Here is a 55,462-nt window from a genome sequence, read left to right on the forward strand (position 1 = left end):
GGCCGAGATGAAGACATCGGCATATGCCCCATTCTGCACCTGGGTCTTTAAGGCTTGGGTTCCTGCAAGGTTGAAGACAACCTTGTGCCCGGGATACATCTTCTCGAAGTCTGCGGCCAGTTTCGGCGAGACTCCCGAGAGTGACGCTGCGGTGTATGCAACAACGTTTCCTTCAGAATACGTGTACACCGGCTTTGGGGTTGTCGTAGCTGCTGCGGCAGGAGCGGCGGGTGCTGCCGTAGTTTCGGCAGGTGCGGCAGTCTGAACAGCTGCCGGAGCAACCGGTGCAGCGGTTGCAGACGGGGTTGCGGGGGCAGGTGTGCTGGAAGTACACCCGGCAATACATGCAGTCGCAAGCAGCAGACTGCAGACGATACCGATGAGAATAAGTGTTCGTGTCAATGGTTTCTGGTGCATAAGAATCGTTCCTCTGCTATAGTTTTTCCGCGTGCCAAACGTAAAACTATTTTCATTCACATCTGGATTAAGTTAAATATAGATTATTGAAAAACCGGTAGCCCGGATTGTACTCCTCTTCAGTATTCCCGTGCTTACAGAGATGCAACGTACAGAGAGAGTAAAAAACTCTTGAGGAACCATATGCGCTATGCACCGATTAAAGTAAAATTATTATGTTTAACAATATTACAAAGTTAAACAAAAAATATTATAAACCTTGAAAATACACACTTATGTGTCCCTTTGGATACACGCACCAACCGGACGCATGCACACACAACAGGATTTACCCACATACCTCTGGTTTATGGGCCGGATGCCGGGAGCAGCACATCCACGATTTGCCACGGCTTGATCCCAGGCAGAGTACCCGGTCCACACCTCACCTGTTTTTCCTTTCCGGTCCTGTAATCCAGCGGTAGAGTTTCTGGATCCTCATGAGGATTCTCATAAAGCCATGGACGCTCGTTTCAGCGGCCGGCTAAAAAGCATATCTTCCCGTACAACAAAGATGAGAAGATACTGAGGAATCATGAGCGTCCCGTACCTGAACCGCGGCGAATCCATTGTCCTGACAACTCACCGCGTGAGCGTCAGCTCTGTCCTGTACGACGCGATGCTGACCAACCAGCGCCTCATCCTCATGGACAGCCGGTATGACCGGCTCGAACCGGTGATGGTCCCGTTTCCTGAAATCGTGACTGTCAAAGGCGGCAAGGCTGCCACGGGTGAACCGGCTATCATCCTCACGCTGAAAGAATCTGCCACGATCTCCGATTCGGGGCAGGTGAGTCTCATCTTCATCCAGAACCCCGGGGAGAAGCGCCGCCATGAGCGTGAACTCTGGGTGAAGCGGCTTATTGAGCTGGTCATCAGGGCACGCGAACAGGAGGCACAGAGCGCCGTTGTGCCGGTGGTAAAAAAGAACGGTCTCCAGCCATCGGTGAGGCGCTGGGAAGCTCCCGAGCCCGTCCGCCCACGGTCATCCGTGGCTGAACCTTCGCCGCCGGTTGCCGAGCCCGTTATCATCACCGAGCAGGAGCCGGATTCACTGGAGTTCTTCTTAGAGGAGAAGCCCCGCCAGGATGGAGCGGTTGAACAGGGACCCGAAACTCAGGAGGAGATCCTTTTGCCACTGCCGGTAGCGGCCCCAGGGGTCAACCCCGCTCGTCAAGATACCCTGGCGGAGGAGTTGTCCGGACAACAACCGGTTCCCGGACCGGATCCCCAACCGGACCATGAGATAGTTCCCCGCGATCTGTTCGCAGGCATCCACATCCCTCTGCCGAAGGATGAGCCGGTTGAACAACCACAGCCGGCACAAGAACAACCGGGACTTACAAGGGAATATCAAACGCAGGCACCCTTTGGGGACATTGTCCGTGCAGCGGCCAGTTCGCTTAACGTGCCCCGGGAAACTCCGGAACCAGAACCGCATCCTGTGAATGAACCGGTTGTGAAGAAGACCTCCCCCCTTCCGGATCGCCCCCCAAAAATCGCTCCGGGCACCCTCCCTCCGCAGCAGACACCGGGCGAGAAACGCGAACTGCCCGGAACCTATTCGCCAGCGATCACTACTCTGCCAGTCCCTCCCGCATCAAAGAAACGATCCTCCAAAGCAGGGGATAAGAAAAAGAGTGCCGGCAAACCCAAAGCCCCCGTTCGGAAGTATCCTGTTGTTGCTGCTGTCCTTGCTGTCATTACCATTATCGTAATCCTTGCAGTGGCAGCGTTTGTTATAAACTCGCTCTATAGTTCACCGTACAGCGATACCGTCATCACGACCACCCCTTCCGCCGCGTCAAATCCCCCTCCGGAGCAGGTTGCGGCAGCCCCGCAGCCTGATGGTGTTTATGTCATGGTTACCTATCCGGGCGACTTTGCCGGTTCAGTGGGGAATCCCGGGCTCCTGTACCAAGTCTCCGGAAGGGGTAACCAGACCTTCACGGTCCTGATGACAAAGAGCATTGTCCAGGCAACAATCCGCAAACTGGATCAGTCTCCTGACCCGCTGACGGTCACGATCTACAACAACAGCACCCTGCTTGCAAGCAGGACGGTGAATGCTCCCCAGGGCGAAGTGAACCTTCTCATAGATACCACAACCGCTGCTGCACCGGGGATGAGTGCAGAACTCACGCCGGCCAGTGATAAACACCTGCTGGGAAATGGTTCACTGATCTATTATTGATCCCGCCATTTCCTGGTGGTTTCGGGTACGGGAAGGATCCCGCTGCCTGACCTTATTGGTAATAAAGGGTGGCTGAGTCCCGGTTGCCCGGGGAATGCAGCATCATATCTTCTCGTAATATTTCATGGAGCCGCAGGCACCGCAGTGACCACCAACGACAAGATAATCGGGAACAGTTTCGCCGCAACCGGGGCAGGTCACTGACTTCCACTTCTTCTTGGCCCTGACCTCAATCCTCACTTTTTCATACGAGAGGATTTCCCGCCCGGCGCTGAATATCTCATCCTGGAGCCGGTCACCCATCGTGTGCTTGTCATAGGCCGGGCTATTGGCATACCACACATCCAGAACAGGGTATTTTTTCATTTTCTGTAAGTCAACGTAAACCCTGACCGCTTCGGTTGTCGCCTTGTCAGACGGCCCGTTGAGCGTGATGGCAAACTTCCCGATTGGGACAACCTTAAGCCGGTTGTTACCGGTAGTACAGTGGGCGATCACCTGAAGTGCGTCCGGGAGGCACTTGGGTGTCTCGCAGACCCCGTATAATTTATCATCCGTGCTTACTCCCAGCAATTCAAGTGCATAGTCCACCATGAATGCGCCGATGAGGACACCAGGGGCTGCATAGGTATGGAAGGCGGAGAGTTGCTGGACCTGTTCCTGCAGGTTCGCGGGGACATGATGGGCGTCCATCACGGTTTTGAGTTTTTTATCTGGATAGCCATGCTTTCCGGTCATGGTGATCCGTTGGTATCATATCCGATAAACTTTTTATGATTGCTCTTTCGGGGCAGTTTTGCAGATGTGATTGTTTCCAGCCGGGTGACGGGATGCTTCTCTCTTTCACCAGAAATACCGGGATTTTTCAGGCCCGCCATATCTTTTCAGGGATCCTGCAGTTACCTGTCGGAATGTTTCGGTACAGATGAAGATTCGCCGGGATAGTTGCAGATCATGAGGAGCGTGTCCATGTCGGCCTGTTCCGGACCCTGCAGAGAACCGGCTAACGTTGAGAGCGAGACGATGGATACCGGGATCTTCATGCCAAATATATCCATGAAGGGAATCTCTCTCAGGGGCGCCCGGGCATAGTGCCGGACACTCCAGCGGTCCACGGCGACACCCATCCGTTCCAGGTACGTTGAGACACGGGAGTATGGCATTTCCGAGGAAAGCGTTCGGCAGAGATCCACGACCGGAGCGCCAATACGAGTGCCCGGGTAGAACGGCTCCGGGGGATTGATGATCGTATCGCAGTTCTTACAATAGGACCGCCGGAGGATTACCCGAACGTCAGTTTTTTCCTCATCATCGACCAGCAGGGCAAACCGTTTCCTCCGTTCATCGTAGCCTGAGAGCCTGCTGCCGCACCGGGGGCAGGTGTTCCCGGCATGGAACCGGATACCGTCACAGGCAACGAGTGCGGTATGAATGATATTGACAAGGAGCGGGGGGAAACGGCGGGGCCTCATGAAACTACCCCTTTTTTGCGCGGATCGCAGTTTGCGCAACAACTTTGCAGAGCATTACCGGAATAGTGGCGTTTTTGACCAGAAAAAACCCGCTGGCCCCAAACCAATCCCCAATTTTCGGGCGTATCTCAATACGCATATATATAGATTTTACATAGATCCTAAATCAAGCAAAATTGCGTATTCAATTTTGCGAAAACCACTGTCAGAGGTGTGTGTTCACGGAGGTTCCAGCCGTTGTTAGCTGGGGCTTTCGTGAGTGAGTGTATGGTGATATAATGGCTAGTAGCACGAGTACTCTTAAGTATGTACCCACGACGTGCCCTTACTGCGGCGTAGGCTGTGGTCTGAACCTTGTTGTCAATGACGGCAAGCTCGTCGGGGTTGAACCGTATAAACGTAGCCCGATCAATGAAGGCAAACTCTGCCCCAAAGGAATGACCTGCTGGGAACATGTCCACAGCCCCGACCGGCTGACCAGGCCGAAGATCAAGAAGAACGGCAAGTTCGTGGACGCAACCTGGGACGAGGCAATCGACCTGATTGCTAAGAAATTTTCGGAAATCTCCAAGAAGAACGGCCCCAAGGCTCTCGGGTTCCAGACCTCCTGTCGTACCGTCAACGAGGACTGCTATGCCCTGCAGAAACTCGCCCGGGTCGGATTCCAGACCAACAATGTCGACAACTGCGCCCGTATCTGCCACGGCCCGTCCGTTGCCGGTCTCTCGCTCTCCTTTGGGTCCGGTGCAGCCACCAATCCGTTCGAAGATGTCCTGAACTCCGACCTGATCGTCATGTGGGGTTCCAATGCAGTCGAGGCGCACCCGCTCGCGGGCCGCCGTGTCATGCAGGCCAAGAAGAAGGGAATCCCGATCGTTGTCGTTGACCCGCGGTACAGCACAACCGCACGGCTTGCCGATAAGTGGATCCGGTTCAACCCGTCGACCCACATTGCCCTTGCCAACTCCATGATGTACTGGATCATTAAGGAAGGTCTCCAGAACACCGCGTTCATCAACGAGCGCACGAAAGGGTTCGATGACCTCAAGAAGACCGTTGAGAAGTATGCTGACTGCGAGGAGATCCACGGCGTCCCGCTCGAAACGGTCAAGTCATTTGCGCGCCAGTATGCCAGGGCAAAGAACGCGGTGATCATCTACTGTCTCGGCATCACTGAGCTGACCACCGGTACCGACAATGTCCGTTCCATGGGCAACCTCGCCCTTCTCACCGGCAATGTCGGGCGCCCGGGTGTGGGTGTCAACCCGCTCCGTGGCCAGAACAACGTGCAGGGTGCCTGCGACATGGGCGCATACCCGAACGTTTACTCCGGCTACCAGGCATGCTCAGTTGCTGACAACCGTGCCAAGATGGAGAAAGCATGGGGCATGAAAGAGGGCTCCCTGCCCGATTGGTACGGTTCAACCCTGACCGAACAGGTCAACGATGCCGGCAGTGTTGTCAAGGCAATGTATTTCCTTGGCCTCAACCCGGTTGTCTCCTACCCGGACTCCAACCACGTCAAGAAGCAGCTGGAGAAACTCGACTTCTGCGTCTTCCAGGATATCTTCTGGACCGAGAGCTGCGAGTATGCGGACGTTGTCCTGCCCGGCACCTGCTTTGCCGAGAAGGACGGCACGTTCACCAGCGGTGAGCGCCGTGTCAACCGTGTGCGAAAGGCCGTGGATGGCCCCGGCGAGTCGAAGTACGACTGGGAGATCATCGGCATGGTGGCAAAGAAGATGGGCCTCAAGGGCTTTGAATGGAAGACCGCAAAGGACGTCTGGGACGACATGCGGGCATGCACCCCGAACATGTTCGGCGTGACCTACGAGAAGATGGAGAAGCCCGAGTCCATCCACTGGCCCTGCCCGACCGTCGAGCACCCGGGAACCCCAATCCTCCACATCGGAAAATTCTCCGCTGCGGACGGCAAGGGCACCATGTTCGGCCTCGAGTACCGCCAGCCCGCGGAAGTTGCGGATGCGGAATACCCGTACACGCTCATGACCGGGCGTGTTATCTTCCACTACCACACCAGGACCCAGACCGATCGCGCAGCACAACTGCACTACGAGGTTCCCGAAAACTATGTCCAGATCAATACCATCGATGCAAAGAAACTGGGCATCAAGGAAAACGAGAAGATCAAGGTGACAAGCCGCCGTGGCGAGTCCCTTGCCCTTGCACGGATATCTGAAGATGTTGCCCCGAAGGTACTGTACATGGCAATGCACTTTGCCGGCGGTGCAAACAATCTTACCAACACGGCGCTCGACCCGCTCTCCAAGATGCCGGAGCTCAAGCACTGTGCCGTCAGGGTCGAGAAGATTGCGGGGGCGAAGTAAATGGCAAAGAAAGGCGATATGCTCTATGCATGGACCAATGATGCCGGCCTCTTAAAGAAGGCGGAATGCGGCGGTGCGGTCACCGAGCTCCTCAAGTATGCGCTCGAGAGTAAGACCGTTGATGCAGTGCTTGCCGTAACCCGCGGTGTTGACCTGTACGATGCAATCCCCGTTCTCGTCACCGACTCCAAAGAACTCGACAAGTGCGCCGGTTCGCTCCACTGCGGTACCATCCTCATGTCGAAACTGGTGATGGAGTACGCACCCAAAATGTCCGGCAAGAAGATCGGCATGGTTGTCAAGGGCTGCGACATGATGGGCCTCCTTGAGATGGCAAAGCGCAACCTGGTCAACCTCGACAACATCGTCATGATCGGCGTCAACTGCGGCGGATCGGTCAGCCCGGTTGCTGCACGGAAGATGATCAAGGAGAAGTTCGGCGTTGACCCGAACACCGTGACCAAGGAAGAGATCGACAAGGGCCAGTTCATCATCGAGTACGAGGGAGGCCACAAGGGCATCTCCATGGACGAACTCGAAGAGGCCGGCTATGGCCGCAGATCCAACTGCCGCCGCTGCAAAGTGAAGGTCCCCCGCCAGGCAGACCTTGCCTGCGGGAACTGGGGTGTCATCGGGCCCAAGGCAGGCAACGCAACCTTTGTCGAAGTCTGCTCCGAGAAGGGCGCAAAACTTCTCGATGGTGCGGTCAAGGCCAAGAAGCTCGCAACAGAGCCGGCAAATCCCAAGGGTATCGAGGTCCGTGGCAAAGTCGAGAGTGCCATGTTCAAGCTCGGCGACAAGTGGCGCAAGCACGACTTCGAGGCACTCGCACCGGTGCTCTGGGACACCATTGCAAAGGAGACCGGGCGCTGCATGAAGTGCCTGGCCTGCATCGAGCACTGCCCGGTCTGTGTCACCCGTGCTGACCAGTACAAGCAGCCCGAGATGATGGTCCGCCACGGGTTCATCCCGGCCGACCCGATGTTCCACCTGCGCCGGTTTGCGCACATATCCGACTCCTGTATCAACTGCGGTCAGTGCGAAGAATGCTGCCCGTGCGAGATCCCGCTTGCGCTCTTCAGCCACGCAATCCGCACGGAAGCTGACAGGGTTTTCGAGCCGAAACTCGGGAAGTCAGCTTATTCCAACTAAATTTTTTCATTCCAAAACCGGTCCCACGAGAAAAAAGCAATACTCATCTCCAGAGATACGGCGAGGGACCCATGATGACGGGAGAGATCGGATCGATATCACCCGTCACCATTCTCTTCTCTTTAAAGACAGGACCGGTTCCTGATCCCCGCATCCCGTTATTCTTCCCGCACGCTGGTTGTCGTTTCCTCAAAGGGAGACGGGGCTGCACGTTTCGGATGCCCGCACGCGGCAAGCAGGTCCGCTGCACTCACGCTGCCCCCTGCCTGCATCCCCATGGCGAGGGCTGAGTGGGAGACAATAGAAAGGGGGACCGTGAACCCGAACATATCCACACCGGGAACTGTACGCAGGTTATTCCGGATATAGTTCCGGACACTCCAGCGGTCGACAACAACCCCCATCTCATACAGGCAGGAAGAGACACGCGAGAAGGGCATGCTCCCGCCCAGCGTTACGCAGAGGTCCACGACAAGCGATCCGATGCGAGTGTCCGGGTAAAAGGGTTGATCGGCAGGATGGACCTGCCTGCAGCTGCGGCAGCGGAACCGCTTAATCCGCACGGGGATCACCTTCTTCTCCTCCCCGTCCATGACAACGGCAAACTGTCTCTTTTTGATATCATACCCGGAAAGATCTCCCCCGCAGGAAGGGCAGGCATCGCAGGAATCAAACAGTACGTCATCATAGGATGCCAGTGCAGCCTGGACGATATCGGTGAGCATGGGGGGGATGCGGCGTTTTCTCATGGAGATGCACCATTATTTGGCTTCCGGTTGGTTCGCCCGGAGTATCCGGACAGGAAATTAAGGGCGATTATCTATACCTTCAACGGCATGAGATATTAAACCCACTTTTGTTCACCAATTTTTGTCTAAATTTCAGAATGGTTATATAATGCAAGGGCAGAGATCTGATGTTCAATCTTAAATTCTCTTTAACAAATCCAGTAATCAACCGGTATGAAAACCGATCAACAAACCTGGTGAGTAGTAATGGAAGACATAAAAACTGAACTCAAGTATACAGCAACCACGTGTCCCTACTGCGGGGTCGGCTGCGGCCTTAATCTCGTATCCATGGGCAACAAGCTCATTGGTGTCGAACCGTACAAGCGGTCCCCGATCAACGAGGGCAAGCTCTGCCCGAAGGGTGCAACCTGCTGGGAAACCGTCCAGAAGCCGGGCCGGCTGACCAAGCCCCTGATCAAGAAGGGCGACAAGTTCGAGGAAGCCTCCTGGGACGAAGCCATTGACCTGATTACCAAGAATTTCACGGAGATATCCAAGAAGCACGGCCCCAAGGCCCTCGGGTTCCAGACCTCCTGCCGTACCGTCAACGAGGACTGCTATGCCCTGCAGAAACTCGCCCGGGTCGGATTCCAGACCAACAATGTCGACAACTGCGCCCGTATCTGCCACGGCCCGTCCGTTGCCGGTCTCTCGCTCTCCTTTGGGTCCGGTGCAGCCACCAACCCGTTCGAAGATGTCCTGAACTCCGACCTGATCGTCATGTGGGGTTCCAATGCAGTCGAGGCTCACCCGCTCGCCGGCCGCCGCGTCATGCAGGCCAAGAAGAAGGGAATCCAGATCATCGTCGTTGACCCCCGGTTCAGCCCGACAGCACGGCTCGCCGACAAGTGGATCCGGTTCAACCCGTCGACCCACATTGCGCTTGCCAACAACATGATGTACTACATCATCAAGGAAGGCCTCGAGGACAAGGAGTACATCAAGGAGAGGACAAAGGGCTTTGACGACCTCAAGAAGATGGTCGAGAAGTACGCTGACGCAACGAAGATCCACGGTGTCCCGCAGGAAACTGTCCAGGACATTGCCCGCCAGTATGCCAAGGCAAAGAACGCAGTGATCATCTACTGTCTCGGTATCACCGAGCTGACCACCGGTACCGACAACGTCCGTTCCATGGGCAACCTCGCCCTCCTCACCGGCAATGTCGGACGCCCGGGCGTTGGTGTCAACCCGCTCCGTGGCCAGAACAACGTGCAGGGTGCCTGCGACATGGGTGCATACCCGAATGTCTTCTCCGGCTACCAGGCAGTCGCCGTCCCCGAGAACCGTGCCAAGATGGAGAAGGCATGGGGCATGAAGGAAGGCTCCCTGCCCGACTGGTACGGCTCAACCCTGACCGAACAGATCAATGACTGCGGCGAAGTTGTCAAGGCGATGTACGTCCTGGGCCTGAACCCGGTCGTCTCCTACCCTGACTCCAACCACGTCAAAAAGATGTTCGACAAGCTCGACTTCCTCGTGATGCAGGACATCTACTGGACCGAGAGCTGCGAGTATGCAGACGTTGTCCTGCCCGGCACCTGCTTTGCCGAGAAAGACGGCACGTTCACCAGCGGCGAGCGCCGTGTCAACCGTGTCCGGAAGGCCGTCGACGGTCCCGGCGAGTCCAAGTACGACTGGGAGATCATCGGCATGGTCGCAAAGAAGATGGGCCTCAAGGGCTTTGACTGGAAGACCGCAAAGGACGTCTGGGACGACATGCGCTCAGTAACCCCCGGCCAGTTCGGTGTGACCTACGAGAAGATCGAGAAGCCCGAAGCCATCCACTGGCCCTGCCCGACCATCGAGCACCCGGGAACCCCGATCCTCCACATCGGCAAGTTCTCCGCAGCAGACGGCAAGGGCACCATGTTCGGTATCGAGTACCGCCCGCCCGCAGAAGTCGCGGATGCAGAGTACCCGTTCACGCTCATGACCGGGCGTGTCATCTTCCACTACCACACCAGGACCCAGACCGACCGGAGCCCGACCCTGCACAACGATGTTCCGGAAAACTACGTCCAGATCAACACGCTGGATGCAAAGGAACTCGGCATCAAGCAGCACGAGAAGATCAAAGTGACGAGCCGCCGTGGCGAATCCATCGCTGTTGCCCGCGTGACCGACGATGTTGCCCCCAAAGTCATGTACATGCCCATGCACTTTGCCAACGGTGCAAACAACCTGACCAACACCGCGCTCGACCCGATGTCAAAGATGCCGGAGCTCAAGCACTGCGCTGTCAAAGTTGAGAAGATCAAGGAGGCCTGAACATGACCAAGAAAGGCGACATGCTCTATGCATGGACCAGTGACGCAGAGATCCAGAAGAAGGCCGAGCTCGGTGGTGCAGTCACCGCACTCTGGAAGTATGCCCTCGAGAACAAGGTTGTTGACGCAGTCTTCGTCGTCACCAAGGGTGTCGACCTCTACGATGCAGTCCCGGTACTCATCACTGACCCCAAGGACCTTGCAAAGACCGCCGGGTCGCTCCACTGCGGTACGCTCCTCATGGCAAAGCTTGTCAAGAAGTTCCTTAACGGAGCTACCGACAAGAAGATCGGCGTCACCGTCAAGGGCTGCGACGCAATGGCATTCTACGAACTGGCCAAGAGGAAGCAGATCAACCTTGACAACATCATCATGATCGGTGTCAACTGCGGAGGCTCAGTCAGCCCGGTCGTTGCCCGCAAGATGATCAAGGAGAAGTACGACGTTGACCCCGAGAAGGTCCACAAGGAAGAGATCGACAAGGGCCAGTTCATCATCGAGTACGAGGGGGGCCACAAGGGTATCTCCGTTGACGAACTCGAAGAGGCAGGCTACGGGCGGCGCAGCAACTGCCGCCGCTGCAAGATGAAGATCCCCCGCCAGGCTGACCTTGCCTGCGGGAACTGGGGTGTCATCGGCCCGAAGGCCGGAAAGGCAACCTTTATCGAGGTCTGCTCCGAGAAGGGTGCAAACCTTATCGACGGCGCAAAGAAGAAGGGCGTCCTTGAGACCGAAGCTCCCAACCCCAAGGGTCTTGAGATCCGCGGAAAGGTCGAGGGCGCAATGCTCAAGCTCGGCGACAAGTGGCGCAAGCACGACTTCGAGGCACTCGGTGAGGGCAAGGACCGGTTAAAGAAGATCATGTCCGAAACCTCCCGGTGCATCAAGTGCTACCAGTGTATTGATGTCTGCCCGATCTGCTACTGTGTCGACTGCACGACTAAGAACCCGGCCTATGTCCCGCCCGGCGAGCTCCCGGTCAACTTCATGTTCCACCTGATCCGGTACGCCCATATCGCATCGAGCTGCGTCAACTGCGGCCAGTGCGAGGAAGTCTGCGCAGCCGAGATCCCGAATGCACTCATCATGCACTCCCAGCAGGTCGAGATGGAGAAGATGTTCGGCCACGTCCCCGGCCAGGATATGGAACTCCCGATCCTTGCCTATGCAGAGGAACGCGAGGAGCGTGCACGGTTGCACAACACCGGTAGCGACATGATCTACCTCAACGTCTTCAACCCGATGGACAAGAAACACTAATCTCCTCTTTTTTTCTGACACCGTTTCCCGGGAAAACCGTATATCAGGTACGTGAGTCCCCGATTACCAGTTCCAAATATTACAACGGGAAAAGAGGACCCGGGTGCAAAAGATTGCACCGGGGTTAAAAAAATCGTTATCCCCAGGTTTCGGGGAATGCCATGTTGGTGTAGATATCCTCAAGCCGTGCCTTGTGTCCCCGTTCCATGTTGGCAAGCTGGGTGAAGAGCATCTGGGTCTCCGTGTCCGCTGCCGCATTTGCGAACTGGGTGTACATCTGCATTGCCTCGAGTTCCTTTTTGATGGCAAGGACAAGACCGTCGAGTGGCTTCATGTCCATTGTCAGCTTGGGTGACGGGAGAGCGTCTCCGACCTTGTAATCATGACCTGCAGCGAACTTCATCTTGCCCACATCTTTTGCCAGGAAGCCCTGCAGGAACTCGCGGTGTTTCTTCTCTTCTCCGGCAAGTTCGTCAAAGAGAGACTTCAGTGCTTTGTCCTTTACCTTGTCAGCGACATTTCGGTAGAATGTGTAGGCTTCCACTTCACGGTCAATAGCCAGTGACAGAATCTTCTTTGCATCTTCGGATTTCATGTACACACCTCATAATTGAAATTTTTTATTACAGGTAGTGATGATCGCGGCTATCATCATATATCTTGTTATGGTGTCATCGCAGCCGGAAGGGATTCTGGTGGACACAAAGACGACTGCCCCAAAAGGGTTTCGCCTCTGGCAACTGCCAGAACGGATACGTAGCTGCCCTGTAATGAATTGTTGATCCATTATTGACCGTTTTCCGCCTGTCACAACCCCAGTATTAATTACCTGCGTCTGCCAGAGTACTGACGATGCAGCGCGATATCGGTATCCACATGAAAGGCGGGGTTATTACTGAACGGAACGCCGACTACTCGACAATCCGGATCCGGGCACCTGCCGGAGTCCTTTCTGTCGAACAATTGCGGGGTATTGCCAGAATCGCCAAGACCTATGGCAGCGGCGAGGTCCATTGCACCACCCGGCAGACGATCGAGATCCCGCATGTGGACCCAAAGAATCTCAAGAAAATTGCCCGGGCCCTTGAGAAGAACGGAACGCCCATTGGTTCGGAAAAGGACGAGATCGTCAACATCATCTCCTGCCCCGGGACCGAACGCTGTAAATTCGCTAATATCGATACCATCAGCCTTGCAAAGAAGATCGATGCAAAACTGTTCGGGAAGATCATGCCGGTCAAGATGCGCATTGCGCTCTCCGGCTGCCCGAATGCCTGCACGAGCCCCATGCTCAACGAGATCGGGGTGATCGGCAGGGTCAGACCGGTCCGGACAAAAGAGCGGCTCTGTACCGGTTGTGGTAACTGTGTCTACTATTGCAAGGAAGGTGCGATCAAGATCAAAAACGGCATCTCGGTTCTGGACGAGAACAAGTGCGTTGAATGCGGCGTCTGCGTCCAGTCCTGCTCCTTCGATCTTATCAAAGCTGAAGACCGCCACTTCCTCATTACAGTCGGGGGAAGGCGCGGGAGGCACCCGAAGATCGGGCGCAACCTCCTCACGGTAAAGACCGAGGATCAGGTCCTCTTTGTGATCGAGAAGATCGTGGACTGGGTCTACCGGCGGGCATGGAGCGGTCGCCTCCTCTCAGAACAGCTGGACGAGATCCACTTCGACAAGTTCCGCGAGGATATCCTAAAGCAGGTACCGGAAGCCCAGGCCGCAGAGAGTCCGGGAAAATCAATGAAGTAAAATTCAGGAATTTTTTAAAACTGATACTGTGAGAGGATCCCCAAAACCCGGGGATCCTCCTGTTTGAATTTTGTGTGTGTTTTGTGTTTTGGTGAGTAGCTAGGAAGGATCAGATCTTCTTGTACAGGTTCCCGTACACGATCGCACCCTTCTTCTTTTTGTGGCGCTCGCCCATGTCGCCGATGAAATGGGCGAACTTTGCCTTGGCGCCGTCGACTTCGAGTTCAACCTCGCCATTCGGCTTGAAGCCGGGCATCATGACATCGATGTTCCCGAAGATGATGATGGTCCCATCGACCATCTGGCCGCCAAGCTTGCTTTTTGCGTTGCCCTTGATGGTGACCTTTCCGCCCTCAGCATGGGTCATGACGTGGACATCGCAGTTGCCGTTGATGGTGATTTCCCCGCCGAGCATGTACATCCCGGTGTCGGAACCGGCATTGCCCATGACAAGGATCTTGCCACCGGACATGCCCCTCCAGTCGCCGCGGTATGCAGCGCCGAGGTAGTTGCCGGCATTGCCTTCGATAACCAGTTCACCGCCCTTCATGGCAGTTGCAGCGAATGCGCCGACATCGCCCTTTGCGGTGAGCTTTCCGCCCTTCATCCAGGCACCGACATACTGGTCGGCCGGGCCCTCGATGACTACCTCACCGGCAGTCATCTTGAAGCCGATGTACTTGACTTTCTTCGCGTCGCCTTTGACAACAATCTTCGTGTCGGCGGCAGTTGCCCCGGCATTGCCGCTGACCTCGAAGTATTTGCCAAGAGTTGAGGGGACGTTCCCCTCAAAGACCGGGAGCTCTGCGATCTGGGCCGCATTCTTGCCGGCGAATGCATCGGGAGAGATGGTTTCTGCCTCAAGATACAGTGCAGGCACATTCTTCATGGTTATGGTTACTGTTTCCATCTTCTTCCACCTACACTTGTGTTGCATCAACCTCGATTGCATACGGGTTCGGGACAAAGTGGTGCCCGAGCGCTTCGTAGTTGGCCTGCGTTATGCTGTAATACTTGACGAACTTCTCGTTGATGTCGCGGGCAACCTGCGGGTTCTCCTTTGCCTTGACGTTGACCCAGAGGGTGCGCTTGTTGCCATTGCTGACAATCTCGCCATTGTTGACAACCTGGACGCCGCTCTTGAAGAACGCGGCGCAGCGGGAAAACGCCTTCTCGATATCGTCGGGGTTTGCCACCGGCTTGTCGGGGTTGATGTTGTAGATGGCAACATCGGCGTCCATACCGGGCTTCAAACCTCCGCACATGGCGGCAAGGCCGAGGGACTTTGCGGGCCCTGCGCGGGTCATCTGGGCGAGCTCGTAGAGCGAGATCTCGCGGTCGAGCGTGCCGATGGCGGTCTGGGAGAGAACCTTGTCCTTGTGCTTGAAGGACTCGATCTGCTGCTTCCGCGCCTTCTCGGACATCAGCCACTTATACACACGGGGGTACCGGGTGAACGGGCCGGCATTCGGGTGGTCGGTCGTGATGTAGCAGCGCATCGGGTCTTTCATCATGAGGGCGATCTCAAGCCCGATTGCCCACTGGATGGCACAGACCGAGATTGACGGGCTGTAGATGTACGGGACAACACCGGCTGCCGTCTCGAGCTCAACATCGACATTTGCCCACTTGAGGTGGTTGAGGCCGGTGAGGTGGTGCTCGAACGGGCCGTCGGCAGTCATCGTGGTGGTCTCGTCAAGGGTGACGTTACCGGTATCGATGGTGATGTTCTTGTTCTTGTTGACGTAGTCGGTGACTTCCTTGGCCTTTGACTCAAAGTCGCCCCAGTTGGTTCCGCCATAGGAGTGGAACTGGGTGTGGGTGAGGTGCAGGACCTGCTCACGGCCGAACTTGTTCTTTGCCTTGATGCCCTCGGCGAGCTTCATGGTGTCGAGCGTGGTCTCGTAGCAGCCGGGGTTCCCGAGGTTGTTCGGGTGGATGTGCATCGAGTGCGGGAGGCCGAGATACTCGTTGGCCTCGATGAGTCCCTTCACGATTTCAGCAGGAGTGATATCGAAGTACGGGACAGGGTCGTTCACCGTGAGGCAGTTCAGGCCCCAGCCCCAGGCTTCGGTGCCACCGGGGTTGACGACCTTGAGTGCGTATCCCTTGGTGACATTGAGGAGCCAGGCACAGTATGCCGCAGTGTTCTCGATCTCGTGGTTCTTGAGGTACTCGAGGACGAACCAGTTGTTCCCGAAGACCGGGAATGCGCCCTCATCGATGATCGGCGTGTCGCGGATCTCCTCGTGAACGTGGCGGGAGAAGAGCGGGGGCATTGCGGCTTCCATGGCCACGGCAAATCCCATCTTTGCATACTCGTACCCGGTCTTGAAGGTGGTCGGAATCGAAGCGCCGCCGCCCATCCGCTCCTTTCCTTTCGTGGGCGTGCAGCTGAAGAGCTTGTCCTCGGGCCGGTAGATGCGGCCGAGGTTGACCTTGGGGCCTGCAACATGGGCGTGGATCTCAACCGCACCTGCCATGACGGTTTTGTCCTTGGCGTCGATGACCTTTGCTGAGGACCCTACCTTGTCAACGATCTTCCCGTCCTTGATGCAGATATCTTTCTTGTCGCCCTTGATGCCCTGGACGGGGTCAAAGACATGACCGTTCTTGATGATGTATTCCGACATGTTATGCTACCCCCTTCAGCTTCTTTAACCGGTCACAGACCATGGTAAGGAACTCAAGATCCGTCTTCATGCCCTCGGGCGGTTCGACAACCTTGCGGCAGTCGATCGGGACATTGTCCATACGGTAGCAGTTGCCACCGGTCTCGACACCGTTGAAGGCAACGGGGACGTGGAGCTTGGAGACACCAGAGGTCGGGGTCATGTGCGGATCAATACAGACCGAGTCGACTTTTGCGATCTGCTTGACAGCGCTGATCGGGAAGTGTGCTCCCGGGTCGCTGCCAATGGTGAACATGGCGTCGATCTCGCCACGCAGGAGGAGATCGATCGAGCTGGAGTCGCCTGGATTATAGCGGGCAAAGCCGCGGGTGAGGTCTACCGAGTACGGGAACCCGAACTGCCAGGCAAAGACTTCTCCGGAGCCGGTAACATTGTAGTGGCCCCGCATCGGCATGATCGAGTACTTGGTGTGCTCGTTGAGATCTTTGGTGAGCGCGATTGCCGCATCGATGTTGTGGTTCTTGGAGAGGGACTGGGTAACACCCATACCGAAGAAGATGATGCCGAACCGGCCGCTCTTTAAGATGTCTGCAACTTCGCGGATCTTCTCTGCGTGAATACCTGCCACTACATCCGGGAGCCACTCGCCTTTGAGGGCAACACGGAAGGCGTCAAGGAGCTCATAGTCGCGACCCTGTTCGATCTGCAGGTGGACATCGGCCATCTTGGCGGTGTCGGTGCAGCGGGGGTCAACGACCACAAGCTTGCGGCTCATCTGTCCCTTGCCGGTGAAGAATCCGCGGGGGAAGATAGAGTAGCGGGACATGTGCCGGGGGTGGGCGTGGGCCGGATTGCAGCCCCAGAAGATGATCCGGTCGGCACGGTTCTTGACCTCACCAAGCGTACAGCTCGGGAGACCGATATCCTGCACGGCAATGAGGGTTGTTCCGTGGCAGACTGCTGCCGTGTTGTCGCAGCAGGCCTTTGCGACCTCGGCGATCTCGTTGCCTACGCACTGGGCCTCGCAGTTGGTGGAGGACCAGCCGTACATCAGGGGTTTCCTGGCCTTGGCGAGCAGCTTTGCCGTATAGTCCGCTGCCTCTTCATAGCTGATATCCTTCCAGCTGCCGTCTTCCTGCCGGAGCCTGGGCTTTGTGACCCGGTCGCTCGACTGGGAGTGGAGGAATTTCTCGGTGCCGATGACACAGGCATTTGCCACTTCGAGAAGTTTCTTGCCATCATCGGAAACGGTGACTTCGACATCGTCGCAGAGGGTGCCGCAGAACGGGCAGATTACATCGGTGATTACTTTTGTCATCCTACTTTCACCCCGCACTGTCTCTGGACAAGTTCTATCCCTAGGAGGACAGGCTCGTTCATTGCGATCTCAACCTTTGCGGGAGTCCCCTTGAAGGTCGGCATTCCGGTGGAGTAGGTGTTGTTGCTCACAACGGAGTTTGCCCACGGGCCCATCGGGATAAAAGCAACGCCCGGGTGGGGTCCCTGGGTGGCCTCGATCACCTTGACAATAACGCTGCCGTAGTCGGTCGTGACCTTCACGTTGGTGTTCTTCCATGCGCCGAGTGTTTTTAAGTCGGACGGGTCCATCTCGATAATCCCGCAGGCAGTGCGGTACGAGGGCTTCTCCTTGCCGCTCTCGATTGCAACACCCTGCTGGATGGTCCTTCCGGATATCAGATTAACGCTGATTGAGTTTGCCATGGTATTCCTCGCTTCAGGCCTCAGTCGGAACAACCGCTCCCTTACCGGAGAGACGGATCACGTCCATCGGGCAGGCATTCACGCAGACGCCGCAGCCGGCACAGAGCTCGGCCTTGACATCGAGGTGGATCGACTTGCCGTTCTTCACGGCATAGATCTTCTCCTTGGTTGCCGGGTCCACGGTGTATAGCTCAAGGGCATCAACCGGGCATGCGATGACGCAGTTGCCACAACCGGTGCATCGCTCCATGTTTACATGTACAGAAAACGCCATGCGTATCACACACACTGTCGTCGTAAAATTATGATTTCCCGGCTAGTTAGTTAAAGGTTTCCAAATGAACAATCATACAACTTCATTAAATTAGGTTTATCAACAATTTTTTTGAGTTGCATGTACTTAACCTATGACGGAAAACAGATCGGATCTTTCCAGGGTTCCGGGGCTGAAATGAAGATACTCCCCATTGAATATAATCTCATTTGCCGGAAAAAGTTAACCATAATTCATTGATTACGGGAGAGTCTAGTGAAGAATCCAGAAATTATGAGCGTCCCGGGCAAATGATGGCTGAAAATCGGTTGATTCCCGGGATCCGTCTCAGGGATTGCCGGGCCGGATCCGCCCGGTCTCCCGGGTCTCATATCCCCCAAGTATGCCAAGAATGGCCGCGAATTTGGGTGAGCGCACTGCACCGATCAGCGCACGTACCCGCGGATCATTCTCATGTTCTTTCCGGAATGCGAGTTCGTACCGTTCGCTGGCAACTGGCACGAACGGCAGCCCGAGTGCCTTTGCCGCACTGTACACACAAAGGCCGGCATCCGCTTCGCCGCTTTTGACTGCAAGGGCGACGGCGATGTGCGTTGTCACCTCGCGTTCATACCCGGGAATCGATGCCGGATCGATACCGGCTTTCTTCAGTTCGTGATCGAGAAGCATCCGGGTCCCCGATCCTTTCTGGCGGTTGATGAACGACCGGCCCGGGAGATTCGCAAAAGAAATGCCGTCCCGCGAAACAACTCCCTGCTGCCGTTCTGCAATACAGAGAAGGTCGACTGAAGTTTCGGGCAGGTATTTCCGGATATACTCAGTGTTATACGACCCGTCATCCGCGAGTAGATGGGTCGGGGCCATATGGCATTCGTTCTTCCTGAGAGCGAGGATCCCTCCCATGCTCCCGATATGCGTTGAAAGGAGGGAAACGCCAGCGGGGCGGATCAGGTCCGCAAGGTAATCGAGCACCGGGTCATGGCTGCCGGTAATGATGAGGGCATTCTTTACCTCCTCAACCGGGACCATCAGCCGGGCATCAACCTCATCGCCCGCATCGTACCCTTCCGAGATGCGGGGCAAGCGGAGATACGAGTTGGCCCGGATAGCAGCCATCTGGACCCCGGCACCCTTGGACTGCGGCGAGACCACCCAGCGCCCTCCCACATTTCCCAGCGTGCAGAGCACGAACTCGTCAGAGCCGACCTCTTTGGGGAGGGAACTGGTGACCTGTGCCCGTATCGTTACCGGCTCAGGGACATGCAGGCCGTACTGACGCAGGAACGGGAGGACGAGTTCGCGGAGCACGGTCAGGGCAGAGAGTGGATAGCCCGGGAGCCCGAAGACCGGCTTTCCCTGGACCTTCCCGATAATAGCCGGCTTCCCGGGCTTGGTGGCAATCCCGTGAATGAGCACCACACCAAGATCACCAATCACGTCGGCAGTGAAATCCCGGGTCCCTGCGGATGAACCGGCAGAAACAATAACGATGTCGTTTTCCCGGACCGCGGTTGCAATGGCGTCCCGGATCTTCTCTTTGACATCCTCGACAAAGGGGTAGCGCGTGCAGGTTGCTCCTGCCTCTTCGAGCATCGCTTTTGCCATGACGGTGTTGCTCTCTACAACCTGCCCCGGCTTCGGACGTGTCCCGGCAGCAACGAGTTCGCTCCCGGTCGGGACAAGCCCGATACGTACGGTGATGACATCAATTCCCGTAATCCCGTACGTGCCGAGTCCACCCGTCTCATGGGGGCGGATGCGATGGCGGGAGGTCATGACCATCTCGGACTCGGCAAGGTCCTCACCGGCCGGCCGGACATGCTGCCAGGGGCTCGCGGATTTCCGGATGGTATACTTCCCATCCGCTTCCCAGACATCCTCGATCATGATCACGGCATCGTATCCCGGGGGAACAACATTGCCGGTATTGAGGCGCACAGCCTGCGACAGGGTAACCGGATGCTGCTCGGACGCATCCCGGGTTTCGGCACTGACAACCGCGATGCCGTCCATTGCCGAGACATGGATCTCCGGTACCGAGTACTTCGCAAAGATCGGGCTGGCAGTTATCCGGCCGGCAGCGTTTTCCAGCGGGACCGTCATTACCGAAGGGGCATTTGGAAACTCGCGGGAAAGAAGCAACAGGGTATCGTCAAGCGACTGCACCTGCAAATACCGTTTTACCATAAGATCACCTCGACACCGCACCCTTTCTCAAGCCCCTCGTACCCTGCCGGGATACGGATGAGCCCGTCGCTCTTCACCAGGGTGTTGAGGAGCCCGGACTTGCCAAAGAGCGGCGTCGCAATGCCGTCTTTTACCATAACACGGACATATTCTTCACGCCCGCGCTGGGAGGGAACATTCTCGCTGAGCGTTGCGTTCACCGTCCGGAGAAGAGGCACCTCCTGCCCGAGCAGGGCGTCGAGCAGGGGGCGGACGATGGCGATCAGGACAACATATGCTGATGCCGGGTGGCCCGGCAGGCCGAATACCGGCTTGTTGTCGATCCTTCCAATAATCGTCGGCTTGCCCGGGGCGATGGCGATACCGTGCACCAGCACTTCACCCTTTGAGGCGATGACTGCAGCAGTCATATCGCGGTCGTCCTTGGAACTGCCTCCCGAGAGGATCACAACGTCGCATTCCAGGACGGCACGCTCAATAACAGCTTCAAATGCACTGCGTTCATCCTTCACGATACCATAGAGGCGGGGGACACAACCATACCCGCCCAGCCATGCCGCAAGCATCGGGCCGTTCGCATCGCGGACCTGGCCGGGTTCCGGCACAACGTTCGCCGGCACAAGTTCATTACCGGTCGATATAATCCCGACAATGGGCTTCCCTGCCACGGCCACAGCTGCGCAGCCGCACGCTGCAAGGACTCCGGCATCCTGGGGGCTGAGCCGCCGTCCTCTCCGGAATACGACCTCACCGGAGGTAAAATCCTCGTTCCGCTGCAGGACATTCTCCCCATGTGAGACAGGCCTTTTTACAAGAACCGTATCGCCGGCTTCCTCCGAATACTCGAGCATCACGACCGCATCTGCACCATCCGGGAGTACGCCACCGGTCGGGATGTATACGCACTCGCCAGTTCCGACATGAAGGTCTTTCTTATCGTTCCCCATCGCGATCCGCCCGGCAGAACGGAGCAAAGCAGGGATCGATTCGCCCGCCCCGGCCGTATCACCAGCCCGGACTGCATACCCGTCGACAACCGAACGGTTGAACCCGGGAATGTCCCTGTCGGCAGTAACATCCTGAGCCAGAACGCGGCCTGCTGACTGCTCGGCGGGAACCCGCTCGATCTTCTGTGGCCGGACTGCAAGCTTCTCCGCTATGGCCACTGCCTCTTTAACCGGGATAACTGTGAGGAACCGGCTCATTTAAAGCAGCCCAGCTGGCAGCCCCGAATCTTGATCCGGTTCTTCGTGCAGAACTCCCCCACTTCATGGATGGGGACACCTGCCTTTTTACTCAGGGCAAATGCCTGGGGACAAGTAATCTCCTGTGAGATGCCGGCATCCTTCAATGCTTCTGCAATCTTCTCGTCACTCATGAGTCTTCGTATTCTGATTATCTCCTGATCAGGTATACCCCTTATGGATCAGGATTATGGTCCGCCGTGTCCCGTGATATCCTGGTACATTAAAAAGATGTATGTAGGAACAGACGAAATCACATGATCATGGCGGAAAAACCAAAATGCGATCGGTGCGGCTGTGAAGCGATCGGCTTCCAGTCTATGGAGGGAGGTTTTGAATATGTCTGCAAGGATCATGCCGACAGCCTGCTCCTTGCCCTCAAACCCGGCGAGAAGAAGACCTACGGGGTCTGTTACCTTGAACGATACCCCTGATGCTGATGAGTACCTTCCCTGCACGGCAGAGCCCGCGCCATTACTAAGACACTTCCGGTGAACCTGACCATGGCTGAGAACCATAAATGCGAACAGTGCGGCAAAGATGCCATCGGCCTCCAGTCGCTGGGATTCTGCGTCTCCTATGTATGCAAAGACCATGCCGACAGTTCCCTTCTCGCGCTCAAACCCGGTGAAAAGAGAGCATACGAATATTGCTACCTCGAACGGTTCGATGCACCAGATGAGAAATAATTTTTGAAAATGCCCATGGCTGAAGGCACTGCTGCGACCTGAAACAATTCAGAACAACTTTTTTGGATCAGAAAAGCCCGTTCACCGGATCGATCCTGCCCGGACGATATTCTGGAACCGGGACAGGATGTACCGCACAGGATATTTCCGCTGGTTTTGCAGTACCCGGGTAAAGAGGGGTGAGTCAGGTATATACGAAAGGCCCAGAGGTGATCTGTGAGTGTGGCCTTCCCGTATACGATCCGTTGTCAGTTGCTGATGCAACCCGTCCCGGAGTTCTACCTGACCCACCTCACGCGTAAAAAAATTAGTGCCCCTTGTGGGGATTGAACACATTCAGGTAGATCATATCACTGCCAGTGTTGTGCAACCGTGAGCGTTCCTCCCTTTCCTCAGCATATGCAAGGATCGGAAGTTCCATGTCCTGTCCGGGGGTGTGGCCGAACATCTTCTCAAGCTCGACCTGCTGTGCGTGCATGAAGAGTGCGTTGGGGATCTCCGCAGGGCAGAGTTCCTGGCACTGGCCGCAGTTCACACAGGAGTCCGCGATATGGGAGAACCGGATCAGGTGGAACATGAAGTTCGGCGGAAGTTCGCCGGGCTTGACATAGGCCGGGTTCTTGGTCGTGCAGTCCACGCAGTAGCAGATGGGGCAGGCCGAGATACAGCTGTAACACTTGATACAGCGGGAGGTCTCCTGCATGATCTTCCTGAGCCGGTCCTTGCCCTCGCCAAGTGCCTCGAAGTCGTGCTTGCGCCACTTTTCGCCAAGCTTGAGCATTGCGCCCTCGACCTTTCCACGGATCTCGAGGCCCTTGGGATTGGCTGCCTCGGTCGCAAGGATGCCGTTCTTGACTGCGCCGGAGACGAGGTTTGCACCCTTCTCGGAGCAGACTTCGACAAATGTGGCCTTGCCGGCCTTCTCGCCGATGACTCCCCAGTTCCCGCAGGCAAGGTCAGCCTGGCGGGGGATCTTCATCTTGCAGCGGCGGCAGTTGCTGCGCCGCCCGTAACCTGCCTCTTCGAGTTCGTCAACAGAGATGCCCTTGTGGCCACCCTCGTACTCGATGATGAACTGGCCCTTGTCGATCTCTTCCTTGTGGACCTTGTCCGGGTCAACGCCATACTTCTCGGTGATCATCCTGCGGGCAAGGACCGGGCTGACCGATCCACCGCAGTTGACACCGATCATGACAACGTTGTCGAGGTTGATCTGTTTGCGCTTGGCGAGTTCGTAAAACGCCATCGCGTCGCAGCCCTTCACGGTGACACCGATCTTCATGTTCTCGGCGCCGTCCATGTACTTCTTGATTAGTTTGGGCAGGAGGAGCGTCCCGCAGTGGAGGGACCCGGCAGTCTTTGCGAGTTCTTTCGGATCCGAGATGAGCACCGGCTGGGCGTCGTAGAGGTCGGTCCCCTTGGTGATGACAAGGACAGCGTCAACTGCCTTGGACTCAAGCGCGAACTTCCAGAGTGCCGTAACAGCACCGCCGAGCTCGGCCTTCTTCTTGATCTCTGCGTCGTTGGTCCATGCGTAGAGCATATCGCCTTTCTTTGCCATGATCAGGCCTCCTTGATCTTCTCGATCTTACACGCACATGCCTTGAATTCAGGGATCTTTGCAACCGGGTCAAGTGCATTGATGGTGAGGATATTTGCTGCACACTCGATGAAGTGGAACGGGATGAAGACAACTCCCTTCTTGATGGTCTTCGTGATACGTGCACCAATCTTGATGTCTCCACGGCGGGAGGACACCTTGAGCATCTCCTTGTCCTTTATGCCCAGTGCCTTTGCATCTTCAGGATTGATCTCGACCCAGCCGGTCGGCTCCTCGCGCTCCAGGCTTGGGGAGCGGCGGGTCATGCTGCCGGTATGCCAGTGCCAGATACAGCGGCCTGTGGTGAGGAGGAACGGGTACTCCGCGTCCGGAACTTCAGCCTGCGGTTTCCACTCGATTGGGGTGAAGATCCCAAGACCGTCCGGGTGGGAGAACTTCTCCTTGTGCAGGATCGGGGTGCCCGGGTGTTCGGCAGTCGGGCAGGGCCAGTGGAGTGCTTCGGGCTTCTCGAGCCGGGCATAGGTCATTCCACCATAGGAAGGGGTGACCTTGGCGATCTCGTTGAAGATCTCCTCGGCGCTCTTGTAGGGGAACTGCTTCTCGTATCCCATTGCCGCTCCGAGTTCACAGATGATCTTCCAGTCAGCACGGGCTTCTCCGGGCGGGTCCTGGGCCTTTCTCCACTTCTGGACACGGCGTTCGGTAGAAGTCTGGGTGCCGTCTTTCTCGGCAAAGCAGGTTGCCGGAAGGACAACGTCGGCGAGCTGGGCGGTCTCGGTCAGGAAGATATCCTGCACGACAATGAACTCTGCGTTCTTTAAGCCCTTCTCTACGTGGTGGAGGTCCGGGTCGGAGAGCATCGGGTTCTCACCCATGATATACACGCACTTGACCTTCCCGGGCTCGTCAGCGAGAGTGTTGATCAGCGTGGTGACCGTGAGGCCTACTTTGCCCTCGGCAATCTGGCAGCCCCAGGCGTCTTCCATCTTCTTCTTCATCTCGGGGACGAGGACGGACTGGTAACCGGAGTACACATTTGCAAGGGCTCCCATGTCGCAGGCCCCCTGGACATTGTTCTGGCCACGCAGTGCGCAGATACCTGTGCCGGGCCTGCCGAGATTGCCGGTCAGCATCTGGAGGTTTGCTACCGACTTGACATTGTCCACACCGGTTGTGTGCTGGGTAATACCCATCGAGTAGAGGACTGCGGACTGGCCGGACTTCCCGAACCATTCAGCCGCCTTGATGATGTCTGCAGCAGGAACGCCCGTGATCTTCGAGACGTTCTCGGGGCTGTAGGCATCCTTCATCACAACTTCCTTGACCTTCTCAAAGTCCTTGGTGCGGTTCTTGATGAAGTCCTTGTTCTCCCAGCCGTTCTTGAGGATCAGCTGCATGAAACAGTTCAGCAGTGCGACATCGGTACCCGAGTAGAACTGCAGATGCAGGTCGGCGATCTTCCCGGTCGGGGTAAGACGGGGGTCGGCGTAGATGATCTTTGCGCCTTTCATCTTGGCCTGCATGATGCGGCGCCCGATCAGCGGGTGCTGCTCGAAGGTGTTGGTACCGATGACCAGGAGACACTTCGATTCGGCAATATCCGCAATGGACTGGGTCATTGCACCGGACCCGAATGCGCCGGCAAGACCAACGACCGTGGACGCATGGCAGAGCCGGGCGCAGTGGTCGATGTTGGGAGTCTTAAGAACAGCACGGGCAAACTTCTGCATCAGGTAGTTCTCTTCATTGGAGACACGGGCGGATGCAAGGCAGGCCATCTCTTCGCCCTTGTAGGACTTGAACTTCTGGGCGATGAGCTTGTAAGCTTCGTCCCAGCTGGCTTCAACAAATTTGCCATCCTTCTTGATGAGGGGCTTTGTTAACCGGTCAGGGCTGTTAATGAACTCCCATGCATAGTTGCCCTTGGGGCAGAGCTTGCCTTCGTTGACGGGATTGCGCTGCCATGGCTGGACACCGACAACCTTCTTGTCCTTGACAACAAGGTTGAATCCGCAACCCGTGCCACAATACGGACACGTTGTTGGAACATACTTGAATTCCATGTATGACACACCTTTTAACAAAAAAAAGTCGGATGGAAACGATATTTAAGCATATTGAAAAAATCACAAAAAATGATTAATAATGGTGGGTCAAAGCGTATTTCAGGATATGCTGGGTAAAATGCTTGTACCAATTATCGCACAAAATCAATTGACCCCCATTTATCCGATAATTGTTTTATATGAGGGAGCGCGCACGTCATGAAACCACCTAAAATCCTCCCGATTGTGGCTACTATCGTCCAGAGCGCGATTTCCCTAGTTGATGGTGTTACATTCGACGGACATACCGTATGTCCCGCATGTGGTGGCCCCCTTGCCGGTTATGATACGAAAAGAAAACAGTACGCACACCTTATGATCGACAATGAACAGAGAACAATGTATGCCTCTGTGAAACGGTTTTCTTGCAAGAGCTGTGGAAAACTCTGTTATGCCGATGAACCGTTCTATCCCAATACCCGAATGGGTTCCGCTATCGTCGATCTCTGCGTTGCATTCTCAATGACGATGCCGGTCAACCGGGTTCCGGCATATCTCGCTGCAGTGGGTATTATTGTGGACCGCTCCAGCTGCCGTCTCTATGTACAACATATTTGTAGTTGCCACGTGCGGATCAATTGCCGCTACCTGGACTTAGACAACAAGTTAGGTATTCACCTGCCCCTCTCCGTTCTCTCACTCTCTGCTCTAGCATACCGTCATGAAATGGGGGAGTACATCGATGAATCAAAAGTGCTTGAAGCCTGCAGTTTTCCTTCTGCGCAACGGAAAGCGAGGAATTTTCCATTACCGCAGAAGCGCTGGATAAACCGGGAATTTTACTAATAAGACCGGCAAGCTCTTCTTCAACAATTTGTCGGCCTGTCGGAATTTCCGGAAATGTGGTGTGCCAGAATAATTATCCAGCCGCATTTCTATCCCCGTCTTCCTGCAGGACATGGATCGCAGTTGCCTTGACTCCGGCAATGACCAGGGATCCGGGCGAGAGCCCAAGATCGGTGCACGACCTGCGGGTGATCAGGGCAATGAGGGGAAATCCGCAGTCCACCGTGACCCGGACAAACGGTCCGGACGGGACGATCTTTTTGATCCGGCCGACAATCCGGTTTCGCATACTGGTCTTTTCAGAGACCGAGTCAGAAGGGATCAGGGTGACGTCCTCCGGGCGGATGCAGAGCGAGACCCATTTTCCCCCCGGGATATCCGTAAGCGCCTCAAAACAGGTCTCCCCGACGCGGATGAGGGCATGTCCCCCGGTGTTCTCGATCACCTGTCCGCCGGTAATGGCATCGATACCGACAAAACGGGCAATCTGCCTGCCTTTGGGCTGGTATAATATTTCAGAGGAACTTCCGACCTGCGCCAGGAGGCCGTCCATGATCACACCGATACGGTCGGCAAGCCGCTGCCCTTGGAGCATATCGTGGGTGGACATAACTATCGTAGTGCCGAAGCGTTTGTTGATCCTGACAATCAGGTCCTCGATCATCTCCGACGAAACCGGATCGAGGTTCGCGGTCGGTTCGTCAAGGAGGAGGACTTCCGGTTCGGTGACCATGGCGCGGGCAAGGGCAACCCGCTGCATCTCACCCCCGGAAAGGGTGACTGCCTTTCGCCTGTACAGGTCGGCAAGGCCGACAAGGTTGAGGGAAAAATTCACCTTCTCCTCCGCTTCTTTTGCAGGTACTCCACGGAATTTCAGGCCGAACGCGACATTCTCAGCAACTGTGGTATTCAGGACGGCCGGTTTCTGGAAGACCATACTCATCCTCCGCCGGATGGCAAGCCGGTCCTTTTCAGGACCCGCGGTGTCGGCACCATCGAAGAATATCTTCCCGGAACTCGGGGAATCAAGGAGATCGATAAGCCGGATAAGGGTGCTCTTGCCACTGCCGCTTGGGCCTATCAGGGTGAAGATCTCGCCCCTGCGGATCTCGAGAGTCACGTCCCGCAACGCTTCTTTTGCTCCGAACGCCCGGGTGAGCTTTTCAATCCGGATCATCCGTGCGGACCTCCTCCGGCAATCTGCTGCATGTCAGACGACAGAGCCGATGTTATCAGGTTCAGGATAACAACCACGATCAGGGCAATCACCAGGAGGATGATCCCAAGGGCGATTGAAAGGGCGAAGTTTCCCATCCCTGTTTCCAGCGTGATCGCCGTGGTCAGCACCCGCGTATGGTCCCGGATGTTCCCGCCGATCATCATGGCAACCCCGACCTCAGCGATAGCCCGGCCGAAGCCAAGGACGACTGCGCTCAGGATGGCAAACCGGGCTTCCCTCACAATCTCGATGATCATCTGGAACTGGGTCGCCCCCAGCGATACGAGCGTGTCGCTGATGCCCCGGTCGATCCCGCGGAGGGCGGAGATAACGAGCCCGATCATGATCGGGATGATGAGGACGGTCTGCCCAAGGATCATGCCCTGCGGGGTGAAGAGGAGGCCGATAAATCCCAGCGGGCCGCTCTTCGAGATGAGGAGGTAGAGGACAAGGCCGACAACAACAGTCGGGACGGAATAGAGGGTCTGGATGAGGATGATGACCGCACGCTTGCCGGAAAAATCATTGAAGTGGATCAGTGCGCCGGCCGGAATGGCAATAAGGGCGGCAATGATTGTCGCCGAGAGGGAGATGTACAGGGAGAGGACCGCGATCTGCATGACCTCTGGATCAAGGGTGATGATCAGGTCGATTGCCTGGACAATGCCATTGGTTATGTCGCTCACTTCAGTGCACGCTCCTCCTACAGATCATGTCAGTTTTCCCGTGCTGCTAATGTCCTGATAACCGGTATTTACTTCTTATCCCTGTTAAGGAAATCGCCTGCACCCGTGTCGAACTGGTTTCCGGAATAAAACCTGCGGGCATTCATCGCCAGAGAAACCACAAGGAAAAAAAGGGAGAGATTATGCCGTGGTGGCAGCAGTTGCCGGGGCGGTTGCCGTTGCGGGGGCCACTGCTGTTGCCGGTGTGCTGTAGTCGCCAACCCAGCCTTCCTTTGCAGTCGGGACCTCGACAGTCATCGGGATGAAGAGGGCCTTGCCGTACTTCTCGACACCGAACTTGCCGATCTCTGCCTGTGTGTCTTTCGAGATCAGGAAGTTGATGAAGTTGTTGGCCATCTGGATCTTTTCAACCGGCTGCTTATCGTTGTACACTGTCATGACGCTGTAGATGTTTAAGAGGCTCGCGCCCTTGCTCACGAGAGGAGTCAGCTTGAGGTCCTTCTTGTAGGCGAGGTATGTGCCTTCATCGGTCAGGACATAGGCATTCTTCTCGCTTGCCATCTGGAGGGTCTCGCCCATTCCCTTCCCGGCTTCTACATACCAGACACCGGACTTCTGGACCTGTGCAGTGTAATTGTACCCGGCATTCTTCCAGACCGTCTTCTCTGCAGAATGGGTACCGGAGTTGTCACCGCGGGAGATGAAGGCTATGCCTGCTGTCTTGTTGGTTCCCTTGACAAGGAGCGTGGTAACGGCAGCCTCGGGAGTCATGTCCTTGATCCCTGCCGGGTCCGATTCAGGTCCGACGATCAAAAACGAGTTTGAGGCAAATGAACGCCTGTTCAGGCCATAACCGTCTTTCATGAAGGCCAGTTCCTGGGTCGGCGAGTGGACGAGCAGCACGTCAGCATCTCCGTTCTTTGCGAGCTCGATGGCCTTGCCGGTGCCCTGCGAGGTGATCTTCAGCTGGACATTGTACTGCTTCTCGAACATCGGCTGGAGGTAATCCAGAAGACCGGTGTCGTAGAGGCTTGTCGTGGTTGCGATGACAAGGGTCGACTGGGCGCTCTCGGTCGCGGCTGCCGGTGCAGTTGTCGTCACCGCAGCGGGCTTGGAAGGAGTACTGGTACACCCGGCGATGAGGGCGGAAACAAACAGGACTGCAATGAGGGTTGCAGTAATCCCGATATACACATTCTTTTTCATAGTATGACCGGAATCAATTTTTCAAAGGGTAATAATTGAATGTTTCTTTTCGCATGAAGTAAAATAATCTTTCAATCAGCTGATAACCAGATGGTTTGTATCAGATTTCATTGATTTTTTTCAGAGTAAAGTACATTTTAAAAACAGGCGGGTCACTTTGCGATCTTGTTAAAAAGGTCCGGGGGGATGATACGAGAAATATCGGCGGAATATTTCTCCTTCATCAGGTCCAGCATCTTCCTGCTTCCCTTGGCGGTAGTGAGGATGCCAACACGTTCTGCGCGGGTGATTAGCTCTTCTTCTTCCATCATGGCAAAGTACGGGAGGATATAGTAGTGCGGGACATCCAGAAATTCCGCGAGCCTCCTCGTTGTCGGGAACCGGATCCGTAGTGCATCCCCGGTGAAGGTAAGGGAGATCGACTGCTCGATAATCTGGATACGAATGGCAGCATCAAAGAGGATATCGATCGAGAGTGCAGCCATGAGGAGTTCCTGTACCTTAATTGGGTGCAGCGGACTAAAATAGTATCATTCTTGGATTATGCCAGCCAGACAAGGATATTTTGTTGTGAGGGGTCCCCACCCCCCGAAAATCCCGGCCCGGATCCGGCACCAGGGTCCCCCCCTCCCACTCAGGGACCCCTACCCACCCCTCCATTATAGGAGGGGTACCTACCCCTCTCTTTTTTTGTTCCCGACCGGCCGGGAAAACACGATTCCGTCGGAGAGTTCAGGCGAAAAGCCTTTGCTGCCTGTGCAAAATCGGAGGGGTCCCCATCCCTCCTGATCAGGGAGGGGGGGTAGGGGTCTTTTACCGCGGGTTTCAAAATGGCGGGGTGGGGGGTGGGTCCTTGCTGGGTAGGGGTGGGTACCCCCCTTCTGAACCCATGAACTCTCTTCCCGGCAACGACAAAACCACGTCTGTCCATTAATTTCAATACCCTAATAAGGGGTGAATGATAATAGGATTATGTTACCTATTTCCAGAGGTTATCACGATGGACAAGTATGTGTGTATGATGTGCGGTCATATCTATGACCCGGCAGTTGGCGAGACCAAGGCGTTCAACAACACGATCCTGGTCAACACGGACAGGATGGAACTCTACGAGGGCAAGGTCATGGCAGCAACCCCGATCAAGGCAGGCACTGCCTTTGCAGACCTCCCGGCCGACTGGAAATGCCCCTCCTGCGGCCACCCGAAGTCCTATTACCGCCGGATGGAGCCCGACACGCTCCGTGCCATGCGGACGATCAGTTACTGATGTGAACCAGACCGTTCACAAACATTTTTTTCCTTGATCCCAGTCCCTGCCAGCTCCCGCTCTGTACCGCAGGGTGATATTACAAAACGGATCCCCAAGTAACAGAGAGCTGCACTGCCCCTTTTTCTGATCGTATCAGGAGCCGCTCACCGTTGGGATCTGCCCCTCAACGGTCTGTTTGTAGAGCCGCTCGGGGAAGGTGGCGTGAAAGATTGCAGCGTACATCGGGTAGGGTACCGGCGCATGGAACTTTGTTATCCCGCCGGGAAATACCACGGCCATCGTCTGCGTCTTGACATCGTATCCCAGTTCACGTATCCCGTTCGACACGTGCCTGTCCCAGACCATGTTCATGATGTTCTCCCAGGCACACAGGGGTGCCTTACGCGGCAATGGATCGGCCGCAAGGATAAGGATTGCGGGACGTTTCAGGATATGCAAAAAAGAGCGGGGGATTATCCCTCTATCATCATGCTAATTGTCTTCTTGAACTCATCGAACTCGAGTTCGTCCAGCTGCTCGGGCAGGAGCGAGCCGGTTGAGGCCTGCCGGTAGATCCAGTAGATGACCTTGTCCACGACCCGCATGACGTCGTCCGTTGTCTTTACATCGATGAGGTGCCTGCCGATCTTCGGATGCCGGCCCCGGTGTCCCCCTACGGTGATACGGTATTCCGGCTTGGTGCCCTGGATGATGTGGAAGGGGCAGGGCTTGATGCAGAACCCGCACTCCATGCATTTTACGGCATGGAGGACGATAATCCCGTCCTGGACCTCGATGGCTTTCTCACGGCAGTAATGGGTGCAGGTCCCGCAGCCGGTACAGAGCCCGGGGTCGCGGATCGGCCGCTGGATACCGGTGATCCCGATCTCGTTGAGCCGCTCGCTCTCGCACCCGTTCGGGCAGGAGGAGATGGCGATCCGGACCTTGATGGGGAGTTCCTTGCCAAAGAATTTCTTGTCGATCTCTTCGGCAAGCCCCACGGAATCGATAATCCCGAACTTGCAGTGCCGGGTCCCAAGACAGGAGGTGATGTTCACAACTTCCTCGCGTTCGGCCCCAAGGGGAGTCCCGTTTGCAGCAAGATCGGCAACGAGCTCTTCGAGTCGTGACGGGTCCATGTGCGGGAGCTCGATCGTCTGGCGTGTTGTCAGGTGAAGGTTCTCGATCCCGTACTTTTTTGCGATCTCGCCCAGGCCTTTCATCCGTTCGGGCGTGATCATGCCGGCCGGCATGCGGAGCCGGACGATACAGAAGTCGGGATCGATCTCGGTTATGATCCCGCCGCGGGTGAAGAGGTCCTGGTTTAGAGGGGATCTCTGGTGTCTTGGCATATCATACCTCTATGTACAGTGTTAATTGAAAGATATTGTCACTGTACTAAAAATTAAACTGTTTATTAACAAATAGGAACATATGACGAAACCATCGGAATACATGGAGGCTTTTTTCGGGGTCGAACTGAACCAGAAGTTCGAGGATATGATAAGCGAGCTCAAAAATGTGGAAGAGAGCCTCAAGGACTTGTCGCAGGATATTGGCAAACTTGGGGGAAACCTCTCACCGGAAGACTTCAAGGGGCTCGTTAAGGAGTGCCGGGCAATTTCCTACGAGAACGCACAGCAGATCAAGGATGTCCGGACATTTCTTGACTTTTACCTGAAGTCAGACAAGACTTCAACCCATATTATCCTCGAACGCGATGCCTACATGAAGATCTACCAGATCTTCAAGTGGGATGGGTCAGATGTCCGGGACCTGAAGCGCTGGATCAAGGAACTCAGGGAACTCTGCGACAAGATCGGGCTCAATGTCCGTGACCTGATCAACTTCAAGAAGCTCACAGCCAACCCCGTTCCCGAGGAACTGGTAAAATTCCCGGTATATGCCTTCGACAAGCAGGGGTACTGCCTTACCGGCCCGGCCTACGATATCGTCATGCATATCGATGAAGTCCGCGAGAAGATGGCCGAGAATAATTCGTCATAATCCCAACCCTTTTTGCCTCCTCTTTTTCTGACCCGCAAATACAATCCTACAACGGGTTTTGTCAGCATCTGTTAACGAGAGTTAGGTAACGATGAAACAAATATAAAACGCATTAATTTATTATAATTAACCGATTTGAAGATTTCACTAAATTTATTTACCTTGGGTATGAATCATAGGATCATGGCCGAAACCAAGGCAAAAACAGATGAGAAAACCTCATGCCTGGATACCATGGCGAAAAACCCCCTTTACGTCGGGCTCGTCATCGGTATCCTCGCTGCGGTTGTACAGGCACTGCTGATAAGCGCCGGTGGACCGGAAGCCTACGGGTTCTGTGTCGCCTGCCATACCCGTGATGTGGTCAACGTTGCGGTGAACGATATTGCCGGGACAAAGCTCGCCGTTGCAGCGATCTCCCAGAACGCGATCCTGCCGATGCTGACTGTTATCGGTGTCCTTATCGGTGCGTTCGTCTCCGCCCGGTACTACCAGGAGTTCCGGACCAAGGCTGGCAAAGCCTCGTCTTATCTCTGGTACCTGATCGGCGGATTCTTCTTCATGGTCTTTGCCCTCTTCATGGGTGCCTGCCCGTACCGGCTGGGCCTCCGGATCGGGTACGGCGATGTTGTTGCACTTATCGGGGTCATCGCGATCATCGTCGGTGTCCTTGTCGGGATCAAGATCGCCACCAGCCTTGCGGAGCGTGAGGGATAATCATGGCGGCAGCAGGCTGGTTAACCAAGGACGTCGCCGTCATCGCCGTCCCTATCGTCTCGCTCCTCCTCGGTCTTCTGATCGGCTGGCTCGGCCAGCGGTCCGGGTTCTGCTCGATTGGCGGGTTCCGTGACTTCTTCATGTTCAAGCACACCCGGCTCCTGTACGGGTACCTGATGCTGATCGTGGGAGCGTTCGTCAGTTATCTCGTCCTCTCGCTCATCACGCCATCGGCATTCGAGAACTTCTTCTGGCTCCTCCACAAGGGCCTCATGCCCGTTCCCGGTGCTCCGGCGAACCTGGCGCTTACCGCTTACATCCTCCTTGCAGTCATCGGCGGCATCATGATCGGCCTCATCGGAGTCCTCCTGGGCGGCTGCCCGCTCCGGCAGGTTGTCATGACCGCTGAAGGAAACATCCGGTCCCTTCTCTTTGTGATCGGGATGTGTATCGGTGCCGTCCTCTTTGCGGCATGGATATCCGGCTGGGTGGTTGGGATCTTAAAGAGCATGGGGCTGGCATAACGGGGTTGGGTGAAAACAATGGCAACCAAAAACCTTGACATAACCGGAAAAGTCTGCCCGTACTGCCTCCTTGCAGTCCAGAAGGCATCGGCATCGTTACAGAAAGGCGACGAACTGCGGGTCTCCTGCGATCATCCGCCGGCAGCAACCACGACCATCCCGAAGTTCGCGGAGGACAACGGGATGACCTGTGCGGTAACAAAGACAGCACCGGGCCTCTGGGAGATCCGGCTGACGAAAAAATAATCCCAACCTTTTAACACAACCCATAAATAATCATGTCTGTCTAACTTTAGAGGAGAAAGACGACATGAATCCCCATTTTTTTCTTCTTGGCGGATCCCTATCGCAGGAGCGTCTTGCGTGGATTGGGGAGTGCCTGAAGTTTTACTTTGTCAGGCTCAATCCCGAGGACCTTCTCCACCATACCAAATCGCATGAAGGCGTGTTTACGTTCCTTCTGACCGGTGACGCCCTCTACAGCCTCCACGAGCCCGATACGGCACGAATCTGGGAGATCATACTGGGACTACCTTCCGTCCGGATCATCTGTGACCGGCACGAGCTGGCACTCCGGGGAATCTCGGTCGAAGGCCTGAAGATGAAGCACCCGGACCAGATCCTCAATTATAACCGTCTCGGCGTCGGAGGTCAGGCATCGTTCTGGAATGATGTGGCAAGAATTGCCCGCCAGCACGAGCAGCCGGTACCAAGCACCATCGGGTATCTCCAGCTCGATTCTCCCTATATGCACCGGTCTTCGCTGTCAGCACTGAAGTGCCTCACCGCGGCCCTGGAGGCTCATGCCTCGGTTGAATTCTATGCGTATCTTGACGGCGTCCACTGCGGCCACCATGGCCAGAACCCGACAGAGTTCGACAATATCGGTTCCGGCCTTGAAGAGATCAGCGAGAAGGCGGCAAAACGAGGATTGTTGTGCCAGATGATTGCCTGCAGCAGGTGTGCCGCAGCACGGGGGTATAACACCTGGGATGACGGGCAGGGGCAGATCGTTTCGACCTGCACCATCAAACCCTTCCGGATCCGGAACCTGAACGAGATGATTGACCGTTTCGCAAAGAACCACATCATCCTCGGGGAGAACGTGGCGTCGATCCAGATGAAAAAAGATGGGCAGACCTCTTCGTTCCCCCTGGAGGAACCCGGACGGTCACCTCCCGTTACGGTTCTCATCACCACAACACCCTATGGCACGGAACGGGCATTCGGGGGAGTCTCGTTTGCCATTGCGTGTGCGGCACAGGGCATCCCGACCCAGGTGATCTTCATCGAGGACGGTGTGTATGCCCTGGCCGGCAGTCACACGCAGGAAACCGACGCCCGGCTCTTCAACCTGCAGGAAGTGATCGATGCCGTGGCAGGAAGCAGGAACCTCGAGCTCTTTGCCTTCCAGCCGTCCCTCCACCAGCGGGCGCTTGCCAAGAACGCAAAGATGAACGCGGTGCTCGACATCGGAATGGCAGAACTCGGCCAGCTGCTCTTTTACCCACCAAGGGGCCTCCAATCGGGCCACCGTCGGCTCATCATCTTCTGACGGCGATCTCCATGACAGGGAAACACGCCAATATCCCGGACTTTTCCGACCTCACCTGCACAAACCTGATGATCCGGCTGAAGATGCTGCTGAAGAAGACTCCTCCCGGTGTTCCGGTTGCGTGTTATGTCAGGAGAGGCCAGCGGGACACGATCGAAGTCCCGTTCGCCCGGTCCGGGTATGAGGTCAAAGTCCAGAAGGCAGACGCCCACCGGTACCGCGTGAGCCTGACCAAAAAGGAAACGGAGATGGATCTCTGATGACTCCTGCGCCTTCTGTTCCCTCGGTTCTTATGACATTTACCCGGCACGACCGGTGGTACTGCATCTTCTCCATTGCCGGCAGGAACGGGGAGTTCCTCTATTATACCCATGAGAAAAAGCCCCTCCGCTCGCTCATGTTCGGGGAAAATTTTACCGGGCAGGTGCCCGGGCTGATGAAGAAGGAAGAACTCTGTATCGAATGCGGGCTGGGACTCTCGGTGAAAGGCGGTGTTGCGCTGGACGATGGAGACCTCATCGCGTGGCACTGCACGGTGGAAGAAGCAAACACGATCCTTAAGGCGCTGAGGGAAACCCTGGGTAACGAAGGAAAGCAAATCACACTATTCTGAACCTGCTGCGGTCTCCCGCAGGATGATCTTTGCTACCGCTTCTGCAACCTCCCCGGTGAACGCTACGCACTGCTGCATATGCTCGGGAGATTTCAGCACCATCCCGTGTGTCAGGGTGCGGCAACAGAGGCAGCCATGCTGCCGGACAAAGAGCGCGTGGAGTTCCCGGCACAAGCCAAGGCAGCGGTCGATCCGTGGGTCGCCGGCCCGGTCCCTGCCAAAGACCATCCCGAGGGCCATCACGCCTCCGGTCACGGCGCCGCAGGAACAGCCCGATCCACCGATACCGATGGGAAAGCCGGATGCGAGCCGGATGACCGATTCCGGGTAGCCGAGCCCGAAGCTATCGTTGATTGACTTGACGATGGCTTCTGAGCAGTAGAACTGGCCGGACCGGTAATACTCTTCGGCGATCTTCCGGACCTCCGCGGGATCTGCCGATCGGAGAGGTACCTGCATAAGGTCCCCAAAAAAAGTTATTTCTGGAGCCGTACTTCGGCTTTCAGGGCGATCGCGTTCCTGATGGTGAACATGCCCATGCACCGCTTGAGGGAGTACTCCTTCAGGTCCTGAACCTGTGCATCGGTTGCATCCCCCTTCACATCCATAAAGACGCGGTACTCGGTGATGAGTGGATTGTTGCCGAGATCGAACTGGGCCGTATAGTCAAGGTCGGCCTCGACCCGGGTCTTCACGGAAACAAGCTTCAGGTTGCGCATCGCTGCCTCGGTGACAAATGTACTGGAATAACAGGCTGCAAACCAGAAAAGACCGAATGCCATCGGGCCGGGCCGGCAGGCGGGGCCGGCAAAGTTGGGGTGGCTTGCCTCCATCGTGTAACTGCCGTCTTTAGTCTTGACTGTTGAACGGAACTGCGGGCCGCCTTCCTCAAAGAGCCAGTCTCCCTCAATCTTTGCAGTGAACTTTGCTTCTTTGGGATCTGCCTGGATCTCTTTTTTGTACTGGACGACCTGTACGGTGTCGATGTTGTTGAGTGCCATCGGGTTAACCTCGGATCAGTATTAGTTTGCAACGGTAAAAAAATTTGTTAACCTTTTTGTCAATCTCAATAGCAATAGTTTTACTTCCGACGGAAAGTTCAGGGAGTTCCCTGTACGGAAAGACACACGGTTTCGTCGGAGAGTGGGAGGCCCGCTCAAATGATTTAATTGATTTCAATCAGCAATTCAAAAGGTTTATTTATTTCACTAAACTAACGATCGATCATAAAAAAAGAAGTTAACTTTTAACTGTGTGATGTGCATGGCGTTTTCAGTACATGTCAACATGAACCGCTGCACCGGATGCGGCATCTGCGTGGTTGCCTGCCCGGTCAATGCTCTTGAGCTGCATACGGTCGACCCGGTAACGAAGGAGAAGATCTATCACGTCAAGGACGGCAAGTCCATCAGCATGGACGTGAAGCTCGAACTCTGTGCCGGCTGTGGCGTATGCGTGGCAGCATGCCCGTACAAAGTGATCACCCTTGCTGGTAAGGGGATGACCAACGTTCTGGTGTAACATTCGGAGTGGAACTAGATGGCAAAAATTCACCTGAACATGATTACCCAGCGTTCGATCGAGGAAGGAGCTGCAATGGAGCAGGGAAAGACCAATCCGAACTACTTCATTGCCTGCTCGATCTGCGAGATGAACCCCGAAGACATGAGGAAAGCCGGCATCTGGAAGAACACTAATGTCCGTGTCACCAGCGAGTGCGGTACCGTTATCGTGAAGGCCATTGAGCCGACCCAGTACTGCCCGCCCGGCCTTGCCCACATCCGCCAGGGTGTCTGGGCAAACCAGGTTGTCCCGCCCCGGACCCAGTCCACCGGCACCCCGCAGTACAGCGGCTTTCCGGTGACAATCGAACCGGCACCGAATGAGAGAATCAAAACTGCCCTTGAGCTCGTGCAGGGCGCTGTCGGGCTCTGGCAGGGAGGGAAGATATAATGCCTAAGCTTATCAAAGGCGTCGGATGCCCGTACTGCGGCTCATCCTGCGACGATATCGAAGTCCTTGTTTCGGACGATGAGACCAAGGTCCTCGAAGTCCACAATGCCTGTATCATCGGGACCAACCTGTTCCACCATGCAAACGACCCCACCCGCCCCCGGCTCCCGCGCAAGCGTCAGCCCGACGGCTCGATGAAGGAGATCCCGTACGAGGATGCTATCGACTATATGGCAAAGACCATGCTCGCGGCAAAGAAGCCCCTGATCTACGGCTTCGGTTCCACCAACTGCGAAGGCATGAGCGCAATCGGCCGCATTGCAGAGAAGTCCGGTGCGGTGCTCGACAACTGCGCAACCATCTGCCACGGCCCCTCGTTCCTCGCGATCTTCGACAACGGGTACCCGAGCTGCACGCTCGGTGAGGCCAAGAACCGTGCGGATGTCGTGGTCTTCTGGGGCTGCAACCCGATGCACGCCCACCCCCGGCACACTTCCCGGTACTCGATCTTCCCCCGCGGCTACTTCACCCAGAAAGGCCAGATGCAGCGGACAGTCCTCTGTATCGACCCCCGCGAAACCGACACCGCGAAGCTCGCCGATCACCACCTGATGCTCGACCAGGGCCACGATTACGAGCTCTTCAATGCCTTCCGGACCGTTCTCCGGGGCCACGACATCCCTGACGTTGTCGCCGGGATCCCCAAGGAGACCATCAAGAAGTCCGCAGAAATCATGAAGAACGCAAAGTTCTGCATGATCTTCTTCGGTATGGGCTGCACGCACACCGACGGTCGCAACCACAACATCGACCATGCCATCAGCCTGACCCGTGACCTCAACGACCACACCAAGTGCTCGATCATGGCCATGCGGGGCCACTACAACATCGCCGGCCCCGGCCAGGTCTGGGCCTGGCAGTTCGGCTTCCCGTACTGCATTGACCTCTCGAAGGGGACCCACGCCCACATGAACCCGGGCGAGACCAGCTCCGTGGACCTCGCAATGCGCGACGAAGTGGACTGCTTTGTCAATATCGGTGCCGATGCCGGTGCCCACTTCCCGATCCAGCCGGTCCAGCACTTAAAGAAGCACCCGTTCATCGTCATCGACCCGAACTTCAACATGGCTAGCGAGATCTCGGACCTCCACATCCCGGTCCGAATTGCCGGCGTTGACGAGCCGGGCGTTGTCTACCGTATGGACAATGTGCCGATCCAGTTCAAGGCCGTGCTCAAGGGACTGCCGGGCGTTCCGAGCGATGAGGAACTCTTCGACCGGGTCTATGAGCGCATGTGCGAACTGACCAACACCAAGCCGATCTGGCTTGCTGCAAAGGAAGACCGGAGATACCCCGAATCAGAGGCGGTGAGCTAAAGATGTCTTCAGGAGAACTTATTGTCAAGGGCGGCTTTGTCATCGACCCGACCCGGAAGATCAACGGTGATGTCGGCGATATTGCCATCAAGGACGGCAAGATTGTCGAGAAGGTCAGCTCCTCGGCCAAGGTAATCGATGCGAAGGGCAAGGTTGTCATGGCCGGCGGTGTCGATGTCCACTCCCACGTGGCAGGCCCCAAGGTCAATGCCGGCCGGCTGATGCGTCCCGAGGACAAGCTCCGGGCAGGTGTCTGCCGGAGCGGGATGGCACAGAAGAACGGTTTCCGCATGGAATCCGGTTTCTCGATCCCCTCGGTCTTCAGGACAGGGTACGAGTATGCCCGCATGGGATATTCGTTCGTCATGGAAGCGGCAATGCCCCCGCTCCTCGCCCCCCATACGCACGAGGAGATCCACGACACACCCATCATTGACGAGGCCGCACTGCCGGTCTTTGCCAACAACTGGTTTGTCATGGAATACCTCCGGCAGGGAGAGGTCGAGAACACGGCAGCCTACATTGCGTGGCTCCTCAAGGTGACAAAAGGCTATGGTGTCAAGCTCGTCAACCCCGGCGGCACGGCAGCATGGGCCTGGGGTCTCAACTGCTTAAGCATCAACGACCCGGTCCCGTACTTTGAGCTCACGCCGGCAGATATCATCAAGGGCCTGATCCAGGCAAACGAATATCTCGGGCTCCCGCACTCGATTCACATCCACCAGAACAATCTCGGCAACCCCGGAAACTATCCGGAGACCCTTGCGTCCCTCAAGCTCGCAGAGGGTGTCAAGGCCAAGAACAAGTTCGGCCGTGAGACCGTCATGCACTCCACCCACCTCCAGTTCCACTCGTATGGCGGGGAGGGCTGGAAGGACTTCTGCTCCAAGTCCAGGGAAATCATGGACTACATCAACAAGCAGAAGAACATCACCTTCGATCTCGGCTGCGTGACGCTTGATGAGACCACCACGATGACCGCTGACGGCCCGTTCGAGCACCACCTCCACGGCCTCAACCACCTGAAGTGGACCAATGTGGATGTCGAACTGGAGACCGCCGCCGGCGTTGTCCCCTACATCTACGACAAGGATGTCCTGCCCAATGCAATCCAGTGGGCAACCGGTCTTGAACTTGCACTCTTTGCAAAGGACATGGACCGTGCCTTCATCACCACCGACCACCCGAACGCAGGGCCGTTCACAAGGTATCCCCGCGTCATCAAGTGGCTCATGAGCAAGAAGGCCCGCGAGGCAACCCTTGCCACCATGAAGAATACCGACAGGGTCATCAATGCAACCTACATCCACGGCATCGACCGCGAACTCAGCCTCTACGACATCGCCCAGATGACCCGGTCCGGCCCGGCAAAATGCCTTGGCCTTGCCAGGACCTACGGAGGTCTCGCACCCGGCATGAACGGCGACGTATCCGTCTTCGACCTCAACTACAAGGACATGCCCAAGGACGCCGAGAAGATCGAGGCGGCATTCCAGCGTGCAGCCTGCTTCATCAAGGACGGCGAAATTGTCGTCAAGGACGGCGAAGTCGTCAGCCACGGCCACAAGAAGACCGTCTGGGTCAAGGTCAAGATGCCCGAGAATCCGCAGGTCACCCGCGATGTCAGCCAGGCATTCCACCGGGGGACCTACACGGTCGACATCAGCAACTACCCGGTCCGCGAATACCTTGCACCGCACCAGTCGATCATCGATGTGAACGTGGAGGCCTGAGGTCGATATCATGGCAACCGTAACGTTAAAACCCACCAAGGTCCCCGAGCTCATATTCGAGGGCTACAGCATCACCCCCGACGCATTCGCAGGAAAGACCGCAGCGCAGATCGCAGCACTTCCGGGACACGAGGGCAAATTCGTCCTGAAACTCGGGGAGTTCTTTACCGTCTCCGGCAACGGCGGCGAGACTGCCGCAGACACCGACATCGTGATTGACGGGGACTGCAGCCGTGTCAAGTATATCGGCTCCAAGATGACCGCAGGCTCGGTCACCGTGAACGGCAACGCCGATATGTATGTCGGCGGCTGGATGAAGGGCGGTAAGATCCACATCAAGGGAAATGTGGACTCTTTCTGCGGGATCCAGATGGAGGGCGGCGAACTCCTTGTTGACGGCGATGCCAAGAACCATGTCGGCTGCGCCTACCGTGGCGACTGGAGAGGGATGAAGGGCGGCACGATCCGGATCAAGGGCAGTGCCGGCAATGACATCGGCACCGCCATGCTCGGCGGGACCATCATCATCGAGAAGGATGTGTTCATCCACGTCTCCACCCATGCCGAAGGTGGCACGGTCATCATCAAGGGCGATGTCGAAGGCCGTGTTGGCGGCCAGATGGTCAAGGGCGACATGTACGTTCTCGGGAAGATCAAGTTCATGCTTCCCGGGTACAAGAAGATCGGCACGGTCGAGAAGGAAGTCGACGGCGCCAAGTATACCTTCGACCACTACATCGGAGACCTTGGCGAGCGCCACGGCAAGAGCAAAGGCCAGTACGTGTACGCGAACCTGTACCTGAAAGCGGCGGCATGAACCCCCGTTTTCATCACATCACACAAATCCATAGAGGATAATCCTCTATTTTTTCTCCGACGGGTCATCAGACCAGGAGGACGAGAAGAACGCATCAGCGTTCTTCGAATTCCGACAGGTTCGAAGAACCAGGAGTAAGATAAAAACGCATCAGGATTCTTCGAGGATCTGTTGGACTCTCCCCTCTCCTCCGTAAGACAACATCCGAATTTTTGAATCCGAACAACAGAACCTCCATACAACGGTGAACCCCCATGAACAAAGTTGGAAATGACTTCATCGAAGGAACCAGATGCCCGGACTATTCCACGGTAGACCTCGTCCTCCGTGTCCCGGAACCCCCCCACGAGCTCCCGGTCAAAAAAGGGCAGACAGTCATCAAACTTCCCCGGCCCAAACAGATCAAGCTCCCGGACATGCCGGTACGGAAAGCCATCGAGGGCTGGGAACCGGTCGGGTTCTTTCCCCGGTCTATGATAGACTTAAAGCAGCTCTCATACCTCCTGTGGTGTACGCAGGGGTACAAGAAGACCGTGGCAGGGACGATTGAGATCCGCAATATCCCCTCGACCGGCTCGCGGAATCCGCTGGAGACCTATTTTGTCGCTGGGGAAGTGGACGGGCTGGAGACCGGGCTGTACCGGTACCTCCCGAAATCCCACAGCATTGTTGCCGAACGCATCGATTCAGGCCTCACCCTCGAAATGAGCACCGCAAGCCTGAACTTCAAGCTCACGACCCGGGCCGCGGTAACGTTCCTCTGGGTAGCAATCCCCTACCGGACGGTCTGGGCCGTGGGGAACCGGGGGTACCGGAGTGCATTGATCGAGGCCGGGCATGCCTGCCAGAACCTTATCCTGGCTGCAGCAGGGCTGGAACTCCAGGTTGCACCCATTGATCTCTTCCACGATGACCTCGTAACAAAACTTGCCGGTCTCGACCCGGAGACCCAGTGGCCGGTCTACCTTGCTGCTGTCGGGCACAGCGAGCGGAACGTAGCACTGTGATGGGGCGGTTCTCTCTTTTTTCTCCGCTCTTCTCACCCCTCAATCCAATTATGGGGCAAGTTCGACATTCTTTTACCATTACAAACGCACAGTGTTAATGGAAATATTTTGATGGGGGCAGCGATGGCGGGACCTGATCGGACAGGAAGTACGGGGTGCAGGCTGCAATGGTGAAGCGTTACCTTGAGCTTCGTTCCCTTGCCGAGGCTCTCACCCTTCTGACTACCTCATTTCCTCCTCCCCGCAGGACAGAGAGAGTCCCGCTCATGCAGGCAGCCGGCAGAGTGGCGGCCGTCCCCATCTTTGCGAAGTACTCTGTTCCGGAAGTGAACATCTCCGCCATGGACGGGATTGCCGTCAGGAGCCGGGACACTGTTGGGGCCAGTGACTGGAATCCACTGACACTCGAACACTGCCGACGTGTGAATACCGGCAATATCATTCCGCCGGAATTTGATGCAGTCGTTATGATCGAGGACGTCTGGGAATCGGGAGACCGGTACCAGATCCGGAGGGCGGCCATACCCTGGCAGCATGTCCGTCCGGCAGGGGAAGACATCAAGGAGAACAAGCTTGTCATTCCCCGTGGACACCTGATCCGGCCATTCGATATCGGTGCTCTCGCTACCTACGGATTTTCTTCCATTGAAGTCCTTGCCGTCAATGTTGGTATCATCCCTACCGGCAGCGAACTTGTCCCCCTTGGCGTCCATCCCGGCCCGGGCCAGGTTGTTGAGAGCAACACGGTCATGGCACAGGTCTTCCTTTCGCAGACCGGGGCCCGGTGCACCCGCCTTCCCATTGTCCCTGACGACCCCGACCTTATCCGGGAAGCCCTGCGGAAGGCTGTGCAGGAGAACGATCTCGTGGTAATATCCGCCGGGTCCTCGGCCGGCACCCGCGATTTTACCGAGAGTGTGATCTGCTCTCTTGGGGAACTCATCTTCCATGGCGTGGCAGTGAAACCTGGTAAACCGGTTATGCTGGGGAAAATTGAAGGAAAGCCGGTCCTTGGCCTTCCCGGGTATCCTCTTGCGGCCCAGACCGTGCTCCGGGAGTTTGCCGCCCCGCTGCTGAAATCATGGGGTTTTGCCCCGGCACCGAAGTACCCGGTCACGGCGAAACTGGCCCAGCCCCTCACGTCAGACCCGGGCTTCGATGAATTTGTCCCGCTCTTTGTCGGCCGTATCGGGAAAACCCTGTACGGGATGCCCCACGGGAAAGGGGCGGGAGTCCAGATGGCAACCGTCAAGGCAAACGGGTATACCCATATCCCAGCCCCGGTCGAGGGGTACGAGGCAGGGACCGAACACGAGGTGTTCCTCACAACGGATCCCGGTAGCATCGAACGGACATTTTTCTTCACCGGCACGCTGGACCCGGCACTTGAAGAACTTGCAAACCTTGCCCACGACAAAGGGCTTTTCATTCATGCAACAAATCCCGGCAACACTGCCGGGTTCCTTGCGCTGGGCAGTAATACCTGCCATGCTGCACCCCTTGTCCTCCCGGCCCAACCCCTGTCGAACGGCTATCCCTCCCTGCTGAAATCGCTCGCGATCGAGGACCTGATCTTTATCCACATTGCCGGGATCGACATGGGCATTGCTTCACGGGACGGCCTGGGTATCGCAGACCTCTCCCATGCCCGGTTCATCAATACCCGGCGGGATACTCCTTCACGCACAGTTCTCGACAACCTGCTTGCAACCGAAGGAATCGATCCGTCAAAGGTGAACGGGTACCGTCAGGAGGTTCATGGTCCGCCAGCCGTTGCAGCCGCGATCAGGAATGGTTTTGCCGACGCCGGGATCTGCACTTCAGGTATTGCCAGCGCCAGCGGGCTCCGGTTCGTTCCGGTTGCCCGCGAGGATTACGAACTTGCCATACGGCGGGAGATCTTTTCAGATCCCCGAATCGCGTTGCTCCTTGACCTTATTCGTTCTCCTGCCTACCGTACGATCCTGAAAAAGAGCGGCGGGTATACCATTAGCCGGACCGGCATGGTGCGTTGCCTCTCATCCGATCTGACGCTGACAGAAGGTCCTGCCCCGGCGGTTCTTCCGCACCTGCAACAGATCTGAAAAAGAAAAATTATGCCGGAATCTTAGCCGGTGCGTTCTCCGTCTTTCGGACGGGTTTTTTCACCCAGATGAGGTCTTTCCCTTCGAAGGCAAACGACCTCATGGTATAGATCCTGATTCCGGCAGGAACAGCTGAGGTATCGGCATTGGCCGGGACCATGACGGCAGAGGCAACCCGGGTGGGAGTCCCGTCCATGCTCCGCTTTGTGGCAGTGAGCTCTTCCGGAAGAGGAACAGGAACAGATCTGGTAAACGTGACCAGCACCTTTACAGACTCCCGGTGCCCGTCGTTGAGCCGTTCAAGGATAACGAGTGAATCATACCCGCTCCCGTCCGGTTTTTCCGTATACTTCCAGCCATCATAGCTGGAAAACAGGCTCTTGATCTCCTTTGCTACAAAATCATGCATGATGTCTGAGCTGAAACCCATAGTACTTCCTAGATTAACACCATCCTGATAAAAATACAACTGGTTAATTATTTTCAGCTGTCTAATCGCCTGAAACAGATTTGGTTGATTTATCGATGACCCCATAATCCCCCTGTGCAGAAAGAGACCGGTTCCCTATGGGGATCAAATGAAAAACATTTACAAAACTGTTTTATCAATATAAAATCCACAAAGTGTGTCCGAAAAGAACGGGACACCCGTTACCTGCTATCCTGCCACGATAGAAGGTCTGGGATACTCCTCAGATCCCGCAGGCAGCCACCCAGGTATGACACACACACTTGGCTGCCTCTTGCGGGATCATATCCTTATTCTGCCCGGATGATGGTGCCGATCTTCTTTCCGGCAATCGCTTTCTCGATATTCCCCCGTGTGTGGCAGTTGATGATGCGGACTTCGCGGATATGGATCGCTTCTTTGAGGAGTTCGACTACCATCGGTTCAAGCACCATGTCAGGCAGGTTCATATCAAGGAGCTCCTGCGCAGTGATCTCGCAGATGATCTCCGCATCGGGATTCTTCCGCGGGTCCTCGGTGTAAAGACCGTCCACGTTTTTCCCGATAATGCAGTTCTTCGCTCCCAGCACTTCGGCAATGAGGAATGCGCCGGTGTCGGTCCGGTGGGGTGGGATCATATCGGTCCGGGACGGGTGCTCGTAGAGCCCGTACGGGGGAGTGCCATGCGTTACCGGGAGGATCCCGAGTTTCAAAAGCATCGGGAGTTCGAGAAGATCACCGGTATGAATCCGTGTACCGTTATATTTTGAGAGCAGAATCGAGACCATGATGGCGTTCTGCTCGGAGATCTTTGCCGAAAGCTCGGCAAGGACACCGGTTGGCATTCCGAGATCCATGCCGATGTCCATAATATGGCGCACCCTGCCGCCGCAACCCGTGACAACCAGCAGCTGGTGTTTCTTCGAGAGCCGGCCGATCTCTTCGCAGAGCGGGTGCATCACCTCGCGGCCGTAATCGATCGCACCATGTCCCCCTATCTTGATCACGTTGATATCGGGTGCGATACGGATCTGTTCGCTCATGGACCGTTTCCGTTTCATTCCTTTCCGGACCAGAGTCTCGCCCTGCAGTCCGCTCGATAGCTCGAACCGTTTTTTCATGACGACACACTATTGCCAGTACCGTGATGGAAAGGTATAAGTCCTTTTAAACCAGTTGGTATATCAGAGTTAAATCCGGTCATCTCCTCATCACTGGGAGAACGTGCCGGGGTTTGGCAGGAGGTACATCATGAAAATCTATGTCCGTGAGCGCCAGAAAGTAGGCGAGGGCGTCGAATCCCCCAAGTACCGGATCGTTGCGGTAACCGGTGGCGAGATCCAGATTGCGGCAACCCATTTCCGGAAGTTCGAGATCGAGCAGATCGCAAAGGACGTCAAGGCAGAAATTGTCTATATGAAGCCTGTTGACGAAGAGCACAAGAAGAAGAAATAATCCTGTTTTTCAATACGGCTTACCAATCCGGCAGATACGGTAATGCCATTATTTTTAGTTTTACACAGCTGTTGCTGATAGTTTTCCCGAACAGTCACGATACGTGTCAAAAGAACCATGAGGGACAACCTCCCACACTACAGCAATGGGAAACGACCCGGGCGATCCCCCGCTCATCTACCTCAACAATGCAGCAACCACGTGGCCGAAACCACCGGAGGTACTGGATGAGGTTGCCCGGTGCCTGAAGTCACCGTTCTTCGAGGCCGGTCGTTCAACTGCCGGTTCTGCGATCGATTACCCGTCCGAGGCACAGGAAGCTCTGGCCAGGTTCTTCCATGCGGAAAACCCGGACCATTTCATCTTCACGCAGAATGCCACGGACTCCCTCAACCTGCTCATCCACGGGTTTGTAAAGAGCCAGAAAGCACCCTTTCACACCATCACGACCGACCTGGAGCACAATTCCGTCCTCCGCCCGCTGAACACTCTGGCCGGAGAGGAGAGGCTCTCGCTCACGACCGTGCCCTCGGATGACGGGTATGTCCTGCTTCGGGAAGTTAAAAAAGCAGTCCGCCCGGATACCCGCCTTATGGTGATGACGCATGGAAGCAATGTGCTCGGAACCCTGCAGGATGTGCAGGCAGTGGCCGATTATTGTGCGGACAGCGACATTTTCCTGATTATTGACGGGGCCCAGACTGCGGGGCAGGTCCCGATCAACCTGTCCTCAATCTCCGGTGGGGCATTTGTCTTCACGGGCCATAAGGCACTCTTCGGTATTCCTGGTATCGGCGGCTTTTATGTCGATGATCCGGAGGCAGTCGTTCCCCTGCGACAGGGCGGGACCGGCACAGACTCGCGTTCTCTCGCCCAGCCGAAGGAGATGCCGCAGAAGTTCGAGACCGGCACGCACAATTATCCCGGGATAGCCTCGCTCCTTGCCGGCACCCGGTTCATCGAGCGCGAAGGACAGGACAGGATCACGAAGAAGGGCAGGGACCTTGCCACGCTCTTCATCCGGGAGATAGCAAACGATCCAAACATTATTCTCTATACTCCCACTCCTGACCTCCCGGTTGTCTCCTTCAATATCAGGAGCCTCGACAATGATGAGGCCGGGTATATCCTCGCAAAGGCGTACAACATTATCTGCCGGACCGGCCTCCACTGCGCCCCGCTCGTGCACGACCGGATCGATGGGGGAAAAGGGTGCATCCGCGTCAGCTTCTCGTACCTCAACACACCGGATGAGTGCAGGGTTGCCGGAGAGGCCGTGCGGGAGGTGGCAAAGGGTGCGAATCGTTAAGTCGCTCCAGAACAAGGTCTGCACGGACGGTTCGCAGATGCGGGAGTTCCTCCTCGAATCCCCGTTAACACCGGAATTCCTTGCATTTCTCAGGTCGTTCGGAACCGTGAAGGAGTACCCTCACATGAAACGGCCGTACTTCTCCTTTGAGCAGGAGCATTTCCTCTCCATCAAGGGATTTGTCGGGGATTCAAGCGTAGAGGTCCGGTACCGGAAGGAGTTCTTCGACCTGACCTCGGATTACTTCCACCTGCTCCTCTTCTACGCAAAACAGGGAGATAACGGTACCCGGAAGATGCGGGAGATCACCGATTCGATCCAGGAGATGATGAAGGTCCGGCTGCCCCGGTGAGGTGCTCTTTTTTTATGAAAACGGGAGATTCCGTGTTCGATCGGTATGCCCCGGAATATGACGCCTGGTTCGATACCCACAAGGCAACCTACGCTGCCCAGCTGGCACTCCTCCGCCGGGCCATCCCGACAGGAGGCAGGGCCCTTGAAGTAGGGGTTGGCTCCGGGAGGTTTGCCGGGCCCCTTGGCATCCCTCATGGCCTCGATCCCTCCCCGGCCCTTCTCGCCATGGCCCGGCAGCGGGGTGTGGAAACGGTACAGGGCCTCGGGGAATGCCTGCCCTATCATGACGGCACATTCGACTATGTCCTGATGATGACGGTGATCTGTTATGTGGAGGATATCGGCCTGTCATTTCACGAAGCCTTCCGCGTGCTCCGTCCATCAGGGATTATCATCGTCGCTTTTCTGGAAAAAGACGGAGAAATTGCGGTAAGGGAACGGGCACGGGAACCGAAAGGCCGGTTCCTCCATCATGCAAGGTTCCTGACGGCTGATGCGGTGACTGCTGCGCTAACAGAAGCCGGGTGTTCGGAAGTTGCCATGGTGCATAATCGGAAGGGATTTTGCATCATAACTGCAAGGAAAGGATGATCCGTTTCCTGAATGGATCGCGAGATCTCTAAAAGAAAATTCTCAAAAATCCTAAAAAAAGTGAGGGGCCATTCCCCTCACGTGCGTGTGTGATTCGCTTTTGAATCAGTTCTTCATGTAGATGTGGCCCCAGACGACCTCGCCCTTCCGCTTGGGGTGGCGCTCGCCGAGGTCACCGATGAAGTCGGTGAACATAGCCTTGGTGCCGTCAACTTCCATCTCCTTCTCGCCGACCGGCTTGTACCCGGGCATCATGACGTTGATCTTGCCAAAGACATAGATCTCGCCCTTGACCAACTGGCCGCCGACACGGCGGTTGGCATTGCCCTTGAGGATGATCGTGCCGCCCTCCATGTGGGTGCCGAGGTGGATGTCGACATCGCCTTCAACGATCAGCGTGCCGCCGATCATGAAGCTTGCCACATCCGATCCGGCATTCCCCTTCACGCGGAGGACGCCGCCCGACATGCCTCTCCAGTCGCCACGGTAGGCAGCGCCGAGGTAGTTGCCGGCATTGCCGTTGATGGTGAACTCGCCGCCCGCCATTGCAAGGCCGCAGAAGGAGTGGACGTCACCGTTGACGGTGAGCTTTCCGCCCTTCATCCAGCTTCCCGTGTACATATCGCAGGCCGAGTTGACAATCATCTCGCCTGCGGTCATCTTGGCGCCGAGGTATTTCATCTTGGTGCAGTCGCCGTTGACGATGATCTTCGTGTCGGCTGCGGTTGCTCCTGCCTCGCCCGTGATGGTGAAGAAGTCGCCAAGCGTGGAGATCTCCTTGCCCTGGTATGCGCCGAGCTTTGCGATATCGGCAGCCTTCTTGCCGGCAAATGCGTCGGGATTGGCGTTCTCGCATTCAAGGTAAAGTTCCGGCTGCTTTTTTACTGTAAGTGTAACCGTATTCATCTCTTTTCACCTCACGCCTTGGTTGTTGCATCCACGCTGATGATGTGCTGGTGCGGTGCATAGCTCTCGGGGACCGGGTAGTTGGCCTCGTTGACGCTGTAGTAGCGGAGGAACTTCTCGCGGATGTCGTGCATGACCTGTTTGTTCTCCGGGACCTTTGCGTCGACCCAGAAGGTGTTCTTCTTGCCCATGTCGACAACCTTGCCGCCCTCGACACAGATCTTGCCGTCCTTGAAGAGGTAGGCAACGTTTGCGAATGCCTTCTCGATCTCTGCCCCGCTGGACGGGAACTTGTCCGGGTTGATGTTGTAGATCGCAATGTCGGCGTTCATGCCGGGCTTCAGGCCGCCGTAGTCCTTGGACAGGCCGAGGCACTTTGCGGGACCGGCACGGGTCATCTGCGAGAGCTCGTAGAGCGTGATCTCGCGGTCGATGTTGGCAAGGTTGGTTGCAGCGATGACCTTGTCTGCCTTCTTGAAGGTGTTGAGGCGTTCGTCACGGACCTTCTTACTCATCAGCCAGGAGTAGACACGCGGGTAGCGGGTGAACGGGCCGGCGTTCGGGTGGTCGGTGGTGATGAAGCAGCGCATCGGGTCCTTTGCATAGAGGGCGATCTCAAGACCGACTGCCCACTGGCTGGCGAAGACTGCGTTGTTCGGGTCGTAGATGAACGGGACGATACCTGCTGCGGTCTCGAGCTCTACGTCCACGTTGAACCACTTTAAGTGGTTGAGGCCGTGGAGGTGGTGCTCGAACGGGCCGTCGGCGGTCATCGTGGTGGTCTCGTCGAGGGTGACGTTACCGGTATCGATGGTGAGGTTCTTCTGCTTGTTGACGTAGTCCATGACCTCCTTGGCGCCGGACTCGAAGTCGCCCCAGTTGGTGCCCTTGTAGGCGTGGAACTGGAGGTGCGTGGAGTGCATGACCTGCTCGCGGCCGAAGTTGTTGGTTGCCTTGATGCCTTCGGCTAGCTTGAGGGAGTCGATGGTTGTCTTGTAGTTGCCGGGGTTGCCGAGGTCGTTCTGGTGGATGTGGAACGAGTGCGGGAGGCCGAGGTACTCGTTTGCCTTGATCAGGCCGGTGATGATCTCTGCCGGGGTGATCTCGAAGTACGGGACCTGGTCGTGGATGGTGAGACAGTTCAGTCCCCATGCCCAGGCTTCCGTGCCGCCGGGGTTGACGCACTTGATACCGTATCCCTTGGTCTGGCGGAGGATCCACGCGATGTAGGCTGCGGTGTTCTCGATCTCGTTGTTCTTGATGTACTCCATGACGAACCAGTTGTTGCCGAAGACCGGGAGTGCGGCTTCGTCAATGATCGGGGTGTCGTGGATCTCCTCGTGGACATGCCGTGCATAGAGCGGGGGCATGGCTGCTTCCATCGCGAAGGTGAAGCCGAGCCGGGCATACTCGTACCCGGTCTTGAAGACGGTCGGGATGGACTTGCCACCCTCGATACGGGTGATACCGGGCTTCTTGTGGGAGTCGAAATGCTTGTCTTCAGGGCGGTACCAGCGGCCGGCGTTGACCTTGGGGCCTGCCACGTGGGCGTGGACCTCGAGGGCACCTGCCATGACGGTCTTGTCCTTGGCGTCGATGACCTTGGCAGAGGAGCCGACCTTGTCGACAATCTTGCCGTCCTTGACGCAGATATCCTTCTTGTCACCCTTGATGCCCTGGGTTGCATCGAAGACGTGTCCGTTCTTGATGATGTACTCAGACATTTACGCACCTCCCTTGGCCATGAGTTCGTCAACACGCTTGTTGATCTTGGTTAAGAGTTCCTCGTCCGTGAGCATGCCCTCGGGCGGCTCGACGACCTTCCTGGTCTCGATCGGGACGTTGTCCATACGATAGGCGCAGCCGCCGGTCTCGACACCGACCATGGCGACCGGGATGTGGATATCCGAGATCTCGGTCGTGCAGTTGATGTGCGGGTCGATGGTGACCGTGGGCTTCCTTGAGCTGCTGATCATTGCATCGACCGGGAAGTGTGCACCGGGGTCGGTTGCAATGTAGAAGCAGGCCTCGACTTCGCTGCGGTTGAGGAGATCGACAGAGGTCGTCTCTCCGGTCTGGTGGCGTGCCTGGTCTCTCCGCGAGAGGTCGACCGCATACGGGAACCCGTACTGCCAGCCGAGGACCTGACCGGAACCGGTAACGTTCCAGTGGCCACGCATGGCCATGATCGCGAATTTCGTGTACTCGTTCATGTCACGGGTCAGGTTGATGGCGATATCGATGTTGTGGTTCCTGCCCATCGTGTGGGTAAGGCCCATGCCGAAGAAGATGATACCGAACCGTGCGGTCTTGAAGGCTTCTGCAATTTCGTAGATCTTCTCCTTCGGGACGCCACCAACGGTGTCGGGGAGCGCATCGCCACGCACTGCGGTCCTGAATGCATTCAGGAGCTCGTAGTCGAATCCCTGCTGGACCTGGATGAATTCATCGGCGCACTTTGCAGTGTCCGTGTACCGGCAGTCAACGGCATAGATCTTCCGGCCCTTGTGGCCCTTGACGGTGAAGAATCCGCGGGGGAAGATCGAGTACCGGGACATGTGGCGGGGGTGGGCGTGAGCCGGGTTGCAGCCCCAGAAGATGACACAGTCGGCACGGTTCTTGATCTCACCGAGCGTACAGCTCGGGACACCGACATCCTCGATTGCAATGAGCGAGGAGCCGTGGCAGACCGTTGCACAGTTGTCGACAATGCCGCCGACCTTCTCGGCAATCTCGTGGCCGATGGACATGGCCTGGCAGCTTGTCGATGCCCAGCCGTACATCAGGGTCTTTCTTGACTTGACGAGCATCTTTGCGGTCCAGTCGATGGCCTCATCGTAAGTGATCTCTTTGTAGGTCCCGTCGGCCTGCCTCATGCGGGGGCGCTTGACCCGGCCCGGGAGCCTCTGGTGGTTGAACTTCTCGGCGCCGATGGCGCATGCGTTCTTGACACCAAGGATGGTCTTGTTGTCGTCGGATACCGTGATAATGAGGTCATCACACAGGGTACCGCAGAACGGGCAGATAACATCTGTAACTTCTTTTGGCATTGCCCATCACTTCCTGATAAGGCCGCAGGCGTCCTGCAGGACTTCGACTGCGCCCATGATGCGTTCGTTTGCTGCGATCTCAACATCCACCGGGAATCCCTTGAAGCACGGTTCGCCGGTTGAGAAGGTATAGGCCGGGACGATCCGGTTCGCCCAGGGTCCCATCGGGATGTGGGCAAGGCCCGGGACAAGGTCTTCGCGGGTCTCGACAGCTTTTACAATAACGCTGCCAACGGAGCTTGTGACCCTGACATTCGTATTCTTCCAGAGCCCGAGGCGTTTCATGTCGTCGGGGTGCATATGCATAACCGTGCAGGCATCGAAATATTTCTGCGATGTCTTGCCTGCTTCCATGCCAACGCCCTGCTGGATCGTCCGGCACGTGATCATGTTGAGGGTAATCTTCTTCTCTGCCATTCAGATCTCCTCTCTTCAGACCTTGGCCGGGAGCTCGGCTGAGCCCTTCCCGGAGAGGCTGATAACTCCCATCGGGCACGCTTCAACGCATACCCCGCATCCTGCACAGAGTTCAGCCTTGAAATCAATACTTACCGCCACACCGTCCTGCACCTGGTAGATCTTTTCCTTGGTGACAGGGTCGAGCGTAAAAAGCTCGAGTGCATTGACCGGGCACGCAACAACGCAGTTGTTGCACCCGGAGCACCGTTCCATGTTTACATGTACTGCAAAAGCCATGCACATCACACACAAATTTTCACACAAATTCTTTTGATCAAATTTGCTAATTCAGAGGTTGGAAGAAAACAGTAATTAAAGATTGGGATTTTTACAGACGGTAAACTGGAAGAAATTAATCACGTGATCGGGATTTTGGAAGTAGTTAACATCCCTCTTTGGAATTTTCATCCGGTTGACATCCGGCGAACGCCAAAATGCTTATTTTTCCGGTTTGAATATCGAAACCAATATTTTGCAGGAGAGTTTTTTCGTACGAGAAGACGGACTCCGGGCCGGATGAACGGAAAATACCGGAACGCGCAATTTGCCCCCTCCCTCAGCTTCCTTGTTTTGCCGGTTCCGGAACATGATCTGCTGCACTCTCTACCATTTCCCAGCGGCCGTCCGGGTAATATGCAATCCGCTCCCCGTCATCGGCAAAAAACCTGCCCCCGGGATGGCGGCTCCACCAGTCAAGGTTGAGCCAGTAGCGGTTACCATCTTCACCCCGGGTAATGTGGCAGCCCACGTCAGTCACATGGTAGCGTTGCCGGATATATGCAGCCGCTTCCTCAAACTTCGCGCTGCTGTTCCCGATATAGAGTTCCGGGTAGGCATGCCCGGACGTACTGTTCTGTGCTGTCACGATACGGGCGCTTCCCCCGACCGATTCGATCATGGCGGCGACAGCGATCGCAAAGTCATCGCAGTCGCCTTTGAGTCCGAGCGCGATCGTACGGCTTGCAGGAGAGAAGTACTCACTTCCCCGTGGATCGTCAACATAGGTCCAGGTGCGGTACACGTTCTCCCAGACATCGCAGACCTGGGCAAGGTTGAAGGTTCCCCCGTGTGCCCGGGGGATGATCGAGACGGCATAGTCGCGTGTTGCCGGGTTGTTGACATCGATCGCGTCCCGGATTGCTGCTGCACGCTGCCCGATAAAAGATGCAGAGCTGTTGTCGTATGATTCCCGGCCTCCTGAAGTATTGACAACATTCTGGTAGAGATACAGACCTGAAGAGTCTGGTT

General features: G+C 56.2%; 59 protein-coding genes (2 of these 59 running past the window's edge). 28 read left to right on the forward strand and 31 right to left on the reverse strand.

Translation table 11 applies throughout. The features are described 5' to 3' along the window. A protein-coding gene (gene modA / locus PHF39_RS04665; RefSeq protein WP_300220802.1) for a molybdate ABC transporter substrate-binding protein crosses the window boundary here: on the reverse strand, positions 1–417 show its beginning. 540 nt of this gene lie to the left of the window's left edge; only the first 417 of its 957 coding nucleotides appear in the window; it begins with the start codon at positions 415–417; its stop codon lies beyond the left edge, outside the window. 574 nt (positions 418–991) lie between these two features. On the opposite strand from modA, the gene PHF39_RS04670 reads away from it, so the two are divergent. Then, a complete protein-coding gene (locus PHF39_RS04670; protein WP_300220805.1) occupies positions 992–2,650 on the forward strand; it encodes a hypothetical protein in 1,659 nt (552 codons plus the stop codon). Positions 2,651–2,752: 102 nt separating this feature from the next. Here PHF39_RS04670 and PHF39_RS04675 read toward each other — a convergent pair whose 3' ends face one another. Together PHF39_RS04675 and PHF39_RS04680 are read right to left on the reverse strand one after the other, a co-directional pair. Then, complete coding sequence (locus PHF39_RS04675) at positions 2,753–3,388, reverse strand: FmdE family protein (RefSeq protein WP_300220808.1); 636 nt, start codon at positions 3,386–3,388, stop codon at positions 2,753–2,755. Between the two features lie 161 nt (positions 3,389–3,549). Further along, positions 3,550–4,122: a hypothetical protein gene (locus PHF39_RS04680; RefSeq protein WP_300220810.1), complete on the reverse strand. Its 573-nt coding sequence runs from the start codon at positions 4,120–4,122 to the stop codon at positions 3,550–3,552. Between the two features lie 278 nt (positions 4,123–4,400). Between PHF39_RS04680 and fdhF (PHF39_RS04685) the strand changes: the two genes are divergently transcribed. Together fdhF (PHF39_RS04685) and PHF39_RS04690 are read left to right on the forward strand one after the other, a co-directional pair. Further along, on the forward strand, positions 4,401–6,470 hold the full coding sequence (gene fdhF, locus PHF39_RS04685) for a formate dehydrogenase subunit alpha (protein WP_300220813.1): 2,070 nt from the start codon (positions 4,401–4,403) through the stop codon (positions 6,468–6,470). Further along, positions 6,471–7,622 carry a Coenzyme F420 hydrogenase/dehydrogenase, beta subunit C-terminal domain gene (locus PHF39_RS04690; RefSeq protein ID WP_300220816.1) on the forward strand — a complete coding sequence of 384 codons (1,152 nt, stop codon included), beginning with the start codon at positions 6,471–6,473 and terminating at the stop codon, positions 7,620–7,622. It abuts the gene before it with no gap. A 158-nt stretch (positions 7,623–7,780) separates the two neighbouring features. Here the strand turns inward: PHF39_RS04690 and PHF39_RS04695 are convergent, their stop codons facing one another. Then, on the reverse strand, positions 7,781–8,371 hold the full coding sequence (locus PHF39_RS04695; protein ID WP_300220819.1) for a DUF6431 domain-containing protein: 591 nt from the start codon (positions 8,369–8,371) through the stop codon (positions 7,781–7,783). A 246-nt stretch (positions 8,372–8,617) separates the two neighbouring features. On the opposite strand from PHF39_RS04695, the gene fdhF (PHF39_RS04700) reads away from it, so the two are divergent. Further along, positions 8,618–10,684: a formate dehydrogenase subunit alpha gene (gene fdhF, locus PHF39_RS04700; protein WP_300220821.1), complete on the forward strand. Its 2,067-nt coding sequence runs from the start codon at positions 8,618–8,620 to the stop codon at positions 10,682–10,684. A 2-nt stretch (positions 10,685–10,686) separates the two neighbouring features. Next, positions 10,687–11,943, forward strand: coding sequence for a Coenzyme F420 hydrogenase/dehydrogenase, beta subunit C-terminal domain (locus PHF39_RS04705; protein ID WP_300220824.1), 1,257 nt, complete (start codon positions 10,687–10,689; stop codon positions 11,941–11,943). A gap of 136 nt (positions 11,944–12,079) precedes the next feature. On the opposite strand, the gene PHF39_RS04710 is transcribed toward PHF39_RS04705, so the two are convergent. Continuing rightward, positions 12,080–12,538: a ferritin family protein gene (locus tag PHF39_RS04710; RefSeq protein ID WP_300220827.1), complete on the reverse strand. Its 459-nt coding sequence runs from the start codon at positions 12,536–12,538 to the stop codon at positions 12,080–12,082. Between the two features lie 257 nt (positions 12,539–12,795). On the opposite strand from PHF39_RS04710, the gene PHF39_RS04715 reads away from it, so the two are divergent. Then, positions 12,796–13,695 carry a 4Fe-4S binding protein gene (locus tag PHF39_RS04715; protein WP_300220830.1) on the forward strand — a complete coding sequence of 300 codons (900 nt, stop codon included), beginning with the start codon at positions 12,796–12,798 and terminating at the stop codon, positions 13,693–13,695. A 109-nt stretch (positions 13,696–13,804) separates the two neighbouring features. On the opposite strand, the gene PHF39_RS04720 is transcribed toward PHF39_RS04715, so the two are convergent. The 8 genes from PHF39_RS04720 to PHF39_RS04755 all read right to left on the reverse strand — a co-directional run bounded on the left by PHF39_RS04720 (position 13,805) and on the right by PHF39_RS04755 (position 21,889). Further along, the gene (locus PHF39_RS04720) at positions 13,805–14,605 is read right to left on the reverse strand and encodes a formylmethanofuran dehydrogenase subunit C (protein ID WP_300220832.1); all 801 of its coding nucleotides are present in this window, start codon (positions 14,603–14,605) and stop codon (positions 13,805–13,807) included. Between the two features lie 10 nt (positions 14,606–14,615). Then, positions 14,616–16,328, reverse strand: coding sequence for a formylmethanofuran dehydrogenase subunit A (locus tag PHF39_RS04725; protein WP_300220835.1), 1,713 nt, complete (start codon positions 16,326–16,328; stop codon positions 14,616–14,618). A 1-nt stretch (position 16,329) separates the two neighbouring features. Then, positions 16,330–17,646 (reverse strand): formylmethanofuran dehydrogenase subunit B, encoded by a 1,317-nt coding sequence (locus PHF39_RS04730; protein ID WP_300220838.1) that lies wholly within the window; start codon positions 17,644–17,646, stop codon positions 16,330–16,332. Next, on the reverse strand, positions 17,643–18,050 hold the full coding sequence (locus PHF39_RS04735; RefSeq protein ID WP_300220841.1) for a molybdopterin dinucleotide binding domain-containing protein: 408 nt from the start codon (positions 18,048–18,050) through the stop codon (positions 17,643–17,645). Before PHF39_RS04735 ends, PHF39_RS04730 begins: the two co-directional genes overlap by 4 nt. A 13-nt stretch (positions 18,051–18,063) precedes the next feature. Continuing rightward, positions 18,064–18,324, reverse strand: a complete 261-nt coding sequence (locus PHF39_RS04740) for a 4Fe-4S binding protein (RefSeq protein WP_300220844.1) — start codon at positions 18,322–18,324, stop codon at positions 18,064–18,066. Positions 18,325–18,651: 327 nt separating this feature from the next. Further along, positions 18,652–20,511 carry a molybdopterin biosynthesis protein gene (locus PHF39_RS04745; protein WP_300220846.1) on the reverse strand — a complete coding sequence of 620 codons (1,860 nt, stop codon included), beginning with the start codon at positions 20,509–20,511 and terminating at the stop codon, positions 18,652–18,654. Next, complete coding sequence (gene glp / locus PHF39_RS04750) at positions 20,505–21,716, reverse strand: gephyrin-like molybdotransferase Glp (RefSeq protein WP_300220849.1); 1,212 nt, start codon at positions 21,714–21,716, stop codon at positions 20,505–20,507. The genes PHF39_RS04745 and glp overlap by 7 nt, the downstream gene beginning before the upstream one ends. Next, entirely contained in the window at positions 21,713–21,889 is a 177-nt protein-coding gene (locus PHF39_RS04755; RefSeq protein WP_300220852.1) for a hypothetical protein, read from the reverse strand. The genes glp and PHF39_RS04755 overlap by 4 nt, the downstream gene beginning before the upstream one ends. Before the next feature lie 129 nt (positions 21,890–22,018). Between PHF39_RS04755 and PHF39_RS04760 the strand changes: the two genes are divergently transcribed. Next, the gene (locus PHF39_RS04760; RefSeq protein WP_300220855.1) at positions 22,019–22,189 is read left to right on the forward strand and encodes a hypothetical protein; all 171 of its coding nucleotides are present in this window, start codon (positions 22,019–22,021) and stop codon (positions 22,187–22,189) included. Between the two features lie 69 nt (positions 22,190–22,258). Then, on the forward strand, positions 22,259–22,444 hold the full coding sequence (locus tag PHF39_RS04765; protein ID WP_300220858.1) for a hypothetical protein: 186 nt from the start codon (positions 22,259–22,261) through the stop codon (positions 22,442–22,444). 307 nt (positions 22,445–22,751) lie between these two features. Here the strand turns inward: PHF39_RS04765 and PHF39_RS04770 are convergent, their stop codons facing one another. Both PHF39_RS04770 and fdhF (PHF39_RS04775) read right to left on the reverse strand, forming a co-directional pair. After that, on the reverse strand, positions 22,752–24,005 hold the full coding sequence (locus tag PHF39_RS04770; protein ID WP_300220861.1) for a Coenzyme F420 hydrogenase/dehydrogenase, beta subunit C-terminal domain: 1,254 nt from the start codon (positions 24,003–24,005) through the stop codon (positions 22,752–22,754). A gap of 2 nt (positions 24,006–24,007) precedes the next feature. Further along, on the reverse strand, positions 24,008–26,068 hold the full coding sequence (gene fdhF / locus PHF39_RS04775) for a formate dehydrogenase subunit alpha (RefSeq protein ID WP_300220863.1): 2,061 nt from the start codon (positions 26,066–26,068) through the stop codon (positions 24,008–24,010). Between the two features lie 201 nt (positions 26,069–26,269). On the opposite strand from fdhF (PHF39_RS04775), the gene PHF39_RS04780 reads away from it, so the two are divergent. After that, positions 26,270–26,896, forward strand: a complete 627-nt coding sequence (locus PHF39_RS04780) for a hypothetical protein (RefSeq protein WP_300220866.1) — start codon at positions 26,270–26,272, stop codon at positions 26,894–26,896. A 73-nt stretch (positions 26,897–26,969) separates the two neighbouring features. On the opposite strand, the gene PHF39_RS04785 is transcribed toward PHF39_RS04780, so the two are convergent. The 4 genes from PHF39_RS04785 to PHF39_RS04800 all read right to left on the reverse strand — a co-directional run bounded on the left by PHF39_RS04785 (position 26,970) and on the right by PHF39_RS04800 (position 30,492). Further along, entirely contained in the window at positions 26,970–28,073 is a 1,104-nt protein-coding gene (locus tag PHF39_RS04785; RefSeq protein ID WP_300220868.1) for an ABC transporter ATP-binding protein, read from the reverse strand. Beyond that, complete coding sequence (locus tag PHF39_RS04790; RefSeq protein WP_300220870.1) at positions 28,070–28,801, reverse strand: ABC transporter permease; 732 nt, start codon at positions 28,799–28,801, stop codon at positions 28,070–28,072. Before PHF39_RS04790 ends, PHF39_RS04785 begins: the two co-directional genes overlap by 4 nt. 180 nt (positions 28,802–28,981) lie before the next feature. Beyond that, on the reverse strand, positions 28,982–30,007 hold the full coding sequence (locus tag PHF39_RS04795; protein ID WP_300220872.1) for a substrate-binding domain-containing protein: 1,026 nt from the start codon (positions 30,005–30,007) through the stop codon (positions 28,982–28,984). A 152-nt stretch (positions 30,008–30,159) separates the two neighbouring features. Next, positions 30,160–30,492, reverse strand: a complete 333-nt coding sequence (locus PHF39_RS04800) for a hypothetical protein (RefSeq protein WP_300220876.1) — start codon at positions 30,490–30,492, stop codon at positions 30,160–30,162. A 515-nt stretch (positions 30,493–31,007) separates the two neighbouring features. Here PHF39_RS04800 and PHF39_RS04805 point away from each other — a divergent pair. Next, positions 31,008–31,274 carry a rubredoxin gene (locus PHF39_RS04805; RefSeq protein ID WP_300220879.1) on the forward strand — a complete coding sequence of 89 codons (267 nt, stop codon included), beginning with the start codon at positions 31,008–31,010 and terminating at the stop codon, positions 31,272–31,274. A gap of 135 nt (positions 31,275–31,409) precedes the next feature. Here the strand turns inward: PHF39_RS04805 and PHF39_RS04810 are convergent, their stop codons facing one another. Both PHF39_RS04810 and PHF39_RS04815 read right to left on the reverse strand, forming a co-directional pair. Then, positions 31,410–31,628, reverse strand: coding sequence for a hypothetical protein (locus PHF39_RS04810; protein WP_300220882.1), 219 nt, complete (start codon positions 31,626–31,628; stop codon positions 31,410–31,412). 101 nt (positions 31,629–31,729) lie between these two features. After that, complete coding sequence (locus PHF39_RS04815; RefSeq protein WP_300220885.1) at positions 31,730–32,608, reverse strand: 4Fe-4S dicluster domain-containing protein; 879 nt, start codon at positions 32,606–32,608, stop codon at positions 31,730–31,732. Between the two features lie 82 nt (positions 32,609–32,690). Between PHF39_RS04815 and PHF39_RS04820 the strand changes: the two genes are divergently transcribed. The 7 genes from PHF39_RS04820 (at position 32,691) to PHF39_RS04850 (ending at position 36,672) form a co-directional block, all read left to right on the forward strand. Next, complete coding sequence (locus PHF39_RS04820; RefSeq protein ID WP_300220888.1) at positions 32,691–33,263, forward strand: hypothetical protein; 573 nt, start codon at positions 32,691–32,693, stop codon at positions 33,261–33,263. A 183-nt stretch (positions 33,264–33,446) separates the two neighbouring features. Further along, positions 33,447–33,980, forward strand: coding sequence for a YeeE/YedE thiosulfate transporter family protein (locus PHF39_RS04825; protein WP_300220891.1), 534 nt, complete (start codon positions 33,447–33,449; stop codon positions 33,978–33,980). 2 nt (positions 33,981–33,982) lie between these two features. After that, on the forward strand, positions 33,983–34,504 hold the full coding sequence (locus tag PHF39_RS04830; RefSeq protein ID WP_300220894.1) for a YeeE/YedE thiosulfate transporter family protein: 522 nt from the start codon (positions 33,983–33,985) through the stop codon (positions 34,502–34,504). A gap of 18 nt (positions 34,505–34,522) precedes the next feature. Beyond that, complete coding sequence (locus PHF39_RS04835) at positions 34,523–34,750, forward strand: sulfurtransferase TusA family protein (protein WP_300220897.1); 228 nt, start codon at positions 34,523–34,525, stop codon at positions 34,748–34,750. A gap of 64 nt (positions 34,751–34,814) precedes the next feature. Next, positions 34,815–36,059 (forward strand): DsrE family protein, encoded by a 1,245-nt coding sequence (locus PHF39_RS04840; protein ID WP_300220900.1) that lies wholly within the window; start codon positions 34,815–34,817, stop codon positions 36,057–36,059. Positions 36,060–36,070: 11 nt separating this feature from the next. Continuing rightward, positions 36,071–36,319, forward strand: a complete 249-nt coding sequence (locus PHF39_RS04845; RefSeq protein ID WP_300220903.1) for a hypothetical protein — start codon at positions 36,071–36,073, stop codon at positions 36,317–36,319. 32 nt (positions 36,320–36,351) lie between these two features. Further along, positions 36,352–36,672: a hypothetical protein gene (locus PHF39_RS04850; RefSeq protein WP_300220906.1), complete on the forward strand. Its 321-nt coding sequence runs from the start codon at positions 36,352–36,354 to the stop codon at positions 36,670–36,672. Here the strand turns inward: PHF39_RS04850 and PHF39_RS04855 are convergent. Beyond that, a complete protein-coding gene (locus PHF39_RS04855; protein WP_300220909.1) occupies positions 36,664–37,131 on the reverse strand; it encodes a C-GCAxxG-C-C family (seleno)protein in 468 nt (155 codons plus the stop codon). The genes PHF39_RS04850 and PHF39_RS04855 overlap by 9 nt on opposite strands. Before the next feature lie 17 nt (positions 37,132–37,148). After that, positions 37,149–37,673 (reverse strand): OsmC family protein, encoded by a 525-nt coding sequence (locus PHF39_RS04860; RefSeq protein ID WP_300220912.1) that lies wholly within the window; start codon positions 37,671–37,673, stop codon positions 37,149–37,151. 262 nt (positions 37,674–37,935) lie between these two features. Between PHF39_RS04860 and PHF39_RS04865 the strand changes: the two genes are divergently transcribed. From PHF39_RS04865 to PHF39_RS04895, 7 genes are all read left to right on the forward strand, one after another. After that, positions 37,936–38,193 (forward strand): 4Fe-4S binding protein, encoded by a 258-nt coding sequence (locus tag PHF39_RS04865; protein WP_300220915.1) that lies wholly within the window; start codon positions 37,936–37,938, stop codon positions 38,191–38,193. A gap of 18 nt (positions 38,194–38,211) precedes the next feature. Continuing rightward, entirely contained in the window at positions 38,212–38,625 is a 414-nt protein-coding gene (locus tag PHF39_RS04870; protein ID WP_300220918.1) for a molybdopterin dinucleotide binding domain-containing protein, read from the forward strand. Then, a complete protein-coding gene (locus tag PHF39_RS04875; protein ID WP_300220921.1) occupies positions 38,625–40,001 on the forward strand; it encodes a formylmethanofuran dehydrogenase subunit B in 1,377 nt (458 codons plus the stop codon). The genes PHF39_RS04870 and PHF39_RS04875 overlap by 1 nt, the downstream gene beginning before the upstream one ends. A gap of 2 nt (positions 40,002–40,003) precedes the next feature. Further along, positions 40,004–41,734, forward strand: coding sequence for a formylmethanofuran dehydrogenase subunit A (locus tag PHF39_RS04880; RefSeq protein WP_300220924.1), 1,731 nt, complete (start codon positions 40,004–40,006; stop codon positions 41,732–41,734). 10 nt (positions 41,735–41,744) lie between these two features. Further along, positions 41,745–42,551 (forward strand): formylmethanofuran dehydrogenase subunit C, encoded by an 807-nt coding sequence (locus PHF39_RS04885; protein WP_300220927.1) that lies wholly within the window; start codon positions 41,745–41,747, stop codon positions 42,549–42,551. A gap of 254 nt (positions 42,552–42,805) precedes the next feature. Next, the gene (locus tag PHF39_RS04890) at positions 42,806–43,558 is read left to right on the forward strand and encodes a SagB/ThcOx family dehydrogenase (protein ID WP_300220930.1); all 753 of its coding nucleotides are present in this window, start codon (positions 42,806–42,808) and stop codon (positions 43,556–43,558) included. Positions 43,559–43,725: 167 nt separating this feature from the next. Next, positions 43,726–45,642, forward strand: coding sequence for a molybdopterin biosynthesis protein (locus PHF39_RS04895; protein WP_300220933.1), 1,917 nt, complete (start codon positions 43,726–43,728; stop codon positions 45,640–45,642). A gap of 10 nt (positions 45,643–45,652) precedes the next feature. Here PHF39_RS04895 and PHF39_RS04900 read toward each other — a convergent pair whose 3' ends face one another. Together PHF39_RS04900 and PHF39_RS04905 are read right to left on the reverse strand one after the other, a co-directional pair. Further along, complete coding sequence (locus PHF39_RS04900; protein ID WP_300220936.1) at positions 45,653–46,072, reverse strand: hypothetical protein; 420 nt, start codon at positions 46,070–46,072, stop codon at positions 45,653–45,655. Between the two features lie 329 nt (positions 46,073–46,401). Then, positions 46,402–47,211 (reverse strand): uridylate kinase, encoded by an 810-nt coding sequence (locus tag PHF39_RS04905; RefSeq protein ID WP_300220939.1) that lies wholly within the window; start codon positions 47,209–47,211, stop codon positions 46,402–46,404. 130 nt (positions 47,212–47,341) lie between these two features. Here PHF39_RS04905 and PHF39_RS04910 point away from each other — a divergent pair, with 130 nt between their 5' ends. The 4 genes from PHF39_RS04910 to PHF39_RS04925 all read left to right on the forward strand — a co-directional run bounded on the left by PHF39_RS04910 (position 47,342) and on the right by PHF39_RS04925 (position 49,799). Then, positions 47,342–47,545, forward strand: a complete 204-nt coding sequence (locus PHF39_RS04910; protein ID WP_300220942.1) for a hypothetical protein — start codon at positions 47,342–47,344, stop codon at positions 47,543–47,545. A gap of 145 nt (positions 47,546–47,690) precedes the next feature. After that, positions 47,691–48,854: an aminotransferase class V-fold PLP-dependent enzyme gene (locus PHF39_RS04915; protein WP_300220945.1), complete on the forward strand. Its 1,164-nt coding sequence runs from the start codon at positions 47,691–47,693 to the stop codon at positions 48,852–48,854. Next, positions 48,841–49,206: a hypothetical protein gene (locus tag PHF39_RS04920; RefSeq protein WP_300220948.1), complete on the forward strand. Its 366-nt coding sequence runs from the start codon at positions 48,841–48,843 to the stop codon at positions 49,204–49,206. Before PHF39_RS04915 ends, PHF39_RS04920 begins: the two co-directional genes overlap by 14 nt. Positions 49,207–49,238: 32 nt before the next feature. Continuing rightward, a complete protein-coding gene (locus tag PHF39_RS04925; protein WP_300220951.1) occupies positions 49,239–49,799 on the forward strand; it encodes a class I SAM-dependent methyltransferase in 561 nt (186 codons plus the stop codon). A 105-nt stretch (positions 49,800–49,904) separates the two neighbouring features. Here the strand turns inward: PHF39_RS04925 and PHF39_RS04930 are convergent, their stop codons facing one another. The 6 genes from PHF39_RS04930 to PHF39_RS04955 all read right to left on the reverse strand — a co-directional run. Then, the gene (locus tag PHF39_RS04930) at positions 49,905–50,705 is read right to left on the reverse strand and encodes a formylmethanofuran dehydrogenase subunit C (protein WP_300220954.1); all 801 of its coding nucleotides are present in this window, start codon (positions 50,703–50,705) and stop codon (positions 49,905–49,907) included. An 11-nt stretch (positions 50,706–50,716) separates the two neighbouring features. Beyond that, positions 50,717–52,429: a formylmethanofuran dehydrogenase subunit A gene (locus PHF39_RS04935; protein ID WP_300220957.1), complete on the reverse strand. Its 1,713-nt coding sequence runs from the start codon at positions 52,427–52,429 to the stop codon at positions 50,717–50,719. After that, positions 52,430–53,755, reverse strand: coding sequence for a formylmethanofuran dehydrogenase subunit B (locus tag PHF39_RS04940; RefSeq protein ID WP_300220960.1), 1,326 nt, complete (start codon positions 53,753–53,755; stop codon positions 52,430–52,432). 6 nt (positions 53,756–53,761) lie between these two features. Continuing rightward, the gene (locus PHF39_RS04945; RefSeq protein WP_300220963.1) at positions 53,762–54,172 is read right to left on the reverse strand and encodes a molybdopterin dinucleotide binding domain-containing protein; all 411 of its coding nucleotides are present in this window, start codon (positions 54,170–54,172) and stop codon (positions 53,762–53,764) included. Between the two features lie 15 nt (positions 54,173–54,187). After that, the gene (locus tag PHF39_RS04950; protein ID WP_300220966.1) at positions 54,188–54,451 is read right to left on the reverse strand and encodes a 4Fe-4S dicluster domain-containing protein; all 264 of its coding nucleotides are present in this window, start codon (positions 54,449–54,451) and stop codon (positions 54,188–54,190) included. Positions 54,452–54,770: 319 nt separating this feature from the next. Then, positions 54,771–55,462 carry the 3' portion of a transglutaminase domain-containing protein gene (locus PHF39_RS04955; protein ID WP_300220969.1) on the reverse strand. It continues 166 nt past the right edge of the window, so the window shows 692 of its 858 coding nt (coding positions 167–858); its start codon lies off the right edge, out of view; it ends in the stop codon at positions 54,771–54,773.

Origin of the sequence: Methanoregula sp. (assembly GCF_028712425.1) — an archaeon.
Lineage (GTDB): Archaea > Halobacteriota > Methanomicrobia > Methanomicrobiales > Methanospirillaceae > Methanoregula.

What these genes read in the sequence shown, in the direction of transcription:
- PHF39_RS04670 (WP_300220805.1), top strand. Translation starts at nt 992, where the DNA reads ATGAGCGTCCCGTACCTGAACCGCGGCGAATCCATTGTCCTGACAACT.
- PHF39_RS04675 (WP_300220808.1), bottom strand. Translation starts at nt 3,388, where the DNA reads ATGACCGGAAAGCATGGCTATCCAGATAAAAAACTCAAAACCGTGATG.
- PHF39_RS04680 (WP_300220810.1), bottom strand. Translation starts at nt 4,122, where the DNA reads ATGAGGCCCCGCCGTTTCCCCCCGCTCCTTGTCAATATCATTCATACC.
- fdhF (WP_300220813.1), top strand. Translation starts at nt 4,401, where the DNA reads ATGGCTAGTAGCACGAGTACTCTTAAGTATGTACCCACGACGTGCCCT.
- PHF39_RS04690 (WP_300220816.1), top strand. Translation starts at nt 6,471, where the DNA reads ATGGCAAAGAAAGGCGATATGCTCTATGCATGGACCAATGATGCCGGC.
- PHF39_RS04695 (WP_300220819.1), bottom strand. Translation starts at nt 8,371, where the DNA reads ATGAGAAAACGCCGCATCCCCCCCATGCTCACCGATATCGTCCAGGCT.
- fdhF (WP_300220821.1), top strand. Translation starts at nt 8,618, where the DNA reads ATGGAAGACATAAAAACTGAACTCAAGTATACAGCAACCACGTGTCCC.
- PHF39_RS04705 (WP_300220824.1), top strand. Translation starts at nt 10,687, where the DNA reads ATGACCAAGAAAGGCGACATGCTCTATGCATGGACCAGTGACGCAGAG.
- PHF39_RS04710 (WP_300220827.1), bottom strand. Translation starts at nt 12,538, where the DNA reads ATGAAATCCGAAGATGCAAAGAAGATTCTGTCACTGGCTATTGACCGT.
- PHF39_RS04715 (WP_300220830.1), top strand. Translation starts at nt 12,796, where the DNA reads ATGCAGCGCGATATCGGTATCCACATGAAAGGCGGGGTTATTACTGAA.
- PHF39_RS04720 (WP_300220832.1), bottom strand. Translation starts at nt 14,605, where the DNA reads ATGGAAACAGTAACCATAACCATGAAGAATGTGCCTGCACTGTATCTT.
- PHF39_RS04725 (WP_300220835.1), bottom strand. Translation starts at nt 16,328, where the DNA reads ATGTCGGAATACATCATCAAGAACGGTCATGTCTTTGACCCCGTCCAG.
- PHF39_RS04730 (WP_300220838.1), bottom strand. Translation starts at nt 17,646, where the DNA reads ATGACAAAAGTAATCACCGATGTAATCTGCCCGTTCTGCGGCACCCTC.
- PHF39_RS04735 (WP_300220841.1), bottom strand. Translation starts at nt 18,050, where the DNA reads ATGGCAAACTCAATCAGCGTTAATCTGATATCCGGAAGGACCATCCAG.
- PHF39_RS04740 (WP_300220844.1), bottom strand. Translation starts at nt 18,324, where the DNA reads ATGGCGTTTTCTGTACATGTAAACATGGAGCGATGCACCGGTTGTGGC.
- PHF39_RS04745 (WP_300220846.1), bottom strand. Translation starts at nt 20,511, where the DNA reads ATGGTAAAACGGTATTTGCAGGTGCAGTCGCTTGACGATACCCTGTTG.
- glp (WP_300220849.1), bottom strand. Translation starts at nt 21,716, where the DNA reads ATGAGCCGGTTCCTCACAGTTATCCCGGTTAAAGAGGCAGTGGCCATA.
- PHF39_RS04755 (WP_300220852.1), bottom strand. Translation starts at nt 21,889, where the DNA reads ATGAGTGACGAGAAGATTGCAGAAGCATTGAAGGATGCCGGCATCTCA.
- PHF39_RS04760 (WP_300220855.1), top strand. Translation starts at nt 22,019, where the DNA reads ATGGCGGAAAAACCAAAATGCGATCGGTGCGGCTGTGAAGCGATCGGC.
- PHF39_RS04765 (WP_300220858.1), top strand. Translation starts at nt 22,259, where the DNA reads ATGGCTGAGAACCATAAATGCGAACAGTGCGGCAAAGATGCCATCGGC.
- PHF39_RS04770 (WP_300220861.1), bottom strand. Translation starts at nt 24,005, where the DNA reads ATGGCAAAGAAAGGCGATATGCTCTACGCATGGACCAACGACGCAGAG.
- fdhF (WP_300220863.1), bottom strand. Translation starts at nt 26,068, where the DNA reads ATGGAATTCAAGTATGTTCCAACAACGTGTCCGTATTGTGGCACGGGT.
- PHF39_RS04780 (WP_300220866.1), top strand. Translation starts at nt 26,270, where the DNA reads ATGAAACCACCTAAAATCCTCCCGATTGTGGCTACTATCGTCCAGAGC.
- PHF39_RS04785 (WP_300220868.1), bottom strand. Translation starts at nt 28,073, where the DNA reads ATGATCCGGATTGAAAAGCTCACCCGGGCGTTCGGAGCAAAAGAAGCG.
- PHF39_RS04795 (WP_300220872.1), bottom strand. Translation starts at nt 30,007, where the DNA reads ATGAAAAAGAATGTGTATATCGGGATTACTGCAACCCTCATTGCAGTC.
- PHF39_RS04800 (WP_300220876.1), bottom strand. Translation starts at nt 30,492, where the DNA reads ATGGCTGCACTCTCGATCGATATCCTCTTTGATGCTGCCATTCGTATC.
- PHF39_RS04805 (WP_300220879.1), top strand. Translation starts at nt 31,008, where the DNA reads ATGGACAAGTATGTGTGTATGATGTGCGGTCATATCTATGACCCGGCA.
- PHF39_RS04810 (WP_300220882.1), bottom strand. Translation starts at nt 31,628, where the DNA reads ATGAACATGGTCTGGGACAGGCACGTGTCGAACGGGATACGTGAACTG.
- PHF39_RS04815 (WP_300220885.1), bottom strand. Translation starts at nt 32,608, where the DNA reads ATGCCAAGACACCAGAGATCCCCTCTAAACCAGGACCTCTTCACCCGC.
- PHF39_RS04820 (WP_300220888.1), top strand. Translation starts at nt 32,691, where the DNA reads ATGACGAAACCATCGGAATACATGGAGGCTTTTTTCGGGGTCGAACTG.
- PHF39_RS04825 (WP_300220891.1), top strand. Translation starts at nt 33,447, where the DNA reads ATGGCCGAAACCAAGGCAAAAACAGATGAGAAAACCTCATGCCTGGAT.
- PHF39_RS04830 (WP_300220894.1), top strand. Translation starts at nt 33,983, where the DNA reads ATGGCGGCAGCAGGCTGGTTAACCAAGGACGTCGCCGTCATCGCCGTC.
- PHF39_RS04835 (WP_300220897.1), top strand. Translation starts at nt 34,523, where the DNA reads ATGGCAACCAAAAACCTTGACATAACCGGAAAAGTCTGCCCGTACTGC.
- PHF39_RS04840 (WP_300220900.1), top strand. Translation starts at nt 34,815, where the DNA reads ATGAATCCCCATTTTTTTCTTCTTGGCGGATCCCTATCGCAGGAGCGT.
- PHF39_RS04845 (WP_300220903.1), top strand. Translation starts at nt 36,071, where the DNA reads ATGACAGGGAAACACGCCAATATCCCGGACTTTTCCGACCTCACCTGC.
- PHF39_RS04850 (WP_300220906.1), top strand. Translation starts at nt 36,352, where the DNA reads ATGACATTTACCCGGCACGACCGGTGGTACTGCATCTTCTCCATTGCC.
- PHF39_RS04855 (WP_300220909.1), bottom strand. Translation starts at nt 37,131, where the DNA reads ATGCAGGTACCTCTCCGATCGGCAGATCCCGCGGAGGTCCGGAAGATC.
- PHF39_RS04860 (WP_300220912.1), bottom strand. Translation starts at nt 37,673, where the DNA reads ATGGCACTCAACAACATCGACACCGTACAGGTCGTCCAGTACAAAAAA.
- PHF39_RS04865 (WP_300220915.1), top strand. Translation starts at nt 37,936, where the DNA reads ATGGCGTTTTCAGTACATGTCAACATGAACCGCTGCACCGGATGCGGC.
- PHF39_RS04870 (WP_300220918.1), top strand. Translation starts at nt 38,212, where the DNA reads ATGGCAAAAATTCACCTGAACATGATTACCCAGCGTTCGATCGAGGAA.
- PHF39_RS04875 (WP_300220921.1), top strand. Translation starts at nt 38,625, where the DNA reads ATGCCTAAGCTTATCAAAGGCGTCGGATGCCCGTACTGCGGCTCATCC.
- PHF39_RS04880 (WP_300220924.1), top strand. Translation starts at nt 40,004, where the DNA reads ATGTCTTCAGGAGAACTTATTGTCAAGGGCGGCTTTGTCATCGACCCG.
- PHF39_RS04885 (WP_300220927.1), top strand. Translation starts at nt 41,745, where the DNA reads ATGGCAACCGTAACGTTAAAACCCACCAAGGTCCCCGAGCTCATATTC.
- PHF39_RS04890 (WP_300220930.1), top strand. Translation starts at nt 42,806, where the DNA reads ATGAACAAAGTTGGAAATGACTTCATCGAAGGAACCAGATGCCCGGAC.
- PHF39_RS04895 (WP_300220933.1), top strand. Translation starts at nt 43,726, where the DNA reads ATGGTGAAGCGTTACCTTGAGCTTCGTTCCCTTGCCGAGGCTCTCACC.
- PHF39_RS04900 (WP_300220936.1), bottom strand. Translation starts at nt 46,072, where the DNA reads ATGGGTTTCAGCTCAGACATCATGCATGATTTTGTAGCAAAGGAGATC.
- PHF39_RS04905 (WP_300220939.1), bottom strand. Translation starts at nt 47,211, where the DNA reads ATGAAAAAACGGTTCGAGCTATCGAGCGGACTGCAGGGCGAGACTCTG.
- PHF39_RS04910 (WP_300220942.1), top strand. Translation starts at nt 47,342, where the DNA reads ATGAAAATCTATGTCCGTGAGCGCCAGAAAGTAGGCGAGGGCGTCGAA.
- PHF39_RS04915 (WP_300220945.1), top strand. Translation starts at nt 47,691, where the DNA reads ATGGGAAACGACCCGGGCGATCCCCCGCTCATCTACCTCAACAATGCA.
- PHF39_RS04930 (WP_300220954.1), bottom strand. Translation starts at nt 50,705, where the DNA reads ATGAATACGGTTACACTTACAGTAAAAAAGCAGCCGGAACTTTACCTT.
- PHF39_RS04935 (WP_300220957.1), bottom strand. Translation starts at nt 52,429, where the DNA reads ATGTCTGAGTACATCATCAAGAACGGACACGTCTTCGATGCAACCCAG.
- PHF39_RS04940 (WP_300220960.1), bottom strand. Translation starts at nt 53,755, where the DNA reads ATGCCAAAAGAAGTTACAGATGTTATCTGCCCGTTCTGCGGTACCCTG.
- PHF39_RS04945 (WP_300220963.1), bottom strand. Translation starts at nt 54,172, where the DNA reads ATGGCAGAGAAGAAGATTACCCTCAACATGATCACGTGCCGGACGATC.
- PHF39_RS04950 (WP_300220966.1), bottom strand. Translation starts at nt 54,451, where the DNA reads ATGGCTTTTGCAGTACATGTAAACATGGAACGGTGCTCCGGGTGCAAC.